This window comes from Vibrio sp. McD22-P3, assembly GCF_021568915.1.
Taxonomy (GTDB): Bacteria; Pseudomonadota; Gammaproteobacteria; order Enterobacterales; family Vibrionaceae; genus Vibrio; species Vibrio mediterranei.
Genome location: NZ_JAKGTN010000004.1, coordinates 57,672 through 115,342, shown reverse-complemented (window position 1 = coordinate 115,342; position 57,671 = coordinate 57,672). Strand labels below are relative to the sequence as shown.

Here is a 57,671-nt window from a genome sequence, read left to right as displayed (position 1 = left end):
CAAGAAACCTGGTCGATAACGACAACATGATCATCAACAGTCAGTTTGACCGTTTGTATTTTGATTGGAAAGGGGATGACTGGAGCTCAAGAATAGGACGTTATCGAGTCAATTGGGCGATGAACACCATTTGGAATCCTAACGATTTGTATAACTCGTACTCGATATACGACTTTGACTATGAAGAAAGACCAGGAACCGATGCGATATCGCTCAGCCGCAAACTTGGATTTGCGAGCAGTATAGACTTTGTCTACAGTCCCAACAAAGACAGCAATTTACAGAGATATTCTGCTCGCTATCTATTTAATCATAACGGTTGGGACATGCAGGTTCTAGCTGGACGATCAGGTTTGGATTACGTTCTAGGTGGTGGTTTTGCCGGTGATATTAATGGTGCTGGGTTTCGAGGGGAGCTGACATGGTTTGACCCATGGAAATCCGAGTATCAAGGTCAATCTTATGAAAAGACCATCGTATCAAGTATTGAGACTGACTATAGTTTTGGTGGAAGACGCAATTGGATAGGGCGAGCATCGGTACTTTATATTAGTGAACCACAACAAGCGATTGATGCGGCGGTATATTTAACTTTACCTCTCACCGCGAGAACTCTGAGCTTCACTAAATTCACGGGCTACGCCGATTTAGGTTTCGACATTACACCATTGTCGCGAATTACCATGTCTGGTAGTTACTATCAAGATGGCTCTTTTTTCGTTGGTTTATCGAACAGCTATTCATTGTCTGACGACTGGCAATTGCTTACCGTATTACAGCGTTTTGATGGCAGTTCAGGAAGCTTGTTTGGAGCAACCCCTTCAACACTGCTGTTTGCCAACATCAAATGGTCGTTCTAATTACTTAGATGATGAGTCGTTTTCTCTAGAACTAACCGAAACCATGCACTGAAGGTTGCTGGCTCCGCCTTCATCGTTTGCTCGATATCAGACTGCTGCCACCATTCACACAGTTCTGCTTCGTCTGCATTAAGGTTGAACTCGACTTTGTTCGATTCAGCAATAACCACGTGATCAAGTTCATTCTCAGTTAAACCATTGCTGAATTTAGCACAATAACTAACGGTACCAATATCGATGAGTTCGAGTGGGGTCGTTATGCCAAGCTCTTCGACAAGACGACGTTGTGAAGCCGAGATAATCTCTTCATCTGGACGTGGATGTGAACAGCAGGTATTACTCCACAATCCACCACTGTGATATTTATTGATCGCGCGTTTCTGAAGTAAGAACTCAAGTTGGCCAGCGTTATAACGATAAATAAGCACTGAAAAAGCCAGATGTTTAAGGCCTAAACGGTGGGCTTCCAGCTTCTCTTCGGTACCGATTGGTTTCCCAAATTTATCGACGACAACAACCAGTTCACAACTCATATTCTATCTCACGCTTGCTTAATGACCGCTTTGAACACTGCGGTTTTCTCTTATTTCACTGCGCCAACCAGCGAGGGCGCGCATCATAGCACAAAAGACCCTGTGATGGAGAGTGGAGGGGAGATTAATTCACAACATTGATACTAAAGATGAAGAGAGATGGATCATTAATGTATTGATTGGGCTCATTCTTTCAGATGTGGATGAGAGTAGCGTTGGTACCTCGGTAACTGATTTCTTAGATTATTGAACGTCGCTCTAGCACTTTGTGTAGAGAGTTTATTCATCAACCAGTCGGGTAATATTCCACCAGGGTCTGCATAGGCTTTGTATTCGATAAGTGTCGTACCGTTGGTCAGCTTTTGTAGATTCCAACTCGCATCGACAGAGGTAATTCGAATATAACCTTTTTGTATCGGTAATGAAGATTCAGGAGCATCGTTAATTTCGATAGTGAAACCATAATCGTCGACCCAATACTTCGAGTAGGTAACCATATCGCGGTCTCTCGCTGGCCACGGTGCTTTAAACTGGGTATAAACAATGTTCTCGTTGATTGATATCTGCCTTAACACTCGGCTATGGCTGGCGTTATCTATCCAGTTGGGGACGTTTTCACTATCTTCTAATAATGTTAAGAAGGCGCTATAAGTTGTTGGAGTGAACATTTGCGCTCGGATTTCGACTAAGCCATCGGTGTGCTCCCGAGTATAGATAGTGATTCCGTCATTATTACTGTCAAACTGCCAATAGCTATTTTCTTCAGCGCTTAATGAGCCTGTCAGCAGTATTGTCGAGAACAGTATAATGATGCGTAAAACGTCCATGTTTCACCTGTTGGATGTCGATTTCTTGCATTAAGCATATACAATTTTATTCGAAAAATCAGGGTAGTAGACATTTGAAGTAAAAAAATGGAAGTAGAAGTAGATAGGTAGGAGTAGGGAAAGGCTTCCCAAATAGTAAGAGCCAACAGGGCTAGGCGCACGTGTTGGCTCTTTAGGTTGTAATGAATATTAGCCTTCGTTACGCTTTCGGCTTACCAAGTGATTTGACGCCGCCGCTGCTAATAGCGCACCACCAATTACCAAGGTTTGGTAGTAGGCAGGTACGAGAGTGAGCATCCCGACGGTTAAGGTCATGATAATCAATGCACCAACAAATGAACGCAGTACTTTGCCTTCACCGCCACTAAACGCTGTACCACCAATTAACACCACAAGAATCGCGGTCAACTCCATACCATCACCCGACAGCGGGTCACCCAGCGACATAAAGCTTGAACGAGCAATCCCCGCAAGCGCAGCTGTTGCACCGACAATGGCGTAGAGCGTGAAGACGACTAGCCCAGTCTTAATACCTGATAATTTAGCCGCCGTTGGGTTACCACCCGTCGCTGCGGCGTATTTACCTAGTAAAGAACGGTTTTGTAGGATGATGAGCAAAGCCGTAACCCCCACCGCTACCCAAAATGCCATTGGCAATCCAAGTAAAACCGCATCGCGACCATAGTCGTTAAACCATGCTGGCATTTTTAGATCGCCCATGGACTTGATGGCTGACACGCCATCTTCTACTAGAAGCAGTGCGATGCCTTTATATAAACTCAGGGTAATCAAGGTTGCAATAACGGGCGTAATATTAAACTTCACCACTAACAAGCCGTTGAAAGCGCCCAGCAATACACCACAAAACACGGTAATGGAGAAAGCCGCCCACATTGGAACACCATTGATGGCGAGGAGGGCATATATGACCGCAGTGAGTCCCATGGTGCTACCAACGGATAAGTCGATGTAACCCGAAACCATTAGCAAGGTAAATGCGCCGGCTAGCACTAACAGTGGTGCGGAGACACGTAAAATGTTGATGACGTTTTTCTTATAAAGAAAGTTTCCGCGCTCAAACAGTGCATACTGATCTAAGTTAACGCTACTTAGAAAAATAACAATCGCTGCTAATACAAAGTAGATGTAATAGTTACGAAAAAACTCAGCCACTTGTCCGCCCAGTGCAGGTGATGGTACTGGCGACGGGGCAGATGATGAATTAAGTGATTTGGTTGAATCGGACATAACGTTTCCCCTCTTTATTTGTTTCTAAGGGACAGTGCCCAAGTTTGAGCAGTAATTGCTAAGAAAACGGCGACTGCTTTGAGTATGAATTGCCAATCCGGTGAGAGAGTTAACCCAGTTGCCGCCGAGGTTACCACCGCCAAGATAATGGCACCAAAGAACATGCCAATGACAGAACCGAAGCCGCCAGCAATAGCAATACCGCCAAGTAGCGCAATAACCAAAGCGTCAAACTCCATTAGTAAACCACGATTAGAAAAGCCTGACTTAAACTCTGAGGAGAGCAGGATGCCAACAATGCCGGCCACTAGTGCACTAAATAGATACAAGTAAGTAATGTGTTTGGAATTATCGATACCTGACAGCTTTGCGGCTTCTGGGTTGGCGCCAATCCAATAGGTGATGCGGCCAAACACGGTTTTACGCTCAATAAAAATGGCGACAAAAAATAGAATGAGCATAAACAGCACTGGGAATTGCATTGAGGTGCCAAACACCTTCAAATTGCCTAGCAAGCCAAACTCCTCGGGCAAATTGGTGTTGCGTTGCGAGCCTTGAGTAATCACCTGAGCGATACCTCTCGCCACCATCATAGTTCCTAACGTGACGATGATTGATGGGATGCGAAACTTCACGACGAACAGAGCGTTTAGACCACCGATAGCCAGTGCACCCATTAAAGCGCCGACCACGGCTAACCAATAAGGTAAGCCTAAACCTGTGGACAGAGCAGAACCGCCACCTATGGCTTGAGCAAACCAAACCGACAGCACGCCTGAAAGCGCAACAATACCGCCAACGGATAGGTCAAAGTTGCCTGAAATCAACAAGAAAGAGACGCCAACACCAAGAGAAATTACTGCCCAGTTATTGGTAATCAGGTTAAGCATGTTTTGAACTTGGAAAAAGTTCGGGACAAACGCTGACGCAACAAGAAAGAGTCCGATAGCGACAAATACCACTAACAAGGTGATGTACATTTGGTCGCTCACCCTTCGATACTCGACTGGCGAGTGATTAGGCTTTACTGACGTGTTCATTATACTGCCTCCTCAAGGCCACCCGTAGCGGCATTTAAAATAAAGTTAGTGTCGACGTTCGGTCCATTCTTGATTTCAGACACCAGTGAACCGTCATAAAGTAAGAAGATTCGGTCACAAACACCCAAGATCTCTTCGAGTTCTGTAGAAAACACCGCGACTGAGTTGCCTTCGTTGGCGAGGCTTTTCACCAAGTCATAGATCTCTTTTTTCGCTCCCACATCGACGCCGCGAGTGGGTTCATCGAGTAGAAGAAGTTTTGCCTGTGAGAACAGACATTTAGCGATAACCACTTTTTGCTGATTACCACCGGAGAGTTTCTCTGTGTGCTTTTCTATTGAGCTGGTGGCAATAGAGAGCTTATCGACGTAATCGATCGCCGCATTCAACTCATCATTTTCTCTGAATACCCCGAAGTCAGACATTCTTGGTAGATTCATCACTGGGATATTTTCTCGAATGGTTAAATTGGTAAATAAGCCCTGAGTACGACGCTCTTCAGGAACGAGGGCAATACCTGCAGCAATGGCTTCACGTGGCGAATTACCCACATCTTTGCCATTAAGGCGAATTGTGCCAGAGACTTTGTCGGCACCGAAGATCGCACGTGCGATTTCTGTTTTTCCCGCGCCAACCAAACCATAAAACCCAACGATTTCGCCTTTTTTGATATCAAACGAGACATCTTTGAGGCGGTGGTTATTAAGGCGCTGCGCCGCCAGGAACACTTCATCGGTAATGGCGTCGCGCGGGGAATAATCGTGCATGATGCTGCGACCAATCATCATATCGATAAGCTCTGCGCGGCCATCGACTTCAGACATGGGTTTAGTTGCGATGTGTTTGCCATCGCGCATGACGGTGACGCGGTCGCCTAGGGTCAAAATCTCATCCAGTTTGTGAGAGATATAAATAACCGTCACGCTTTGTTCTTGTAGCCTACGAATAACGGTAAAAAGTCTTTCGACTTCTCTTTCCGACAACGCAGCTGTTGGCTCATCCATAATGATGACGTTCGCGCCAGATGATGCGGCACGGGCAATTTCAATAATCTGCTTTTGAGCGACACCTAAGGTCGAGACGCGAGCATATGGGTCGATAGACGGCTCGATGGTCGCTAAGGTCTCGATTACGCGATCCTCTAGATCTGATTTAATTAAAAAGCCAAATCGGCTCTGTTCCATACCCAGCGTTAAGTTTTCAAGTACAGTCAATTCATCAACGACGTGTAGCTCTTGGAATAAAGTGGCGATGCCCGATTCACGTGCTGACTGAGTGCCAGTAGGTCGGTAATCCTTACCGTTCACTTTCATAGCGCCTTGAGTAGGCTGAATAGCACCGGTGATCATTTTTACCAATGTGGATTTTCCTGCGCCGTTCTCGCCAATCAAGCAGTGAACGGTACTTCGTTCAATTGCAAAGCTCACATCGTTAACTGCCCGAACACCGGGGTAGTCTTTAATCAGCCCTTCAATTGATAATACAGGTGTTGAATTGTGACTATTCAAGATGATCTCTCCTTCAGTGGTTGCACCTTCGATACTGCTAGGCCACAGATGACATGACAGATGAAGCGAGTTTTTCCTTAACACTGAAATGTTGAATAAATGAGTAACATATAAGGTCGGCGGTCTAGCCGCCGACCTTAAGCCTAGGTTAGTTGCTGAACTGAGCGTCTAGCCATTGCTCTGCATCAGGTTTTGGCATTGACCAGTAAGAGATGGTGTAAGCCTTGTAGAAGAACTCTTCTGCTTGATCTTTTGTCGGTGCGACTTTCTTATTGATCACGTCCATAACCAAGTCGATACGACCACGCGCTGTCTCAATTGGTGGAAGACCCATAGAGACTTTTAGGCTTGATTCAGGGTCATAAATTTGACCAAATTCGACCGAGTCAAAGTCAACACTGGCGACGATCTCTGTCACCGGTTTGCCATCTTTGAACTTGCCGCGACCTAGCTGGTTAAGACCTGCCATTGTGCCAACGGTTAAGTTAGAGGCTTCGGAATAAATTAAGTTAACTTCTGGCTGTTGAGTAAGAAGGTCAACGATGATCTGTTTCGCAGCTTCTTGGCCGCCGCTAGCATCAAGAGCGCCTAGGTTTTTCGCTGTTGGATCAACCGAAAGCACACCTTCTGCAAATGGGTTAGTTCGACCAGAACTTACCTCGGTATGGTTTGGCCAACCGAGTTGAACCATGACGATTGGCTTGTCAGGATTCGCTTCCTTCCATGCTTTTGCCATTTGTGCGCCCATATCGAAAGAAACGGTCGCTTCATCACTTCGAGCCGTTGGAATGCCGGTATCAGTGATTGGGCTAAAGAAAGACGTCATAGCGATGTTCTCTTCTAATGCTTCTTCAACACCTGGTGTCGCTGCTTCGCCATCCCATATATGAAGTGAGGCACCATCAAATGCACCTGCTGCTACTTGGTCAACGTTTTGCGTCATTACCGCTGAATCGGCTTTACCATCGAAGATAACCACTTCAGCACCGTACTTCTCTTTTGCGTAGCGCTTTGCTTCCGTCGCTTGAGATTGGTGGAATACATTAGACAAATCAGAAACGAAAAACGCGATTCGTTCGTTTGCATGTGTTGTGGCAGCTAGGCTTGAAGCGACAATAATACTCGTAGCGATAAGTCCTTTATTAAATATCTTTTTCAAAGTCACTGACTTCATAATTTTCTCCATTTTTATTTGCTATTCACTCGTCGTCTTTGGAGCAACATCTGCTTCGCCTCTATAAAACAGCTTGGTTCTTATTAAGCCAAAAGCAGCACAACACGTTGTTCTCGATGATGTGAATTATCTTTCAGACAGGTGAAATATATTTCACGTGTTAAAAGGTAGTGAACAAAATGTAGCCGGTCAATGCTATATCGATACAATACGTATCACTTTGGTCATTATTTGTGATCTAACGCACTTAAATGGTCAAAACGATACGATTTGTATCATTTTAACTTGTAAAAGTCTTTTTCTATGATTACTTTTTACTCAGATGAAATAAATTTCACACCTTGTTAACCAAGATTGCCAAGATAAAAAGCTATTAAGTGTTAACGAAATGTGAAGCCTATATAAAGGCAGAAAGCAGTAATAAAGGTAGAGATATGACGATGAACGAACGTGACGACATATTGAGACAGACAGCAAAGATCTTAACGTTGCGATATATGGAAAATCGGAGCCAGTCGGATATTGCTAAGCAGCTTGGGTTGTCCACAGCGAAAGTGAATCGTGTCATTAAGCAAGCGCATGATGATGGTCTAGTTGAGATTACCTTAAAGCTTCCACAAGAAAGAACGCATACATTAGAACAACGCTTGTTGGAAAAGTTTGGCTTGAAAACTGCGGTGATTCAGCCAAGTCTCAGCCAGGATGACGAGGTCGTTACTCGCCAAGTGGCACAAGCAGCAGGTGAACTACTTATAGAAACCATCAAGCCAGATAGCATTATTTGCATCAGTGCGGGTAAAACCATGGCGCAGATTGTTGAGCAGCTAAAACCCATGCACTTTCCGAATGTGAGAGTGGTTCCGGCTACAGGGGGTATCCAGGGGCACCACTTCACAGACGTGAACTACCTAGCAAGCAAATTGGCAGAAAAGCTGGGTGGAACAAGTACCCAACTGCACGCGCCGCTTTTTGTAGATACCGACGAACAGCGCAACATCTTGATGGAGATGCGTAGCATTAAAGACGTTCTCGACTTGGCTCGAAACGCAGATATTGCCTTGGTGGGTATTGGTTCCGTCGCCAGTGAAAGTGACAGCTACTATGACCTGCGCTCGTTAAGTGGCCATGAAACTGAAACGCTGATCAGCGCCCAATGTAAAGGGGAAGTACTGGCCCATCTTTATGATGCACAAGGCGATAAATGCGCAGAACACATCAACCAAAAACTTATCGGCCTCAATCTTCAAGAACTCGATAGCATCGAACACAGTTTCGGTGTAGCCGCAACTCGCTCTAAAGTGTCTGCCATGTTAGCGGCATTGAGAGGCGGATTGATCAACGGGTTAGTCTCGGACGAAGACACCGTCGCCAGCGTATTAGAACAAGCAGAATAGGGAATCAACATGCAAACTAGAGAAATTGGAAATTCAGGAATTGAAGCATCAGTCATCGGTCTTGGCACGTGGGCAATGGGTGGTTGGATGTGGGGTGGAACAGATGAGAAAGCCTCCATTGATGCCATTCATGCTTCTTTAGATCACGGCGTGTCTTTAATTGATACCGCTCCAGCGTATGGACTTGGTGTGTCTGAAGAAATAGTGGGTAAGGCAATCAAAGGACGCCGCGACAAGGTAGTACTGGCAACTAAATGTGGTTTGGTTTGGCATACGAATAAAGGTAATCACTTTTTTGATGAGAATGGCAAGCCAGTGCATCGTTATCTTGGTGCTGATGCTATCCAACATGAAGTGGATCAAAGCCTAAAACGTCTGCAAACGGATTATCTCGATCTCTACATTACCCACTGGCAAGACCCAACCACGCCGATTGCTGAAACCATGGAAGCATTATTGGCGCTAAAGAAAGCCGGTAAGATCCGCGCCATCGGGATCAGCAACGCTAATCAAGCGGAGTTGGAACAGTATCAACAAGCAGGCGTTGTGGACGCGGTGCAGGAGAAATATAACCTCATCGAGCGTCAGTTAGAACAAACTTTGTTGCCATCAACCATCAAAACTAATGTCGCGTGTCTTAGTTACTCATCACTTGCTATGGGGCTGCTGAGCGGAAAAATCACCCCTGAACGTGTTTTCACTGGCGATGACCAGCGCATCACTGATCCTATGTTTACTATCGAAAACCGCCGTTGGGTACAAAAGTTCTGTCAGTCCATTGAGCCGATTGCTCGCCAGAAAAATGTAAGTGTTGCACAGCTAGTGATTGCCGCAACACTGCAACAGCCAGGCATCACTTATGCTCTCTGTGGTGCACGAAATGCAGCTCAAGCAATAGAAAATGCCGCAGCAGGAAGTGTGGTGCTATCTCAGGAAGAGGTGAAGTTTATTGATGCAAAATCCCATGAGTTTTTTGGCGAGTTGGAATTGGCGTAGCGACGCATCGTAAGGAAAGCGGAAAACAGTGGCAGGGAGCAACAATGAATAACAACTCAACCGCCTTTAGGCGATTAAAAGAGAATAGTAACTTTGACGTCGTGGTCATTGGCGGAGGAATCAATGGTATTAGCGTTTTTCGAGAACTGGCATTGCAAGGTGTGAAGGTCTTGTTAGTCGAGAAAGATGACTTTTGTTCTAAGGCCAGTGCTGCGCCATCTCGCATGATACATGGCGGACTTCGCTATCTAGAAAATGGTGAGTTTCAATTAGTGAAAGAAGCACTCTATGAGCGAAATCGCCTACTTGATAACGCGCCTCATTTTGTTGCTCCTTTAGAAACCACCATTCCTATTTTCTCTACTTGGTCGGGTATGTTTGACGGCCTGTTTAAGTTCTTAGGATTGAAAGACAAGCCTTCACAGCGTGGCTCTGTGGTCATCAAAATTGGGCTGAGTCTTTACGATTGGTTCACCAAGCGTGATCAATTGATGCCAAATCACCAGATGCACTCATCTCGCTCAACCCAAAAACGCTGGCCGATGATGGGGGGTGACGTAAAGAGCAGTGCCACATACTTTGATGCGTGGATTAGCTCACCCGAGCGCCTCGCCTTGGAATTGATTCAAGAAGGGGTAGAAGCGGGTGGCGTTGCACTCAATTACACTATGGTCTCTGGGTTAGAGCAGGGGCAGTTGACGATTTCTAATCACGACGCTGCGGAGTCTATTCAAGTTAAAACGCACCATGTGGTCAACGCGACAGGTGCTTGGGTCGACACGACCAATGGATTACTGACTGCACCTAGCCAGTATATGCAGGGGACGAAAGGGTCGCATATTATCGTCGATAACGCAGATCTGCTGGCTGAACTCGATGGCAATATGCTGTTTTATGAAAACAGCGAAGGACGAGTTTGTATCTTGTTCCCGTATTTCGGAAAAGTATTGATCGGCTCGACGGATATCCCCGTGAGCGACCCTGAATCGGTGCGTTGTACTGACGAAGAAATTGATTACATTATCGAATCACTTAGAGGCGTGCTACCAAACCTGGATATCAGTCGTGAGCAGATCGTCTATCAGTTCTGTGGTGTGAGACCACTTCCGTCAGTCAATACCTCGACCACAGGGCAAATCCCCCGCAGTCATTCATTGAAACAAGACAAGATTGGCGACACTCTTATCTATTCGCTTATCGGAGGCAAGTGGACAACGTTCCGTGCCTTTGGTGAGGAAGTGGCAGATGAACTTTTAGCATCATTAGGTAAAACGCGAGTTTGCGATACCAAACAAAGAGCAATAGGTGGTGGTAAGGGTTACCCTGTCACTGATTCATCAAAAGCGACTTACTTAGCCTCATTAAGTGAGCGTCATCCGCAATATTCACAACGCCAAATGGAAACTTGGTTTCAGCGCTACGGCACGGCCTGTGAATCACTGCTTGGTGCACTTCAAGGAACACAAGATAAAGCGCTGTCGTCACTCGATGACTACACCCAAGGCGAGCTCAAGTTCATTCTGGAACGTGAGTATGTATCGACAACGTTGGATGTGCTGCTTCGCCGTACCTCGATAGCGATTGAAGGCAAGTTAACTGAGGAAAGCTTCGAGGAGATTTCCAATTTGGTCGCTGACCACTTTTCTTGGAGTCAAAGCGAACGCGATAAAGATAGAGCTCAATCGAAGCAAGTGTTGCTGGATTTCCATGGCGTTGAATTGGACGCCTTACCAAAAGTTTCAAAACCCACATTACAACCTACCGTTACGGAAAATGAACAACTACTAGATGGAGAAGAGTATGTATTTAACCAGTAAAGTCAGGATGAATCGCCTATTTAAGCAAGGGCGTTGTTTGGATGTGGCTATCGACCACGGCGTGTGCAACGAGCCTTCATTTTTAGATGGGCTAGAAAACATGTCTTCAGTGGTAAAACAACTAGTGGATGCTAAGCCAGATGCGATTCAGATGAATGCGGGTCAAGCTGACTTACTGCAAACTGTCGATGGCAAAGACAAACCTGCACTGGTCATGCGAATCGATTTGGGTAACCCATATAACGCAGAGCGTCACCGCCACATGTGGGCACTACTACAAAATGCGGAGCAGCCTCTTATTCAAGCCCTTCAAATGGATGCGGCATGCGTTGTAGTGAACCTATTCATGCTGCCTGATGAACCTGACTTGTTTAAGCAATGTGTTGCCAACATAAGTAAGGTCAAAGCTGAGTGTGAGAAATACGGTATGCCACTGATGATCGAACCCTTGGTGATGCAGCCTAACAGCCAAGGACAGGCTTATATGGTCGATGGTGACTGCGAAAAGATTGTCACCTTGGTGCGTATGGCACGTGAGCTAGGTGCTGACATTATTAAGGCCGATCCAACCAGCCAAGCAGAAGACTTCCATAAAGTGGTTGAGGCGGCAAGGTGCCCGGTATTGGTTCGTGGCGGTGGACGTGAAGATATTGAATCTGTGTTTAGCAAAGCGCGAGCACTGCTCGATCAGGGTGCGCTTGGCATGGTGTATGGGCGCAATATTTATCAACACCCAAATCCAAGCCGCGTTGTCGATGCTTTAATGGCTATGATTCACAATGGTGCGTCTACCTCAGAAGCAATGAACATCTACATTGGCGATAAATAGCAGATACAGAACTAAAGCAAGGAGGGGATATGAAGTCATATGCGATAGGAATTGATTGTGGTAACACGGCGATCAAAGCGGCATTGTTCGATGAGCATGGCTGCGAGATAGGTGCTGTAGCCAATAATTATCCGACTCATATCCCTCAACCAGACCACACCGAAGCGGACTTAAACCAATGTTGGTCGCTATGCGCAGAGGTGATCGCTAAGTTGATTGAGCAAACCGGTGTGGACAGCAGTCAAATTATCGCGCTAGGAACCAGCGGTCATGGGAATGGACTGTATCTGCTTGATACTGAACTAAAGCCATTACTTGGTATTAAGTCTCTGGATAATCGTGCTGCCAGCGAAGTCACCTTGCTACAGGCATCTAAGGGATTCACAGACCTCAAAAAGCGTAATCGACAAGGCGTGTGGTCATCTCAAACAGCAGTGTTACTTACGTGGCTACAGAAGCACCAGCCAGAAACGTTTCAAAAAACCGGTCAGGTGCTGTTTTGCAAAGACTATGTGAACTACTGCCTTACAGGGCAGTGCGCGACAGAATGGGGAGATATCACTGCATCGGGTTTGTTCGATTTTGAAACCGACTCAGTGTCTCTTGAGCTTCTAAATCACTACCAGTTGGCAGACATTAGCACCAAGTTGCCGCCGATTTATGAAAGTAATCAAGTGATAGGAACAGTCACTGAAGATGCTGCACGTATAACAAAGCTTAAAGCGGGGACGCCTGTCATTGCGGGTCTGTTCGATGTAGTGGCATGCGCCTATGGTTCACAAGCCAGTGCGTTAGCTGATACCTCGGTCGTCGCTGGCACATGGAATATCAATCAGGTAGTGACTGATGAGCTGCCGCCTGAAGAGGTATTTATGGCGTGCAAATTTGCTGAGAATCGATACTTAGCCATAGAGTCCAGCACCTGCTCAGCATCCAATCTAGAGTGGCTGGTGGAGCGATTCTTCTCTGAGCGAAGAGAACGTGAAGCAAGCGTTGGCAATAATATTTTCGAACAGTTTAATCGTCAATTGGAAGATGTCGAATTAATGCCAACGTTACCCATGTTCCATCCGTACCTCTACGGATCGACCGGGCAAGATAGCCAATCGGCCAATCTGTTTGGTTTGAAGGGTTGGCATCAGGACATTCACGTGGTCTACGCCTTTTATGAGGGTATTGTATTTGCTCACCTTGAGCATATCCAAAGACTGCGATCGGCAGGGTATGACGTGGATCGAATTGCCATTAGCGGTGGCGCTTCTCGAAGTGAATATTGGTGTCAGTTGTTTGCAGACATATTGGGCGTCACGGTGACGTCGACAAATTGTAACGAGGTCGGGGCAAAAGGCGTGGCGCAACTGGCGATGAGTTCCGTTACTGAAAGTCAGACTGAGCGACTAAGCCCTCAGCCGCAGCCCGATAAGCGTTATGTGCCTAATACTAAGCGCTCGGAGTTCTTTGCGACTCGATATAGTAAGTACTGTCTTCTGAGAGATGCATTACGTTCATTGGGTTGATTGAACCTTGATTATCTCAAGCGACAGGTCTAGCTAGTTAGCGACTAACAAGGATTTGCCACAGCAAAGTTGTGGGGACTTGTTACGTCCTGAATAAATTAATTTAAATAATGATACGAAATGTATCGATATAAATTGTGAGGTGAATTATGAGTCAATCTATTGTTTTGCCAAAGCTTTTAGAGGTAGGCGAAGGCGCAACAGCGCGAGCGGGAGAGATAGCTATCCAACTGGGTTGTCGCCGAGTCATGATTGTATCTGACCCAGTGATGAAAACCTTAGGCCAGGTCGACCAGCTAAAGTCCTTCGTGAATCAAGCTGGTGTAGAGGCGGATGTTTTCACGGATACCGTTCCAGAACCAACAGAGGCGTCGATACTTCCAGCGGTAAATAAGGTGATTGATGGGCATTATGATGGCGTCATCGCGCTAGGCGGTGGCAGTGTGATTGATAGTGCTAAAGCGATTGCTTTGCTTGCGGAGCACCAAGGTCGAATTAGAGATTACAGTGTACCTAATATCGTGACTTCGCCAATTATGCCGTTGATTGCGATTCCAACGACGGCGGGAACGGGCTCGGAGGTCACCAAAGTGACCATTATTACCGACGAAACCAACGACGAAAAGCTGCTTTGTATGGGACCAGGTCTTATTCCATCAGCCGCCATCATTGATTTTACTTTAACAATGACGGCTCCGGAGCGTATCACAGCGGATACCGGAATTGATGCGTTAACTCACGCCATTGAAGCCTATGTTAGTGGAAAGTCGGGTCTGTTTACTGATCAGCAAGCGCTATTGGCGATGAAACTTATCGCGCCAAATCTGCGTGAAGCCGTCAATAATCCCGACAATAAAGATGCCAAAGAGCAAATGATGCTCGGCGCGACGCTCGCAGGCATTGCGTTTTCTAACGCATCTGTTGCCTTGGTACATGGCATGAGCCGCCCAATTGGCGCGCACTTTCATGTGCCTCACGGTATGAGCAACGCCATGTTATTGCCGACGATAACGGAATATTCGATTCCTGCGGCTAAAACTCGTTATGCCGAGTGCGCAAGAGCAATGGGAGTGGTTGATGCGAGTACCAATGATGACGATGCAGTCGCTGCGCTACTGCTGGAACTTAAGCAGATCAATCAGGATTTAAGCGTGCCTTCCATGAGCGATTTTGGCATTGATAAACAGGCGTTTTGGTCAAATCTCGACATCATGTCTGAGCAAGCTCTGGCTTCTGGATCGCCTAACAACAATCCTCGAATTCCGAACAAAGAAGAAGTGATCGAGCTGTATAAAGCCGCTTGGTAGCGCCTGAATTTCCTCAATTAAGCCTCAGAATACTAAACAAGGATGAAAACATGATCAGTAGTTTTATTAATAATCAATATGTTGAAAGTCAGTCGGAACGACATTTGCCTGTCTATGACCCTGCTACAGGTGAAGTGCAGAACCAAGTTGGACTGTGCTCAAAACAGGAAGTAGAGCAGGCAATTACCATTGCACAGGCAGCGTTTGACTCTTGGGCTAAAACCACACCGCTTAATCGCGCCAGAGTGATGTTCAAGTTCAAAACTCTGTTAGAACAGAATCGTGATGAACTGGCGAATATCATCAGCCGTGAACATGGCAAGGTGTTTAGTGATGCATTAGGTGAGATAACTCGAGGGCTAGAGGTGGTCGAGTTTGCCTGCGGCATCCCACACCTGCAAAAAGGAGAGCATAGTCTAAATGTTGGGACTGGTGTCGATTCGCACTCACAAATGATGCCACTTGGTGTGGTGGCCGGGATTTCACCATTTAACTTCCCAGTGATGGTTCCTATGTGGATGTTTCCCATTGCCATCGCAACGGGCAACACCTTTATCTTAAAACCGTCAGAGAAAAATCCCTCTGCACCTCTGTTTATTGCTGACCTTCTGAAACAAGCGGGATTACCTGATGGTGTGTTTAATGTGGTTCAAGGGGATAAAGAAGCGGTAGATACGTTACTGCAAGACCCAAGAATTCAAGCTGTTAGCTTTGTCGGTTCAACGCCGATTGCGGAATACATCTATTCTGAGGGCGCAAAATACGGCAAGCGCGTTCAAGCCCTTGGTGGTGCGAAAAACCATATGGTGGTCATGCCGGATGCCGATATTGACGGTGCAGTGAATGCGTTGATGGGTGCAGCTTATGGTGCAGCTGGAGAGCGCTGCATGGCGATTTCGGTTGCCGTCGCTGTGGGTGATGAGACGGGCGATGCATTGGCTCGTCACCTTCAAGATAAGTTAGCCACGTTAAAAGTAGGACCCGGTTACGGTCAAGCGATTGAAAACGATATGGGACCTTTGATTACCAAAGAGCATAAGCAAAAAGTTTGCGGATACATTCAAAAGGGTCAGGAAGAGGGCGCGGCTTTACTTGTTGATGGTCGAGATCTAGAACTGGCTAAGTCCTGCGATGGCTTTTTCGTTGGTGGTACCTTGTTTGACCATGTGACCACCGACATGACTGTGTATCAAGAAGAAATATTCGGTCCAGTGCTTTGCATTGTTCGAGTCAAAACCTATCAAGAAGCTCTGCAAATTATAAACGACCATGAATATGGCAACGGCACGGCTATCTTTACTGCAGACGGTGATACCGCAAGAGATTTCTCCGCCAATGTTCAGATCGGTATGGTCGGAGTAAATGTGCCTATTCCAGTGCCAATGGCATTCCACAGTTTTGGCGGTTGGAAGCGTTCACTGTTTGGCCCTTTGCATATGCACGGTCCTGACGGCGTTCGATTCTTTACTCGAATGAAAACCATCACTACACGTTGGCCCGAATCGGATGTGAAAGTCGGTTCAAAGGACAGCACACAGACTCAAGCCGAATTCGTCATGCCAACTATGAAATAACGCATTGACGTGAGGAGGTGTGCGGTAGGTTTGCTTAAATTTGGGCAGCGAGTCAACAAGATAAACTGTCTATTTTTTGGATTGATTGGGTAGGCGAGCCTGTCCTCTTCATGTTTTTTAAGTGCTCACTTTTCTATGAGAAGTGAGCTTTGTTTAGTGACCATAAAAAACAAGGAGAAGGCGATGAAAGTCAATCGCTTGATAAAGTCTCTTGAGACTTGGCGTCGCCCTGTTGTGAGCAGTGTATTAGCGGGACTATGCAGTACCTCGTTTATTGCCGCAGCAAATGCTGCACAAGGCCCTGGATTGGGTAACCTTACCTACGGATCATCAGAGGCGTTTACTCATGTATCGAGTCCACTCGTTGACGATACCACTAATTTTCTTCCCCCCGACTATCCCGGCAGAAAACACTATGGCGTAAACGTCATGACGATGCTCAACGGCTATATGGTTGGCGTCTTTGCCCCTGATAGTGGCGGTGGGCCGGGAGGTTGGATCGCACTGGATGTCTCTAACCCCAAAGCCATGCAACTCGTTAAAACAGTATATGAACCGGATCTTGCCAATCTAAACCGTACTGGTGATGGGTTAAGAACAGCGGAGTTCAGAGAGCCGCACTCGTTTGGCTTGGGGGAGAATAACACCATTGCCATCCAAACGGGAAAGGGGATAGAAATCTGGGATTGGTCGGATGTCACTAATCCTGTGCGCTTGTCGAAATTGGCGATCTCTGGCGTGAACTTCGGTGATTACAACAACGTCTCTTGGCAGCTTTTTTGGCAAGCTCCTTATCTTTATATTGCTCGTGGCAATGCAGGATTAACCATTGTTGATACCAGCGACATGAGTAACCCAACACTAGTGAAAACGGTTCCGAACTCGGAACTGGGCGGATTCAACATAGGACCACTCTTTGCGCTGGGTAACCGAATGTTCATTTCCAGCATGGAAGGGACGGCAGGTTTTTCCATGCTCAACATAGATGATCCGGTTAACCCAACCTTAGTTAAGACGGTTAATCGCCTACCAGAGAAGTACTATGCTTCCTGTTGGGATGGCAAATATGCGTATTTCGGAGCGCGAAGCACCAATGACTATTTGCGTGTCTATGACACGACTACTAACCCGATGACGTTAGTTAATGAAAAACTGACCGGATTCGAGAATCTTTATTGTAACGTTCAAGACAACAAGTTGTTTCTGGGTAACCAAGACGATATTGCGGTGTTAGATGTCAGTGATATCAACAATATACGTGAACTTGGGCACAGCTCATTGAATGCCACAAGCAGCAACACTGACCATGGTCAGGTGTTCCCATTTGGTAACCTAGTTTGGGTTGGAAACGACCATGGTTCTGGCAGTGGTTTGATTGCACATCAAAGTATGCCGGACAATGTTCCTCCTTATATATCCGCCGCTAACCCAGCGATCGACGCGACACTGCAACCTTTATCGACCCGTATTGGTGTGGCGTTATCAGATAGCGTGTTGATGGAATCGGTCAATAGTAGCTCGTTTACTGTCACCAAAATCGGTAGTTCAACCCCGCTTCAAGGGGAGTACAGCACCAACCTCGGATTCATCCACTTTACTCCATCCCAAGCACTAGAAGCGGACAGTATTTACGAAGTCGTACTGGAAGGTATAGAGGACTTTGCTGGCAACCCAATGGCTCGTACTGAATATCGCTTTGCGACGGGATCACAAGTCGGCCACGATGTGAGCTTGTCAGCCAATGATAAAGTGACACTAGGTAGTAGTGTTAATGTGTCTGCTTCTACGACCCCTTTGTTAGGGGGCAGTCTGGAGTATTCTTGGAACTTTGGCGATGGTAGTGGTTCGACACCGTTTTCGACCAGCGGAAACGCGAATTATACCTACAATCAGCCTAACCATTGGTCTGCAGTGGTGACGATTAAAGAAACCACGGCTGATGGCGTGTTTGAGAGTAGTAAGTCGGTACCCATCACAGTATATCGTCAACCAACAACGGTCTCGCCAACGGCGTCATCAACCATAGTGGAAGCCAATGGTCAGGTTGTTGTGGTTAACGAAGACAACGATACCGTCAGTGCTATCGAAAACACAGCTCCGTACGGCAAATTATGGGAAGCTGCGGTGGGTGATCAGCCGAGAACTCTAGCGGTAGCGCCTAATGGCAATTTATGGGTAGTTAATCAGGCAGATGCTAGTATCACTGTGCTGACAAATACTGGCCAGTTTGTGGATACGATTGTGCTGCCAAGAGCGTCTCAGCCATACGGCATCGCTTTCTCCCCAGATAGCACTAACGCTTTTGTGTCGCTGCAGGCAAGTGGTAAGTTGCTCAAGATCGATCCAAGCACCAAAGCTATCGTGGCAACAGTGGATGTTGGTCATAGCGCAAGAGGCATTGCGGTTGACAGTTCATCATCACAGGTTCTGGTGACACGCTTTGTTTCGCCTCAAACTAACGCGGAAGTTGTCGCGGTTGATGCATCCAGTATGACCATCGACCAGAGTTATCTTATCGCTAAAGATACGACAACAATAGATGGCCCAGATAGAAGCCGAGGCATTGCTAACTACCTTGGTTCCGTCGCAATTTCGCCGGATGGATATAGTGCTTGGCTGCCATCTAATAAAGCAAACGTTGATCGTGGTCCCTATTTAGAAGGTGATGAAACCAAAACGCTGACGTTTGAAACGACGATTCGAGCTGTGGTTAACCGACTCGATCTCAATTCGAAAACAGTGATGGATAATGCCTTAGATATTGATGATCGTGCACAGCCCAAAGCGGCCGTATTCAGCGATATAGGCGACCTAATTTTTATTGCGGTAGAAGGTCAAAATAGCATTGAGATTCGCAATACCTACAACTTAAACAGAGCTGGGGAGATTTTTGATACTGGCTTAGCACCAAGAGGGCTCGTACTATCAGGGTCGACATTATTTGTTCACAACTTTATGTCAAGAACGGTGTCTGTGCATGACGTCAATGCGTTTTTGACCGATCGAGGTGACATTCCAACCTTGGCACAAGTCTCTGTGGTGGCGAATGAAACACTGCATCCACGAGTGCTACGCGGCAAACAGATCTTCTACAACGCAGCCGATGCGAGAATGACCCAAGATGGCTACATATCTTGTGCCAGCTGCCACGCAGATGGCGATAGCGACCATAGGGTGTGGGACTTTACGGACCGTGGTGAAGGGTTAAGAAACACTATCTCGTTATTGGGTAAGACAGGCACAGGCAATGGTCGAGTGCATTGGACCGCGAATTTTGACGAGATACAGGATTTCGAAAACGATATTCGCTACGCGTTCGGTGGTCGTGGGTTTATGGTAGACGCCTTATTTAGCCTGTCAGAAAACCCATTAGGAACATCGAAATCAGGTAAAAGTGAAGACTTAGATAACCTCGCGTTTTACGTCAGTAGCTTAAATCAATTCCCTAAAAGTCCACACCGAGATTCTTCTGGCGCGTTAACAGCTGAAGCCTTAACGGGGCAGGCGCTGTTCACCTCGAAAGGGTGTGACACTTGTCATGCGGGAGTGTATTACACCGACATGCAAAGGCACGATGTCGGTACCATTGATGCCTCTTCAGGGCAAGGCATCGGAGCTCCATTAGTAGGTACGGGTTTTGATACACCGAGTTTGATTGGTCTTTGGGGTAGCGCGCCATATTTCCATAACGGTCAAGCGGCAACGCTGGATGATGTGTTACAAATTGGCTCGCAACATAGCGTGGCGGATAACTCAGAACGTGCTGCATTGGTGGCTTATCTAGAACAGATTGAATACGAAGGCCCCGATATAGTGGTACCCGAACCACCGCAAGCAACAACCTATACCTACCTAAGTGATCTTTCGGAAACCAGCGCAACCAATGGGTGGGGACCGATTGAAAAAGACACCAGTGTTGGTGAAAACGCTGCGGGTGATGGTCAAACGATATCCATTGGTGGTAGTGAATTTACCAAAGGACTCGGTGTTCATGCTCATTCAGAGGTGACGTACAGCCTGACGGGTGGCACTTACGATCAGTTTACTGCTTTCATCGGTGTTGATGATGAGACGGGCAGTTCAGGTTCCGTCGTGTTCGAGGTTTGGTTGGATGGCGTGATGGCTTATCAAAGTAGCGTATTACGAGGAAGTGATGTTGCCGAGTACGTGCAAGTGAACATTCCAAGTAGCGCGCAGGAGCTCAAGCTAGTGGTGAGTGATGCGGGCGACGGAGTCGGTAGTGACCATGGTTCTTGGGGAGACGCTAAGCTTCGCACACCAAGTGAAGGGGGCGGTGCCGCTGTTCCTGGGCTGTTTTATGGCACCGTTTCGGGCAATATTAATGAAACCGATGCTAACCCGAAAACATCCATAACAACCTCATTAAGCGAAACGGAAGATGCGATTGCTGGTAATACGACCGAGGTGTTTACCGGTTATATCTACGATGCCGACGGTCAGATTTCTTTCAGTGAAAACAATGATGACAAAACGCGTTTATGGATTGATGGACAGTTGGTGCTAAGTAGTGACCTCTGGAGTGATCGGGTCTCGACTGGCAACTTAAACTTATCTCCTGGTTGGCATCAGTTTGAGTTGAGGCTAAGTAATGGCAATGGTGGCAGCGGACCTCATACTGGATTGGCTTTTGCCTATGACCCAGACGGTGGCAGCAATTGGATTCATCCAGCCGATAATGGTTCGGGTAATCTATTTATGACTGAGGATCCAGGAAGCTCGTCCACACCGCCAGCGAGCGTTTATCTTAGTGACTTACAGGAAGACAGCTCGACCAATGGCTGGGGCTCTATCGAAAAAGATATGAGTAATGGTGAGCGAGAAGCGCAAGATGGCACCACCATTTCAATAGGCGGGCAAACCTTCGCCAAAGGATTGGGGGTACATGCGAACTCAACGATCACTTATACCATCTCTGCAGGTCAATACAGTCGCTTTACTGCGAGTGTTGGTGTTGATGACGAAGTGGGTAACTCTGGCTCGGTAGTATTCCAAGTAGAACTAGATGGCGTGTTGTACTATCAAAGTGCGACGTTGACCGGTTCAGATAACGCAGAATCCGTTTCTGTTGATATTCCAGTAGACGCTACGACCATCACACTTAAGGCGAATGATGCCGGAAATGGCAATGGTTATGACCACGCGAGTTGGGGGGATGCGAAACTATTGCAAAACTAGCTTGAACAGGGCTTGCTCCGGCAAGCCCTTTTAATATCTGTCACTTAGGCTTTGTACACGGTTGCACTTAATCAGTAAAAGCAATAGGCTATTCAAAGCATATCGAATACCGTATCAAGGATGAATGTAGCTCTATGACAAGCTCTAGTTCGGCAAATACTACTAAAGGTTCAACCCTAGACCGAGTACTACAAGTGCTCGCCATCGTGGCTCACAGCCGTGGCCAACTCAATAGAGAATCTATTGCCGAACAACTGTCTATGCCAATTGCGTCTGCGAACAAACTGATCAACCAGCTTATCGTTTTAGGCCATCTCCAAGAAAATATCATTGGTCGCGTTATTGCGGGGCCGAACCTGCAGTCTTTATCTCATGATATTTTGAAGAACCAACGCTTTTCTGAACAAAGAACATCGGTGTTGCAACGCCTTGCTGACACGATTGGTGAAACGTGCGGAATTTCAGTGCCTAATGGTATTGAAATGATCTACTTTGAGCGTGTGAACTGCAACTGGCCACTGCAAATCAATTTGGCAGAGGGGAGTCCGGTCCCTATTGCAGCTTCCGCATCGGGTAAGCTTTATCTCGCTTCATTGGACACTTCAATTCGTGAAAACGTTGTACAACACATGGGGTTAACCGAATACACACCAAAGACCATAACTAATGATGGTCTGTTTCTTGAAGAGCTGAGCCGGATTGCTGAACAAGGATTTGGTGAAGACAATGAAGAATTTGTCGACGGTATGGTGGCGATATCGGTGCCTATTGGCTCCGATGCATTAAGTTTTGGCTATCTATTTTGCCATGCACCGAGCTTTCGTACCTCGTTGGATAAGCTGAAAACACATCTCCCAGAATTACGCTCAGCTGCGCAAGAAATTTTAGAGTTTACACTTGGCGAGCTAAAGACCGAGTAGTTTGATCTTTGCCAAAAATTACCGTACGGCATTAATCGTTAGTGAGAATTTGTGATTGGTTGAGATATTAATTTTCATCCGTCTCGAGTATGTTAATACTTCCAATCCAAGGGAGCATTAGGCTTTGAAAACCAGCAACGCAATGTACCAACCTCATATTCAGCAGCATTTAAAAGACACCACAAAGTTCATTAATGGGTATCTAAAATCAGGCAAAGGAGACTTGACAGCATCCTTGGATAGTCAGAACCAAATCAAGATTCGCAACTCTGAGGGAGCGGTCGTCAAAACCTATGACGGTGAGAAAATTGCGGAGAAAAAAGCGGGCGTTGATACCTACGTATAAGGAATAGGTCTAGCTTGAAAGCTAGACCTATTTGAGTGCTCTTGAAGTTCGAAGGCCTACTTTATACCTGTTCGCTTGGGTGTCCCCACATGCGCGGCTCAGCGTAAGGGCCTGTTATCGATGATGTGGACTCCCCAATACCTTGCAAAGCGTTCGGTGTCAGTTCACGTGCAAACCAGCATTCCAATGGCGCCTGTGTTCTCACCGGCGGTAGAACATTATGCGGTGTATTGTAGCGATTACCATAATGGAAGGGTTCTCCCATAACAAAGATAACGTCTGCATCCAATTCACTTTCGGCTTGTTCCATCAATCGTGTCGCATAGCCTTTCCCTTGATATTCCGGCAGTACAGCTAATGGTGCGAGCACATAACATTTGAGATGTGGTGCAGCATCAATGGTAATTGGCGTATAACATGCGTGAGCGACACCCTGATAAACGATAGAGTAACTTCCATCGAGAATTAAGTTATCGGCAAACTCAGCATAGAGCTTGGCATGTCTTTCATCATATAGTCCTCCCGCAGCAGCGAAGGCTTCATATTGAATTTGGTACGGCGTTTTCATTCGATTTACCTTATAAATTTCATGGTTGTCAGAGCACAAACCCAAGCGTTCACGGTTCACCTCATTGCTTGTCTGACGAGTTCTTTTCTACTTAAAGACGTTTTATCAATTTGCTCATATCTTTGTCATATCGACGTTCTACATTCGAGTTTCTGTCATTTTTTCGTCTTTCTAAGAAAGCATGTTCCTGTTTTAAATTTAGGTAACTGTCATAACGTTCAGGGGTTATGTTACCTGCTTCAAGCTCTTTCTGAACTGCACAACCAGGTTCCCCCTCATGCTGGCAGTTTCTATATTTGCAATCTTGGGCAACAAGAGATATTTCCTCGAAAACTGAGTCTATATCGTTACCGTTTGCCCACGCTTGTACTTCCTTGATACCAGATGTATCGACAATGAAACCGCCATTTTCTAACTCAAATAGGTAAGAGCTTGACGTGGTATGCCTGCCTCGCATGTCTTGCAAGCGAAGTCCATTAGTCTTCTGCGCTTGATATTGCAATAACGTATTGGTTAAGGTCGATTTACCCACACCAGATGGTCCAATGAAGACACCGACTTTACCGTTAGCTAGATATGTCATAACGTCGTTAATACCTGTGCCGTCTAGAGCACTGCAGGTAATTATGTCGATACCTAGCGCGATCGTTTCGGCTTGCATTTGCACTAGTTCAGCGTCTTCATTTAAATCCGACTTATTAAGTATGACTACAGGCGTTGCACCACTGTTCCAAGCAACGGTCAGAAGTCTTTCTAATAGACGGTCTGAGTAGTTTCGACCACCATCTAAGCCCATCACGATGAATGTGTAATCTACGTTTGCAGCGATAGTTTGTTGGACTGTCGCTTCACCTGAGGCTTTTCTGCTTACCAAACTTTTCCGTTTCTTGATGCTTTCGATCAATATAATATTGTTGTCATCTCTGGCTTCTATCCAATCGCCAACACAAGGATAGCCTTGCTTGTCTTGTATTAAATGGATAAAGCTACCCTTCAATTGGGCGGTTCTAATGCCGTCAGGGGTTTGTACTTTGTATCTATTGGCGTTTCTTTCAATTACTCGGTATGTCTGTAGGTTATTCGAGTACATATTCACTACCTTTGTTTATGCTCATTTGTTTCAGTTCAGACAAAATAGTTTTTGATGGGAATGGTAGAGACATCATCGGTTCTGCTGCCATTGTTACTAACAAAAATTCATTGTCGTCTGCTGCGATTCGGTTTGTTCTAATCGTGCTGCACTTACTACATTTGTGGACCAGAGACCATTCTCGATTCTTTTGAACATAAATACTGATCGGTTCCATAATGCCACGACAACTCGAACGTCTATCTCCCGCTTTAATATCCATGTGCACGCTGCTTAGGCAGTGAGGGCAGTGGTTACGATGTTGTCCACCGTATTGAATAGGTGTCACGCCTAAACCACATGATGCACAAAGGAATGATTCGTTAGGGTTAGCTCTTAAAGTTTTCGTTCTAGTCATAATGAATACCTCACACTAGTTAGTTTATTGGTGATACTGCTCCTTAAAAAGGAACTGACTGACCGTGCAGTCGGTTGTTGTGTTTAAAAAAATCACGCCATTAACTGTGCGTGATATTGAGTGAATCTATTAACAATATTTGTTGATGAATTCTTGTTTGATTTCTTCTATAGGGAAGTCAACATTCAACAAATAGTTCATTGCGATGCCGTCGATTTCAGCGATAAACATTCTTGTCACAACCGATGGATTTGGGTGCGACAGGGAACGAAACACCTCTTCGGTTGATGCCTGCAGACCTTGATATCTTTCTTCAATTAGATCTAAGACGATCTTACGCGTGGTCGGATGTACCATAACACTGAAGTTTAATTGATACATCTTTCGGTGCTGTTCGATCATCATTCCTTCAAATATCGAATCAATCATCGCCTCAAGTCTCCCTTCTGATGAAGCTAAGTGCTCATCTTGTTGGTCAACTCCGTTGATGATGTCAGTCATATGGGTGAACACTGCTCTTAGTAGTTCGTTCTTATTTTTAAAGTGATGGAAAACTAAGCCTTTTGAGATTTCTGCATGCTCACAGATAGTTGAAATAGGCGTTTTTTCAAACCCATGCTCCGCAAATAGCTGCATGGCAACTTCAATGATCTTGTCTTTCTTGTCCATCACATTACTCACTTTGTTAACTGACCAGTCAGTCAGTCAGTGGGTGCGAATGTTAATTTCACTTTGAGTATGTGTCAAATATTATTTTGGATAATTTTTAGGTAGTAGATGGTAAATTGGTATAGAAATATCTTAGCAACTCTACGTAAGCCTAATTAAAACAATGAGATACGTTAGGAGTTATGGAAGGAGGGGCTCCCTTGCAAGTGAGATTAAGTTTGCAAGGGAGCATCAGGACTTATCGAAAAGGCAGTTTCCTTATAAGTCTTGATTCTTTTTGTTTAGAAGTTGTACTGAAGACGTACACGAGCGCCGTATTCAGAGACATCGCCGCTTGCTTTGTCAGCCTTTGCGGAGGTGTAATAAGCACCTGTAGACGCCGTCAATGAGTCAACTAAAAAGTCTTTGTGCTCATAACCAGCGTAGGTAGTGAATAGATTCACATCGCCAACGCTGCCATTTTTTACTTCGTTGTTGGCTGTTGTATAGAAAGCTCCTAAGCCGAAACCATACGCTGCAATGTTAGTACCGAACGTGTGTAGTTTTGTGTCTACACGGGTACTGGTACCTTTCAAGAGAGGTTTAGATGTCTTGTATGCGTAACTCAGGTTTAAGCTTGCTAGGCCAAATTTAACATTAGCAGTTGTTGCTAAACCAAGTTCATCTTTGTCTTTAGACGCGTCGTCAAAACCTTTCTCAAGACCTGCTGAGATTGAGAACGATTTGCTTGGAGTCACTGTTAATACTGGACGTAACGCAACATTGCTGTTTTTATCTTTTTGATCAACGAAAACAACGTTGGTTTCAAATTTAATTAAATCATTACCAGCGTAAAGTAACGCTGCGCCATCAAAACGTCCGCGGTATTTGTTACCACGATAGTGACCTGCGAATAGTTCACCATCGACTAGACTGGCTGTATCAGCATCATCTACGAAAATATCAATTTGAAGAGGGGAGAGATCCAGAGCTTCGAAACGACCTAACTGAGCGCCCAGATAAGTGTTGCCAGTTTTCTTAAGGTCTAAGTAAGCGTCATCCATAGTGACGGTGCCGTCAGTTTTCAGTAACGGATTAACACGAGCTTTCATTTTATACCCGTTTTGCTCAACAATATAATCGGCAGTAAATGATAGACGCCCATTTGTATTAAGCGTTGTTTTGTCCGATTTTAGTTTTGTTGTCGAAGTCTTTAAGTCAACAGATTGTTTCGTAGCGTTCATATCAATACGCATATTGCCGCCAAGAGTTAATGTACCAGGGCCAGCTTTAATGTCTGCTGCCATTGTTCCAAATGACATAGTCGCACATGCAATACTCACTGCTAATATATTGAATTTCATAATTTACCTTTTTGTCCTTTCTTGTGTTTTTATTCAACGATGATTATTTTTATGTGAGAGATGTTTATTGACAAGTTGATAGTATTAATATTTAGACTTGAACAGTTAAATACCCTTTTTAATGTGGGAGGTTGTATTTGAATATAACTTCTTTGTCAGATGGGTTATTTACAATGTCATTTTCTATGTTGATAGTGTATTGGAATGTAATAAAGAATAGATAATATAATTAACGAGGGTGCTATATCGCGAGATGGTGAGAATCGAGGTATTTAATGAAAAGAGGTTGAGAATCTTATTAATAGAGATTTAATAATGAATTGACGACAATACTAAGCGTGATAGGAAACGATAGTAAGGCGATCATCTAAAAGGTGATCACCTTAAGCGTTAAAGCAAAACACAGGTTATTTGTTTTCTTGCCGATTTTCCAATACTTCGCTCAATGTGGCTTCAATCGACAAGCCGTCCTGTTTAACTTGCCATGCTTCATATTTTGCTTGTGCCTCAAGTATGCTGTCTATGTCCAGTGCGAAGAAGCAGCACAGTCTCATAGCTAGTTTAGGAGAGAGTCTCGTATTTCCGCATAAGACCATTGCAAGTCCACCATGACTTACACCGATGGACCGAGCCAACTCTCTTGTACTGAGGTTATGTTTTTCCTTTAATAAAGCAAAAACATCGACAGCAGATTTTGGTGGAAAGCTCATAAAGTAACCTTGGATTTATCTATATTTACTTGTTGGTTTAGTATTAAATAAACCAACATTGTTTCATTCTTTCTGATAGGTTTTAATGTAAAGCAATATTGGCTTACTTAGTTGTTTACCGCAGGTGTTGTATTTCAATTGACATTTTTATATGCAAGTACAAACCTAGGATAACAGTTATTGCATAGTGAAGAACCCAATCTTTTAGTACGCAGTATCGACTTTTGTTGCATATTAATTGGTCTGTCTTCAAGTTTCTATTGATTGCCTCATTTGTCAATGTTCTCTAATGAAAGAGTGCATTTATTTTTTGTGATATATAGCATATCAAGATGATAAATATATTATTTAGACTTGAACGCCACTTTTGATATTCATTGTGACAAGGTTGGTAAGATAATTGTGGGTTTAGTCTATCTAAGTAACTTGTATGTAATTTCTTGTTCACCTAATGTATGTGATTGTAATTGCTTTGGTATTATTATCTAATTCACAATGTCTGAGAGCATCGTCTACTCGTCAGTTGAGAATTAATGACGAGTCGGAGAGCTAATATATTCTACGAGTGTCAACGGATTGGTCTGCAAAACGTATTGTACTGACTGACCGTAGCGTATTATTACCATCTCGTCCTAAAAGAGAGTCTCTAACAATCACAGCATCATCCTGATAGTTGATGTTGTAATCATTCTTTTCTCCTGAGAACGTAACGGTGGTATTGGAATTATTGCCTGTAATGTTATTGTCAAGTTTATTGACGATTACTTCGACGGGATGGCCTCCTGTCAAAGTTATGTCTTTGAGGTAGCGAGAGTGGTTGGTATAAAGCAAGTCTTCACGATATTGGAGACTAAACGTTCCTTTAAAATTAGGGTCTAGATGGGCGTTATAGGTTAAGTAGGGATGGAAGAATTCTGTCATTAACTGATAGCCCTTTGGATCACGAAGTTCAACTTCGTGTCTAGTTCCAGCAATGTAAAATCCCCACATTCCCCATCCGCCGGTAAACTTGTCCATCATCCTAAAAGATTGCTTCGGATAAGCACCCCACAAGCCGTAATATGAGTCTAGAACAGATGCTAGATACTCTTGAGTTAGACTGTTCTCTGCCGTTAGCTCGTCGATCCAATCTTGTACTTCTGGAGTCATAGCCCAAATTTGTTTGGCATAAGCATTGATTTGAGCATTGCGTATTTCAGTCTGGTACTCAGGGAGAACCCCTATGAATTTGTCGTACCCATCTACGCCGATTCCATAATCATGAACGAGGTGCAATATTTCTTCAAAAGTCGCGTCTCGGTGCTGGTAGTTTTGCGCCATGTACCAAGGTCCGCCCTCAACTTGAATTTCCTCTTCATATAAAGGCTGCCCCTCAAGTTCGGCAGCGTTATTAGTGCCATCATCTCGTCCGTTTAAAAGGAGTAAAGTAGCACCATTCTCAGCCATTCTATTCGCAACAGCACCCTTATTGCTTCCATACTTGGATCCGGAAAAGTCGGTAAGATAATGAACAAGCACCGATTTGGCTCGAATTATCTGTCCGTCAGATAGCTGGTCTTGAGCAACAATGTGAATCGACTTTCCATTGGGTGCAACAACCGAAGTGTAACGATTAAAGCGTAACTCTGACGAAAACTGTTTTTTCAGTTGTAATGGAACTTCAGTAATACCGAGTGCTTCTTGTTGTGTTGAAATAGAAAAATCAACACTGGATGAACCCGCGTTGACTACGTTGATATTGAGACAAGCTACGGTCATTGCTACAGGAAGGGCTTTGGGATATTGCAAAGTCATAAAAAATGGCTCCATAAGAAGTCGCTTGATGCAGCGAGAGGCGGTAAATACGAGCAGAGTTCTAGGCTAAGAAACAAAAACTATTCTGAAGGAACTATCTTTAGCCTATAAATCTGACATACCGTCCATTCTATCGGAAGGGAGGTGAAATAGAGGTGAAATGGTGGCACCCTCGTTTTTGGAACATTCGGTTCGGCCTGTTGCGAGTACATGACATTATGTTGGCAAGTGAAGAATAGCAACGAAGCCTGTCTCGGTCTTTTTAGTTTCCATAAACCAACCGAGCTTATCGCAAATTCTGAATATTAGATCTTGTCCCAAACCAAATCCGTCAGTTACCTGCAGCTCATGGTTCGCCGTGGTGGTATTTTCAATGATGACGGCGTTGTCTTTGCAATAAATGCGTATAAGCCCTGCGTGGGTGTATTTGAATGCGTTAACCAATAGATTACTTATAACAATTCGTATCGGGGTTTCCGGTAAGTCTAGTACTGGAGCGTTACTATAATCAGTCTCTAACGACACATCAGAACCGTTAATGAAGTGATAGTACTCGTCGACCAGTTCATTCAATAAAGCGGCTACTGAAATTTCCTTTTGTGGTGGAGCGGTGTTGTGTTTGCGAGAAAGCCAAAGCATTGTCTCAACGACTTGTTGCATGTTTTTACTTGCTCGGTCTATGCGCACAATCGCGTTTTTTGATGCTTCTGGTAGCGCTATTCTTTCCAATATCTCCATATTAGCTCTGATGATGGCCAGAGGGGTGCGAAGTTCGTGACTGGTATGAGATAAAAAGTCCTTTTCCCGAGCGAGCAAGCGGGCATTTTTCGATAGTGCTCGTTGCAAATATGAAGCGACGCGATTGTATTCCTGAAAAGTAAAATCGGGAGTGGGGTTTGATTCTAAGTTCTCTGATACCAGTTCAGACCAATGAACCAGTTGCTCAGTTCTTTTTCCAATTCGATAGCTATAAAACCAGAGTGCCAATAGCACTATAGAGATATAACCACCGACGATTAGCAAGATAAAATTGAATCGGCTATCAAACCATATATCGATTGTGTCATTGATTAGGTGGTAGTCATATTTCGCGATGACGTATACCGTTTTTTCGTCGTCGCGAAGAAACCTAAATATCCCTAAAGTGATTTCCTTCTCTGGGTCATCGGAAAAAGTTTCATCCACTGAAACCACAGTGAATTGATTGTTGGAAAGTTGAACATTTTCCAAAATATTCGTTCCTTCCACACGAATAACGGGGAGGTCGTCTAGGTAGAATCGAATCACATAAGAACTTGGCAACTCGATATTAGGGTCTAACTGGTAAGCTTCTGAGTAGGCTCGCCACTCCGTTAACATTCTCATCTTCACGGAATCTTCAATGCCGTACTCAAAGTAGCGAACAAGCAGCTCGAAAAGCATGAAGGCAGTGATAATCGCGATTCCAAGGAAAAACGAGGTGAGATGGTTTTTTAATGGAAAGCTCTTATTAAGCATTGCTGGCAACCTGAATTCTTACACCTTGGCCCACAACGGTTTCGATGAGTTTAATATTATGATTCTTATCAACTTTCTGTCGAAGTTGATAAAGCTGAACCTTTAGGTTGTTGGTTTCAGGTATTTCATTAGGCCATAGCGTCTGTTCGATTTCTTCTCTCGAGACCAACTGAGGAGATTTACGCATTAGCAGCTCTAACAACCTAAGATTAAGTCGAGTGAGTTCAATAGGTTGATTTGAACGCGTTACTCGTTTTTGTTTAAGATCATAGGTCAGATCTCCAGCAACGAGTTTAGTTATTTGACCACTTCGTCTTCTCGATAGAGATTTTATCCGTAAAGCCAGTTCTTTCATCATAAATGGCTTTACAAGGTAATCGTCGGTACCTGAGTTGAACCCAGCCTCTTTGTCTTCAATGGTATCTTTGGCCGTCAACATGAGAATAGGTGTGTCAATACCTGCTTTTCGAAGGTTTTGGCAAACCGTAAAGCCGTTTACCTTGGGTAGCATTAAATCAAGAAGGATGACGTCGTAGTAATTCTCGCTGGATAAATTGTAACCACTCTGTCCATCGTAGGCGTGATCGCATTTTATGTTTTCGTATTCCAAGTAATCTGCGACCGAGGCTGCTAAGTCTCGGTCATCTTCAATGAGCAATACATGGATAGATAAATCGGAATTCATGTGTTCAATAGTCCTTTATCTTGCCGCATTGATGATTTGAATCGAAAAGCAGCTACGGGGTGTTAAGTACACCGTTTTGAGGAAATATCCTTAAATTGATAGAGATTATACCCAGATATACTTGATAAAACATTAGTTGAGGCTATGGCTTTGGTGTGTGGTATTTATTCTGTTGATATCCCATTTGGAGAGCAGGGCCATGTCGAACAGTCGTTTTATTAAGGAGGATCTTGAACGGTGAGGGCAAAGGGGAATGTGAGTAAAGAGCTAAAAAAGGCTTACCGTAACCCGGTTACGATAAGCCTAAAGTTATCTATTGTGCAGACTTGTCGCTAGCTACTTGAGGTTGTTCAACCTCAGTAAGTAAGCCTTTAATCAAACTCACACAACCTAAAATTAGAATCAGCGTAAATGGCAGCGCTGCAATGATGGTAATCGATTGAAGTGCTTGAATCGATTGAGTACCACCGATCCACAACATGACCACGGCGATGACAGCTGAGATCACAGCCCAGACCACTTTCTGCTTGATAGGAAGCTCGAGTTTGCCACCTGCAGTCATACTGTCTACTACGATTGAACCTGAGTCCAAAGTGGTCACAAAGAAAACAATGATCAGCGCAACGGCAATCAGCGATAAGATGTTACCAATAGGGTACGCATCAAGCATATAGAACAAGCTAAGTGAAACGTCTCCGATACCCTGAGCGGCACCAAGTATACCCACATGATCAACGATCTGTTGAATCGCGACACCGCCAAAGAAAGACATCCATGCAGTGGTGACAAGAGTAGGGATAACTAGTACACAAAATAGGAATTCGCGAATTGTTCTGCCTTTTGAAATTCGTGCAACGAACATACCGAAGAATGGCGCATATGCAACCCACCAGGCCCAATAGAACACAGTCCAGCCATGAAGCCATGTGGTGTCTTCACGGCCAGCGCTTTGGCTTAGTGGAAGAATATTTTTCACATAACCAACTACTGCGGTCGAAACTGAATCCAATACCGTTGTGAAGTTCAAAACACCAATAAAACCAAGGAAAACGAATGCGATAATCATATTGAGATTACTCAATACCTTAACGCCGCCGTCCATTCCACGAACAACAGAAACAATAGCCAAACCCATAATGGTCAGGATAATGGCAATCTGAAGCAGAAGACTGTTTTCTAGTCCGAATACGTGACTGATTCCACTTGCAGCTTGTGAGCCGCCCAGACCAAGTGATGTTGCAAGGCCAAATAGGATTACCAGAACAGCCATTACATCGATAACGTCACCGACTCTTCCCCAAACTCTGTCACCAAGTAGAGGGTAGAATACCGATCGCATTGAGAGCGGAAGACCTTTGTTATAGACAAAGTATGCTAGCGATAATGCGGCCATCCCATAGATAGCCCAAGCGTGAAGTCCCCAGTGGAATACGGCAGCACCTAAGGCTAGTTCTCGTCCTTCTGGTGTAAACGGCTGAACACCTAGCGGTGTACCAAACCAATTGGTATAAAAGGCGGTCGGCTCTGCTACGCCCCAAAAAATCAAACCAATACCCATACCCGCTGCAAATAACATGGCGATCCAGGAAATGGTTGAATAATCTGTTGTGGCATTGTCGCCACCTAAACGAATTTTACCGAGCGGAGATAAAGCAATCAGCAAGGCAAAAATCAGAAGAATGTTTGCGCCCCACATAAAGACAAAATCAAACTTTGATAGTGCAGCGGATTTAACGGCATCGATGGCTGCTTTTGCGTCTTCTGGGGAAAGTACTAAGAGAGTGACGATGAAGAGGATGGATAAGCCCGCGGAAGCGGTAAACACTGTATTGTGAACATCCATGCCCCATTTAGTGATGTTGTCTTGACCGACTTGATAATCTGTAGAATCTATACTGTATTTTTGAGATTTAAAACCCATAATTATGAGGTTTACATATTCGTGTGAACGAATATAAAGACCAACTCCATGTTTAATTAATAACTGATTAGAATTCGAAATTCTTCCAATTAACATTATGTTAATCAGTAGTTTATGATGAAAGTGTCCGTTTTACATCTAATCCTGAAGGACGGATTTTAACACAAATAGGACACCTTTTGGGCGCTATATTGAAAGAAGTCATAACAAAGGGTATTTCTCTTATAGATACTTCTCTGTTTAGTGCTAAATGGTCGAAACGAATTTCACAGCACTACCTGCTTTAGCGTTTCGGTTGACAATTAATCGTCAAACAAAAGGTTAATAGCAATGCCTAACAGCACTAATCCGAAAATTGGACCAAGTACGCCAAGCGGTGCTCGTTCAATATACGGTAGGTTTTCTGCAATCATCAGCCCCCATTCGGGTGAGGGTGGCTTAGCGCCAAGACCGATAAAACTCAGCGACGTTAAGCTTAGCGTAATCACTGGCATTCTAAGTAGTGCATGTCTCAATAATGGCGGAAGCACATAAGGAAGGAGATAGTACCTAAGTATCTTGAATTTGCTCGTTCCCCATATCGGCGCAAGATGCGTGTAGGGCTGCGCTTTAGCCTCAACGATAAGACTTGAGCAGTGAGCCGCAAGAGGGGCCCAAGACACCAAAACAATGGCAATCATGGCACTGTTTGGATTCATCCCCGTCATTCCAGCAACCAATAAGCCAGCGATAATATAAGGAATACCCTTGGTTATTTCGATTAAACCTTGGCTGTATCGAGTGTTGAACCCAAGAACCATACCCACAACCAAACTTAGCACTGTCGCGACAAACCCTGCCCAAAACGTCGATAACATACCAGACCCAATGCGGGCTAGAAGGTCACGTCCAATGCCGTCGCCACCTAAGGGTGCCTGCAAGCTCGGAGCAGCAAGTCTGATGAACTGACTGCTAAACGGGTCGCGAAACAATGACCAGATAACAACAGCCAGCAACAGTGAAAAGATTAAACCCGCCGTCAATCGTTTGTTATTACTCGAGGTAAACGCAAAAGATGAATGACTACTGATAAGCTTACCGTTTCTGAGACTGTGGCCTAACAACAACTGTTGAACAAGCAAGCTCAAGCTACTGATGAAAATCGAAATAAATAGAAGTACTAACAAACCACCTTGGAGCACTGGTAGATCTTGTGCTTTCGCTGCACCTAAAATTAGTCGTCCTATTCCGGGGATGGAAAAAATCTGCTCGACAGCAACCGCTCCACCGGTCAGGCCGATCATTATCATCGCGATTTGCGGGATCAAACTGCTGATTGCACGTTTTAATGCGAAGCGCATGATCTGGAAGGAACTGATGTTCGCACTGAGCCAAGTGATCACCCATGGTTCATTGAGGACGCGCTGCAAACTGTCCCTTAACAGGCGACTCAAAAGACCGCTAGCGGGAAGCGCAAGTGCGAGACTAGGCAGCCAAATATGGTGCCAGCTTTGCCACCCGTAGGGGGGGAACCAACCCAACCAAATAGATAAAACAAGGATGAGAACGGACGCTACTACGTATTCAGGTAACGAGATGAGCACAGTACTCAGGCTATTATGGGTTTGCTTTAGCTTTCTTTGTTTCCAGCTAAACAAGGTATGAACTAAGCTAAACCCACACAGTACAAAGGTTAAACCTAGTGCCATCGACATCAGTAACAGAGAGGTCGACATTGTCTGTTGAATACCATCTATGACCGGTGAACCATCGATCCATGAGTAGCCTAGATCACCATGCAGAGCGTCACTAAGCCAGTCTGTTAATCGTTCCATTGCACTACGGTCAAGCTGTAAATCGGCTCTTACCGCGGCAAGTGCTTCCGGCGTTAACATGTGTTGTTGTCCGGCGCGGGCACGCAAAATCGATTGGCTTGGGTCAATACCAGCAATATCTGGCATCAAACCCACTAAAATGACGACGACGATCAATGAGATAAGTCTTGATAACCAAGGTGTTAGCACATCGAATATTCGTCGAGAAGTATCAACAGACAACATTAAGTTAGTTCACCTTAGTGTTCGCATTGATAAGGCGACGTTCGCTTGGGTCACGAACAGCATCAGAAACACGAAGGCTTTCACCCTGAATGACACGTTCGTGTAGCAGTGGAATGGCAGCGAAATCGTTCAAAATGATCTGTTCTGCAGCAATGATGGCTTGTTGACGTTTTGGTCCTAAAGGCTGTAGATCGGCGTAAGCCAGAGCGTTGTCGACTTCCTCAGAACAGAATTGACCTAAGTTGAACGATCCCTTACAGCCAAAATCACTCATCATATATGCGATAGGATCGCCTGAATCCAAAACTGTCGCTCGAGAAAGAATAAAGGCATCAAAATTACCCGCTAATGCATCGTTTTCAATTTGAGCGTACTCACGGATATCAAGTTCTACTTGGAAGCCTGCGCTTTCAAGCTGCTGTTTGAGCAAAGCGGCGACTTCAGGAAGTTCAGCACGGTCAGTGAAAGTACCTATGACGATTTTCTCACCATTTGCCTTTGTTTTAGCTTCAATCGGTGATGCTTCGGGACGAAGTGGTGCAGCCCAAGCAAGTGCCGGACCTAACAAACCCTTCGCAATATCGGCATGGTTTTCATACACAGTCTTAATGATTTGCTCTCTATCTACCGCGGCGGCGGCAACTTGGCGCAACTCCAATTGGCTAAAAACATCCGACTTATTGTTTAAGTAGAGCGTGTTAGTACGCGGCATAGCCACTTCGTATAAAAGGTTGCTATCAATCGTTGCTATTTGAGATACAGGCACAGCTTCGACAACATCAGCGGAACCTGTGCGCAGTGCTGCTGCACGTGCAAAGCCATTTGGAACATACTCAGCGATGACCGTGTCTATGTGAGCTTTCTCACCCCAGTAGTCATCGAATCGTTTTAGTTTGGCACTGGTTGTGCCGTTAATTTCGATTAATTCAAATGGACCAGTGCCTGCACCAGTAGGTACGACTCGACCATTCTCTTTATATGCATTTGCCGCCAAAATGGCGAGTTGAGGACTTGATAAGCGGCTAGGTAGTAAAGGGTCATTAAATGTTGTCTTGATTTCTACGTGCGATGAATCAAGGGCTCTCACAGTGAGGTCAACACCATCAAGTATACGAGGCTTAGGTGCAGCACTCAAAGCCTGTTGCAGTGAGTTAACCACTGATTCTGCGGTTAGCATGGAACCATCGTGGAATTTCACACCCTGGCGAATAGTGAAGTGCCATGTGAGTGGGTCAATCTGCTTCCAATCGGTAGCCAGCATTGGTTCAACCTCAGAAGCCGGGGAAAGATTGATTAACGTTTCCGCGGTGCTCCAACGTGATAATTTGAAAGCGTCGTCAGATAATGGTGATAGTCCAGTGCGAGGTGGCTGCATCATTGCCACACGAATCTCGGATTTGACGCTTGATTCACTGTTTTCAGTTTGTGAATCAAAACAGCCAGTTAACGGTAGAGCGAGCGCAAGCGCGCATGCCAATTTAATTGAGTGAAAACGCATGATTATGTCTCGGTGATGTTGTGTTAAGTATTCGTTTTTGAATGAATTTGGGCACGAATCAGTGCCTGTGTTGTTGGGTGAACAGGTTGTTCCATGATTTGTTTAACAAAGCCATATTCGACGATCTCTCCTTGATCTAAGACCACTATCTCTTCACATAGCGCGATTGCTGCCTTGAGGTCGTGACTGACAAGAAGTAGTTGCAGGTCATATTTTTGCTTTAGCGAGTTGAGCAGTTCGATTATTCGTTGGCGATTTACTGGGTCTAAGCTACTGGTAGGTTCGTCTGCAACAAGTAACTTGGGTTTTACAATGAGCGCACGAGCGATGGCGATTCGCTGTGCCTGACCTGTTGAAAGCTGTTGTGGGTAGAGTGACAACAAGTCCGTGGTCAAGCCAACCTCGTTCAGTGCAATTTGTGCGAGCTGTGGGTGGTTCCCCCCAATTTTGAGGTTTTCTAGTGGTTCAATCAGGATTTGTTCGACTGTGTAATACGGATTTAAACTTGTGTGTGGCTCTTGGGGAACCATTTGTACTTCACTGCAGACCCTCAAACGCTCGCTTGCGTTGTGGAGAGGAAGTGTCCTTCCCGCGATTTGAACGTTTCCTAGTGAAGGTGTTCGTAAGCCAAAGAGCAATTCAATAAGCGTAGACTTTCCGGCACCCGATGGACCGACAATGGCAATGTTTTGATTCTCGATCTGAAGAGAAACATTACTGAGTGCTTTAAATGGTTTTCCACCCAACCATTTAGGAGTGGAGTAGTGGTGCACACTGACATTGCTAAAGCTCACTAAAGTTGAACTTACTTTACTGCAGTTCATGATAGTTTCTTCGATAATGGCAGTCATTGAAGGAGTCCTTTCAGTGAACGACAAAAATGATGAGAACTGGACTCAAGAGCGACACGCGGTTCGCCATAAGCAACGACTTTTCCTTCGTCAATAACCAGTAATTTGTCGCAAGCTAACGCACTATTTAGGTCGTGTGTAATCAAAATACCCGCCATATTGGACTGCTTTACGCTTTGGCGAATGAGAGTCAATATTTCTTGTTCAGTGACTGGATCGAGAGCACTTGTCGGTTCGTCTGCAATTAATACTTGAGCTCGGCTTAATAAACCAATAGCGATGCAAATGCGTTGTCTCTGCCCACCAGATAGTTGGCTAGGATAATTGGTTAATACTATGGCCGGGTCGGGAAACCCAAGACGAGCAAGTAGATTAACTATGGTGTTCCGATGTCTAGCGCTTGGCTTTGTTTGGTCTCCGGTGAGAGCGAGACAAAGCTGCTTCTCTACAGAAACTAAAGGATTAAGCGCTTGAAGGGCATCCTGAAAAATGAAGGCTGGCCGTTGTTGTGTAGAACGATTAAGCAATGGCATCTCACAGACTTCACTGCCCGCAATTGTTATCGTACCCGATACGGATATGGTGTCTGGAGTAAAGCCCGCAATGGCTTTAGATAGCATGGACTTACCAATACCTGAAGGACCCATTACGGCCAGCATTTCCCCCGCAGATACGTCAAACTGAATACCTTGAAATAGGATTCGATCTTTACTGCTTATGGATAGTTGATTTATGGCGAGGAGAGGAGGTGTCACGAAAAAACTCTTAAATAATACGTTATAACATAACAATGTTATCATCACGAGTTAGGTAAGAGAAGAGCAATGCACAGATTACGGTGTAGATTTTCTAGCTGGTGTATCACCAGATTAAATCAAAAAAGCACTCAAAAGAGTGCTTCTTGAATAGTATGGTTTTGCGGTTGGGGCTAAGAAATGGTTTGATGACCACACTTTTGCTTAACTTGACCGATGAATGGATAGAGAAAGACGATTCGACCACAATAAAAAATAGTAAAAGCAAGCCATAAACCTTGGTTACCCCATAGTGGAACAGCCAATAACTGCGCCAATAAAAACGCCATCAGTGTTGCAATACTGGAGTCTCTGACCGGTCGGGTTGTTCCGGTTCCGGTAAAGATCCCGTAGACCGTTAAGCCGTACCCGGCAACTAAGGGGAATACAATTAGCCAAGCTGCCACTTGGTGATACAAGCTGACGAGTTCTGTTTGTGTCGTGAACAGTAAAACTAAATGCGATTGGAACATCAGCACCAACAGAGTGAGAATTACGATGAAGCCCGATGTCCACTGGAAATTGAGTGTTAGCACTCGATCTAGCATCTTTGGATTGTTTTGTCCGACGGCTTTACCTGCGAAAACACTAGAGGCATTGGCGATACCGTCAAACATGTAGCTGACGATAAAAGTAATTTGCATAAGAATGGCGTTAACCGCAAGTACGTCAGCCCCTAGTTGAGAGCCAACTCTTGCCATCATGTTGAAGAAAACTAAAATGCAGACCGTTCTCAACATCAAATCAGTGTTCGATGAGACGATCGTTGAGAAGTCGTGCCTACTCATTTTGGCGGAGGAAATAAGGCGAGTTAGAGACATTCCTTGTGTATTGAATACTAACGTCACTCCAATCGCAAATGTCGTGATCTGTGCAATCAAGCTTGCATAAGCCACACCTGCTACACCAAGGTCAAAGTACAGTACAAACAGGGCATCAAGGACAATATTCAAGACATTGCCAAAGACCTGGGTGTATAAAGTTTCTTTCGCTTTCGCTTGCCCCATCAACCAACCAATAATGGTGTAGTTGAGAAGCACAAACGGAGCACCGAAGATCAAAATACCAAAATAGATATGGGCTTGTTCAGCTACGGCATTTTCGGGCTCTATTATCCAGAGTGCTCCTTGCCAAATGACGGACTGTAGTAGGATAAAGCTTGCACCGACAACAGCAGCAAGAACAAATGGGCGCATCAAACTATTTGTCATCAATGCGTCATCACCTTTACCTAATGCCATTGCACTTTGGCCCGTTGTACTAACTCGGAAAAAACCGAACAACCAATATAGGGTGTTCATAATGACCGTCCCGATAGCAACGCCACCAATCAGCTCTGTGATACCTAAGTGGCCAATCACAGCAGTATCGACGGCACCCAGCAGAGGCTGAGTGACAGTGGAGATGATAAAAGGCAGAGCAATTTTGAAGTAATCTGAATGAGAAATAGTCATAGCAAAATAGCGTTGCACCAGCAAACAAGAATGTTGGCTGCCAATGAGAATTATTTACATTGCGTGAATGGTAGCGAGATTTATTGTGAATGTCATGGATTGATTCATGTGCAGTTACCAAATGCTCAGGAAACAAGCACCTTAAGATTTCAACCTGCCTGAAGCAGACTCAGGCAGGTTTTACAGCGGGCTATTGCCGATTACTTAAAGCAGGGTAATACATCCTGCTCAAAATAGGGTTCTTGGTTTACCCAAAACATATAGTTAACATGAAGAAACGACTGAGCGAATGAGTGGAGAGCAGGAACAAGACTTTGTCGGTTATCCATGACGTCAGTATTGTTGGTTTGGCCAATGTAGTTACCATCTTGTATCGCGATACCAAGTGGCACGGTATAGTCATTCTCATGCATCATTGCTAGGGCGTGATTTAATTGTCCGCGTTTTCGCATCATAAGGTCAGGTGCGCCAAGGCCAACGCCTATTTCTTGTCCGTATTGATAAATACTCTTTAAGTAACCTTTATCTTCCCATGGTAGCCATTCACCAACCATGAAGTTGGCGTACTGCATCGTGGTGGAGGTTGGGAACGCGTGTTTCATGGCTCGCATATTATCCTTGAGTCCTTCGACATAACTCGCTTCAGTGAAGCTTGGATCTTTCTCAACGCCAATAGCGGTTTCTTGAAGGTTGATGCCTTCAACTTTTCCATCAAACTGTTTTCCTAATGCGTTGAGGAGTTTCGCGAAACGCGCTCTTACTTTGCTGTCCCACCGTTTTGCCACCCAACCCTCTGGCTCACCGTCGTCTGTGTATTGGTAAACCGCACCACCATCGTATTCATCAGACAAGAGGTAGCTAGGTACACCTTTGTAGCGAGGATCAAACGTCGCGTCCTGAAGCTGAATAAAGAGCTTTTTGCCATGTGCTTTTAGATAGTCATAATCGGCTTGAATCATAGAAAAGTCGTACTGATCTTTCTCTGGTTCTAACATTGCCCACGAGTACATGATTTGCGCACCCGAAAAGCGAGCGTTGTTTAGCAATGGGTGATTGTGTATGGCTTCTCGATCACGTGCAAAGTACACAAAATGCTGAATATTATCTTTTGGAATCGGGCATTTAGCAGAGATATAGTTTTTATATTCGTTGGCATAACGGTCGACAGGGTTGTCCCATTGTGCCTGTGCATGACCAGTGATGAGTAATGCAGCTAAAAAGCAGAGCTTTTTCATAATCTGATGAGTTCCTTGAAATGGCGAGATAGCGAACGTGAACAGCTAACGAACTTAGTGAAAAAGAGCTAAGTTTGGTAATTACTATGCCCCCAGTTTAAGGAAGCTTTAGCTATGTGACTGTATGATTAGGTAAAGATGAGTCACACCTTGCTATTTACTTTCCGCCAGCTCTTTCATTTCCTGATATACGGCTTCTAGGCTCTGTTGGGCGACACGAAGAATAGGGAGGTAATTTTCGAGATCGGCAACGGTTTTACGGCTCTTTGGACAATGACAAAATAAGGCTGCCATAAAGTTGCCAAATTGGTCATTAAGGGGAAGTGCGATCGCCACCATACCATCAATGAACTCTTCATCATCCACGCTGTACCCTCTGCGTTGAATAACGCTTAGCTCCTTTTTTAGGCTTTGCTTGTCGATAATGGTGTTTTTCGCACACTGGCTCAGTTCAATTTTACTCAATACTCGACGTAATTGGGGTGGCGTCAAAGTACTTAAATAAAGCTTGCCGCTGGCGGATGCCCAAAGTGGAGTGGGAAAACCAACCGGAATGACAATTTGCAGCGGCCAATTGGTTTGAATTCGGTCGTAGTAGACCATATGCGGGCTAGGGTCATCATTCGCCAAGGCCAAACCGCAGGTTTCCTCTAGCTTACGAGAAAGGCCGTGGAGAATAGCTTGTCGTTGCAGTTTATGCTGATTGGTCCATCTTACATCCAACGCGATAGAGAGCATTTGTGAGCCTGGATAGAAATGACCGCGTTCATCAGACTGGATGTAGTTTGCGTCATCGAGTTGCTGCAACAATCGGTGGCAAGTAGGCTTGGGAATCCCTGACTCGAAGATAATATCAGAAGCTGAGATAGGACTCTTTGCTTCGCCAATCCGTTCAATAACGTTGATAAGACGATCGACTGAATTTACTTTTTCCGACACCATAGATTCCTTTTAAAAGCTCACCCTAAAATAATATCCAATCTCACTGCGTTAACGCAGTCATTTGGGCAGCAAGGCTTTATATTCCCAAAGTATTTTACGAGTTTCAACTGGTTAAAGAGACATTGACTTGATTTGAGTGGGGCAAAATGTCGGTATTGACCCGATACTCTTCTCGTCCTTGAGTTGGCGCATCGAGAATAAAGAGTTCTCCTGAACTGGGATATAACACCGACTCTTGAGTGGTGAGCTCATAATCTGCTGTTGTGACGAATAAGGTATTGAAATCTTCGCCGCCAAAAGTACAGCGCGTAGCGTGCTTAACTGCAAGATTGATTTCACCAAGTTGTGTGGCATGACCTATTTTGTTCTGTGATGGAGTGTAATAGGAAATGATGCCGCAGTCCCAGTGACAGATATACAGGTTTCCGTGGCGATCAATGGACAGCCCATCAGGATAGCCCTTGCACTCATCGAGCTCAACAAACACCGCCTTTTCAATTATTTGGGTCATCGAATCATCGAGTTGATATTCATATACTTTTCTTTGGAACATATTTGAACAGTAGGCGCGTTTGAGTGCTGGGTTAAACGCTATGCCGTTGGCGACGCTGAATCCAGAATCCATTTCAAGCGCGGTGTTCGCCGTTAGTCGGTAAAGCTTGCCATCAGGAGCTTCAAGTTGCTTGTGGTTCATCGAACCAAACCATAAATGACCATTCGGCGCCGTAACCGCATCATTTAAATGAAGCTTAGTTGAACCAAAGCAAGGATCAGCGATAGGAGTAAAATCGTCAAAACTCGAAGTACAATAAAACAATCCCTGTTTGCTAGCACATATCCAGCCATTGCCCTCACATCGTGCAATCGCCGTGATATCAAAAGGTACGTGAAAGACTTGGGTACTCTGGCTGTGAATCGAATACTCAAAAATCTCATTACCTGCAGCTTCGACCCAGACGAGACTATTGGTGTCGGGTTTCCAAATAGGCGACTCGCCAATGGTTGTTCTAATTCCTTTTACTGAATGCATTTTAACTATCCATATTGATACATTTTGTATCAATATAGTTTAATTTATGGTTCAAAGAACGATTTCTTTCAGGAATATGTGAAATGACGCAGCGGATTAACGAAAACACAATGACTTAGCTAATGAGTGGGCGCAATGCACAAGAAATATCCGTTATAATTTCGATAATTAGCTCGCTCAACAAGGTAAGCATCCGTTACCTTAACGAGTACGTATAAAGTATCCAAACCCAAATAAGGAATCTGGATGGAAAGCTCGATAGTGCCAAGAGCGATGGTTTTACCAAGGCCGGTAGTTGTACTTAAAGATGCGGTCAAAACGTTTATTGACGGCAAAGAATCTCATCACGTATTGGACAGAGTGAACTTGTCGCTGGCGGAAGGAGAGAGCATGGCACTCACTGGCGCAAGTGGTAGTGGCAAGAGCACGCTATTGAATATTTTGGGTGGTTTCGAGCCAATGACCAGTGGGACCTTAGAGTTGGCTGGTGAATTGGCGCAAACGTGGAACGATAAGCAATGGGGCTATTTTCGTCACCACAAGCTTGGCGTAGTCTTTCAGCAATTTAACCTGCTAACGCCGTTAAATGTCCGACAGAATATTGAGTTTCCTTTAAGTTTAAACAAACGGAAGTGGAACGCTTGGTGCGACTATTTAGTCGCTAAATTGGATATTCAACCACTGCTTGAACGCCATGTTTCTGCGTTATCAGGTGGTCAGCAACAACGAGTGGCGATTGCAAGAGCGTTGGCGCATCAACCCGCATTGCTTTTGGCAGATGAACCCACCGGAAACCTTGACCAGAAAGCGGGCTTGGAAGTGATGCGATTGTTAGAAGATATTACCCGCGAAGGAAATACATCTGTTTTGCTTGTCACTCACAGCGAAGAATGTGCGGCGTTTATGCAGCGACGTTGCCGTCTAGAAAACGGATTGCTTTATGAAACACCGTAAAGGAATCCATCTACGAGTCGCTCTGTCCATTTCTGCTGCCCACTATCGTCAAGCGCCTTTACAGGCACTCGCTATTCTTATTGGCATTATCTTGGCAGTGACGTTATTTGTGGCCGTGCAAGCGATCAATTTAAACGCCAAACGCAGTTACGCGGAATCGGCAGAATCGCTTAGCGTCAAGGCGAGTTATCTAGTCATTCCAATGCCTGGACAGCGCTATCTTGCTGAATCCGTGTACTTTTCATTACGTCAATCTGGGTTGAGTCAATCGTTGCCAATACTTGAGGGTCGAGTGAGAGATGATACTGGGCGACGTTATTCTATCCAAGGAAGTGACATTGTAGCGGCGGTCACTTCACGCTCTCGATTACAGTCAGAGAGTGATGATGTGTCTTTATCTAATTCAGCATTGCCTCTGGCTAATTTGATGAATGGTGAACCTTTTGTCATTGTAAGCGAAACTCAGTATCAAAGGATGGGCGGCACTAAGACTGCGGTTTTGGACGACGTTGCTATCCAGTTTGTTGTAGTACCCGACGAATGGCAGTTGGGAAGTCGCTTGCTGGTGGATATCAGCTTTGCCCAACGTTTGCTGAACAAACAGGGGCAGCTTAGCTACATTGCAATATTAGATAACAAGGTGGCGGACGATACTAAGTGGCAAGCGTTGATATCAGGCGAAGCACAATGGGTTGCCAATACAAAAAGCTCAGACCTTGGTTCACTGACAGAGAGCTTTCACCTCAACCTCACTGCAATGAGTATGTTGGCATTTCTGGTTGGGTTATTCATTGCCTACAACGGTGTGAAATACAGCTTACTGAAACGCAATCGGCTGTTAGTGCAAATGCAGCAAGCGGGACTCACACCTAACACGGTTTTCTTGGCGCTGATTTTAGAACTGGTGCTTTTGGTCACTGTAGGCACCAGTCTTGGGTTTATCTTTGGTATCCAATTAAGTCATTGGTTACATCCCACGGTAGCACTCACCTTAGAGCAGCTTTACGGCGCAACGTTATTGCCGGGAACATGGCAATGGCAATGGTGGGCTCAGGCATTGCTACTTACGTTAGTAGCGGCATTGTTCGCTTGTTGGCATCATTTCAAACAGAGGGTACAACAACCCTTATCCTCCCACGGCGGATTCTATCAATCTCCTGAACAGAGCAATGAAAACCGCTTGATGATCGTTGGGCTGATACTTGTGGTGGTGGCACTCATTGGCCTTTGGTTGAGTAGTTATTTTCGCTTAACGATGTTTTGGCTGGGTGTGTTTATTGTTGCGATTCCAATGTTGCTGCCCAAGTCTCTTGGCCTGCTGGCTCGAATAGCAGAACGTAAAACCTCTACTGGGTTGGTCCAGTACCTGTTTGCGGAATTGCGGGAACTGATTGCACCTTTGTCTTTGGCTATGATGGCGCTGTTGTTGGCTATTACCGCTAACATAGGAATGAACACCTTGGTGGGCAGTTTCGAGTCGACATTGAAACATTGGCTAGAGCAGCGCCTGCATGCGGATATTTATGTCAGTCCTGCACAAAGTGACATGACTAAAGTCGAGCAGACGTTAGCTCATTTCGACGGCGTGGAAGAGGTCTATAAGCAATATTATGTGCAATCTAACGTCAGTGGACTGCCCACACGATTAGGTACCAAAGATCGTATAACCTTAGAACAAACCATGGTGTTTCAATCACAAGTCAATGATTTTTGGTCCCGTTTCTATGCTGGGGATGTCGTGGCTATCAGTGAGCCGATGGCAGTGAAACTGGGGTTAGTACTGGGAAGTGAGCTGCCAGGAGATTTTATGTCTGGCATGACACTGACAGTCGGTGCCATTTTTTATGATTATGGTTCGCCCGATGGCGAAGTGCTTATCTCGCCTGAGTTATGGCAATCACAAGGGTTCTCGATGGTGCCAAGCAGTTTAGGTGTGAAGGTGAGCGGTAACCGCGAAGCTATGCAGCAAGCATTAAAAACCAAACTGAATTTACACTCCAGTCAATTGTTTGATCAGGCAGAAATTAAGGCGATTGCGCTCAATATATTTGCTCAAACCTTTGCTATTACCAGCGCTCTCAATGGTGTGACGTTACTCGTCGCTGTTATCGGCTTATTTACTTCCTGTTTTATGCTACTGGAAGCTCGCAAAGCAGCTATCGCTCGGCTTTATGCACTGGGCGTCAATAAATCGCAATTGTTTGTTATGGTGGTAGGACAAATGGTCACTTTAGTGCTGTTCACATTATTGGTTGCCTTGCCACTGGGCGCATTAGTCGGTTATGTGCTGACTGATATTGTGACATTGAGAGCATTTGGTTGGAGTTTGAACTTTGTTTGGAGTTGGATGGATGTGGTTCGCCTTGCGACCATAACCGTCGCCGTGACCATCGTCGCGACCATTATTCCTTTGTGGCGTTTGGTGACTCGTCCTGTGGTCGCAAGTTTGCAAAGCGAGGTACTGTAATGTTCAAACAGATAATGGCGGTATTATCGTTACTGACGATTATAGGGTGCAGTGAGCCTGATGCTCCAAGTTTTGGTCAAATGTTAGGCTCCGATGATGGTCAATTTGAAGAGGTCAAAGGTGGTCGCGACCTTTCTTTTCCAGAAGATCATCAAGCCCACAACGACTTTCGTCAAGAGTGGTGGTATCTCACGGCAAACTTACAGGATGCCGAAGGCCGAGAATATGGTATTCAATGGACACAGTTTCGCTTGGCGGTGAGTTCTGAGGCACCAGCGAATGAAAATGGATGGCAAAGCCAGCAGATCTTTATGGCGCACAGTGCGATTACAACCCCTGATATTCATCTTGCAGATGAGAAGTGGTCTCGCCAGCACCCAGAAATAGCGGACGTATCAAGCGAACCGTTTCAAGTCTTTATTGATGATTGGCAATGGACTTCCACAACCAACGATCTTTTCCCTGCCAATCTTGATGTCGCATCAAACCAGTTCGGCTATCAATTGTCATTGACTCGAACCGCTCCCTATCAAAAACAAGGTGATGAGGGTTATAGCGAGAAAAGCGCTGACGGAAAGGTTGCATCGTATTATTACAGCCAGCCCTTTATCGACGTTCACGGTACTGTATCGATTAATGGAGAAAGCCATCAGGTATCTGGACAAGGCTGGATAGACCGAGAGTGGAGCTCTCAATTTTTGCTCGATTCTCAACAAGGATGGGATTGGTTCGCAATACGGTTAGACGAAGCAACGAGTTTGGTGGTCTTTCAATTGCGTGATGCTGCGACCGGACAAGCGAGTTATTCCTATGGGCGATTAATGTATAAAGATGGTCGAGGCATTACTTTGACTCAAAACGATCTAGAACTGTCAGCCGTTCAACAAACGATAATTGAAGGCCAATCATACCCAACGCAGTGGATACTAAAAGTCGTGTCTCAGGGCATTAACGTAAAGCTTTCAGCACTGAATTCTAACGCCAAAATGCCACTATCCATCCCATATTGGGAAGGTCCAATTATCGTTGAAGGATCTCATCAGGGTAGAGGATATATGGAGCTCACTGGTTATTAATCAAAGCGTTAGAATATCTATAGCCTGCGGAATGGGCGGCTTAATGCTTGCACTTCGAAAGTGGCGACTTGTATCGAATCACTCCAAAAATCTAGAGACCACCCGGCTTTTTGTTTTAGGTGTCCTAAGAATTGAGCCGGATTAGGGAGTTGTTCCCAAACTTGGGGTAAGAATAACGCGCCTTTTTTTCCGTCCTTTAACGTCACGCCGCACTGGTGCAAGGAAAGGTGCTGTAGTAAGTCTTGTTCCGAATCAACGTGCAGGAGTTCGGGTTGTGTCAGTACGGAAACCTCAATGTTAAGCGCTTCGGCTTGATGTTTTTGAAGAGGGGTAAATCGTCTATCTTGGCAAGCCGCTGCCCAAGCTTTTCTCTCTACTTCTAGTACTAAGGGAATCTGTGCCACTGTTGTGCCAATGCAGCCTTGCAGCTGATTGTTTAAGGTTAGCGTGACAAAGCAAGCCCCGGGTAAAGCCAAACTTTCTGGGTAATCTTGTACCAGTACTTTCGGTAGCGGTAGTTCGTTCAAATAGCAATGAATGGTGTGTTCAACCACGTCGAGCAACATAGAAAGCTCGCTATGGGTTAGCGTACTTTTCGATGGATTAGCGGCAGATTGTGTAACTGACATAACCAACGACCCTTTGTTTATCACCATATTCAGTGTCTCCGGAATTAATCAAAGTGAGACGCTGTAACTGGTATTGGTTGGTTGAAATAAGATGGATTACGGCATTAACACCGGTTGAACCGCACGCTTCGTGTGGGGTAATCGTCGTCATGCCTGACTCAATTTTGTTGCAGGTCTGCCGGTCAAGGCGTTGGCACTCAGAATAGCGATGAAAGTGACTAAGATCAGTGCTGATCACCAGTAAGGTCTTACTGTCCCATATTGGCTCAATAAGCTTGGCAACCTCTAAGGTGCTAACTTGTCCTGTGACGATGGGCAGCAGTTGAAAATCATCCAATACCGTTTGAAGAAAGGGAAGTTGGACTTCCAAGCTATGTTCTTGAGCATGTGCTTCATCATTAATCAATACCATGGAATTGTCGGCAAGTAATGCTATACAATCTCGGTCAATGCTCACGCGGCCAAGAGGTGTTTCAAAGGCATCCACAGAAGGTAATGCACATCCGTGAAACGCGACTCGATGACTAGGACCAACTAAAATAACTCGTGAAAACTGCTGAGCGACAGATTGCAACTGATGGTACGCTAATCCTGCTGTTTCTCCTGAAAATACATAGCCTGCGTGTGGAACAATAAGTCCTCGCAGATTATTCTGAACATTACATGTCTCTGCGTCTCTGACGTTAGGGCCAGTCAATAACTGGTTTACCTGTCTAGTGAGTTGCTCGGTATCCTTGTTATAAAAACAGCCCGCGACAGCAGGAGGTCTAATCGTCATTTTTCCACTCATATAACATCAAATGTATATACTCATTAGTATAGTTTTTGTACTGAATGAAGGTGTGAGATGGAACCAGTTAACGCCAATCACCGTACACAATTTTGGCATTTGCAGGACGATGGAAGAGTCACGTGCACGGTTTGCCCTCGTTTTTGCACCCTCAGAGAAGGCAAGCGCGGCGCATGCTTTGTTCGTCAAGCCATTGATGGTGAGATAGTGTTAACCACCTATGGACGTTCGAGTGGTTTTTGCATTGACCCTATAGAGAAAAAGCCTCTCAACCATTTTTATCCGGGTAGTTCAGTACTCTCTTTTGGGACTGCTGGGTGTAATTTAGGGTGCAAGTTTTGCCAGAACTGGAATATCAGTAAGTCTCGTCAAATTGACACGTTAGGCAGTCAGGCAAGTCCTGAGCAGATAGCCTTAACAGCGACGAAACACCAAAGTGATAGCATCGCTTTTACCTACAACGATCCAGTGATTTTTCTTGAATATGCTGTCGATACGGCGCTTGCATGTAAGGAGGCAGGAGTAAATACCGTTGCAGTTTCGGCAGGCTACATGTGTGAGAAGCCACGAGAAACCTTCTACTCAGTGATGGACGCCGCCAACATTGATCTCAAAGCTTTTACTGAGCGTTTCTATCATAAAGTGTGCAGCGGGCAACTTGCTCCGGTATTAGATACGTTGAAGTATCTTAAGCATGAAACCGATGTTTGGCTTGAAATTACCACTCTGCTTATCCCCGACGAAAACGACAGCTCGGCTGAAATCGATGCCATGACCCAGTGGGTCATGGACAATTTGGGACCTGAAGTGCCACTTCATTTCACCGCATTTCATCCAGACTTCAAAATGCTCGATAAAACGAGAACACCAGCGGACAGTTTAGTCAGAGCGCGAAACATAGCGCTTAACAACGGTCTTCACTATGTCTATGTGGGCAATGTACACGATGAAGCTTGCAGCAGTACCTATTGCCCAAGCTGTCATAATAAAGTGCTCTCACGTAACTGGCACCAACTCGGCGATTGCGCACTAACTAGCTCTGGCGTTTGCCATCAATGCGGCCACCAAATCGCAGGACGTTTCGCGAAATGCGACAAGCCGTGGGGAAGAAAGCGGATACCAGTTCAAGTGAGATAAGATACGTTGCTATGCGGTCACGATGGACAGTCCTCGCTTTTTGGCGATGAAGGCGAACGAAGCAATGAAGGCATAACACAGGACAGGAATGAGGTAACTAGTAGGGACATCAAACCTTGTAATTAGCGTTGCTTGCATCATAGGGATAATTCCTCCACCAATACCGCACATGATGAGAATCGCTGATGCTGCACCACTTGCATCACCGAGTCCTGAAACCGCTCGAGAAAATATGATTGGATACATAAATGAATTGCACAGACCAATCATTATTAGAGCGACTCCGCCAAAAAGCGACGGCGATAAGATAGCAACTGAAAGTAATATCATCGCAATACACGCACCAAAGAATAACGTGTTCATCGCAGAAAGACGTTGGGCAAAAATGCTGTATCCAAAACGACCAAGCAGGGAACCAGCCCAGTATAAGCTCATTAATGTAGCGGCAACTGGAGCACTGAATCCTCCAATGTTGGGATCAGAAAGGTAACTTATCGTGACGGTACCAATCGACACCTCGACCCCTACGTAAACAAAGATAGTTGCAGCACCAAAAATAAACTGAGGCTGGTGACGTAAGGTAGCCAGATGACTTAGAATTTTCACGCTCTCTGCGCTTCGATAATCGGTTATCGATGAGGAGTACAAAGTACAGGCAAGCAAAACAAGCAATGCGGATAAAACTAAGTAAATGTTGGATAGTCCGATGGAAATCATAGCGATTCCAAGAACAATAGGGCCGATAGTTGTACCTAACGAATTGAACGTTGAAGCGATCGTTAACCTCTTAGTTTCGTTCTGCTCGTTACTGGTTCTGATGATGTACGGGTTAGCAACAACCTGCAAAGCAGCTACTCCCATAGCGGTTATAAAAACGGCACTTAACGCGAAGACAAAACTTTTAGCATAAAGACTGATACACAAACAGAGCGAGCCCAAAAATGTGAGCATGAGCGCTACAGTCAGGCTTAATTTATACCCTTTACGTGCCATTAAAGCAGAAGTAGGAATGCTTATGGCAAACGGAGCAAAATAAAAGGCCAGTTGAACAAGCATCGATTGTTCGTAGCTTAGTGAAAATGTCGATTGAAAATAGGGGACTAATATACTGTTTGCAGAAGTTAGTAGACCCCAACTGAAAAACACAGCAGATAACAAAATTAAAGATTGAGATGATTTGGAAGCCACTGAAACATAGGCCCACATTTCTGTGGACCTCCTCCGACGAATACTGATGGTTAATTGCTTATCAGCAATCAGATAAGAACAAGCTTTAGGCGTTGATTGCGTTATTCAAAATGTCGATGACTTGCTTCCGTTCATGAGCTTGCTGCAAAGAGGTACGGAAGTCTTCATGCATGAGTTTGCGTGCGATTTTAGAGAAAATCTTCATATGTGAATCCTTACCCTCTTCAGTGACAGTAAGCATGATAATAATATCAACATCGACATCCTCACCCCAAGAGATAGGGTTGTCTAAGGTGAGAACGGAGACGCTGTTATGAGAGACACTGGAAGATTTACAATGAGGAATCGCTACTGAAAATCCTAGTGCGGTTGAAAACACGGCTTCTCTGTCCCAAATCGCTTTTTCAACCTCATTTGCACAACCTGTGCGTTCGTTAATCTCTAAGTTATCGCAAAGTAGCTTTATGGATTCTTCTTTCGAACTAATAGATTGTTGAGTAAATACGAGCGCTTCATCGAGTGTTTCTTTGCCGTCACTGCTGTTGTAAAACGCTGCGACACGCGCTTTCACTTGCTCGCTATTCGTTAAGGTAAGTACTTCATTAACTAAAGCTTCACACTCGTTTACGTTAAGTCGAGTTAAGGCACGTTTGCTTGTGGCAATTTTCGAGGCTGCCATAGAAAACTGTGTGAGCCCACAACCCAATAACAAAGGTTGCGCGATAGGGTCAGCAGCGAACTCGCCACACAGACTAACCTCTAACTTGGCCACTTTTGCCGAACCAATCAGCTGCTTTAGAAATGTGATAAAGGCTGGGTTGAAGTGGTCGTATAGGTCAGCGATGGTTTTGTTTCCTCGGTCACACGCAAAGAAGTATTGTGCTAGGTCGTTACTACCAATAGAAATGAAATCGATGAACTCAGATGCTTGGTCGAAGATGTAGGCAATGGATGGAACTTCAGCCATTGCACCAAGACGGATATTGCCTAACTCATGCCCTTCATTGGCAAGTTCGATAGCCAGTTCGTCAATGAGTTCTCTGCACCAAATGATTTCGTTAAGGTTAGAAATCATAGGCACCATGATAGACACTTCACCAAAACAACTGGCTCTAAGTAATGCACGAAGCTGAGAGCGTATAATGGCGTCATATTGAGGGTACATTCTGACAGCACGATAACCTAAGAAAGGGTTGTCTTCTGCTGGAAAACCCATATAAGCACAAGGTTTGTCACCGCCTATATCTAGAGTTCGAATAACCACCTTGTTACCTTGGCTATGTTTCACAACATTTGAATAATGTTGGAATTGCTCCTCCTCTGAAGGTGGAGTGGTACGCTCGCAGAACAGCATCTCAGTTCGATATAGCCCAATACCATCTGCACCAGACGAATAGATACCCTCAGCTTCTTCGCTTGAGACGATATTGGCGAGAACGTTAACCTTTTCTTTATCGAGTGTCGTTACTTTAAGATCCTTAAACTCTGCGGTTTGAGCCGAAAGTGCGTTGAGTTTTTTGCGCTCTAGTTGATAGAACGCATCACAAGCCACGTTACTCTCTAAAATCAATGCGCCATTAATGGCATCAACAACGAGCCGTTGGCCTTGGATAATCTGCTGAGTGGGGTTTTCTATTCCGACTAAAACAGGAATATTAAAAGAGCGTGCCAAGATTATAGTGTGAGAAGTGCTGCCTCCTTCACCCATCACAATACCTTGAATTAGTGCTTTTGGAAGAGCAAGAAGCTGACTTGGGGTGAGTAGCGTGTCCGAGACCAAAATAGTTGGTGCTGTGATCGTCGGCATTTGACTCAGATCTTCATCGCGAACGATATTAGCAAGTTGAAGAGCGATATCTTTGATATCGAGCGCTCGTTCTTTCAAATAGTCACTAGCGCTATTTTCTAGTGGCGCACATAACTTGTCGCATGCGTTTGCGATCGCATCAAGAGTGTTTAACGCATTATTTTGCATCATTAGAGCACGACCTAGCTCTTCATCTTGGGCAATTTTCAAATGTGCTTCGAGTATCTCTTTACATTCGCCTTCAGAGCTAGCTTGCTTCTTCAAAAGGTTTAGTTGTAACGCTTTCAAAGCACTCTGTAATTCACTCTCGATACAAGATGACGTCTGGCTTGGTAATGCAGCGGCCATTTTTCTAAGGTCAGTTTGTTGCCAGAGAGTAGCACTAGCCTCACCCAAACCGACTGAAGCAACGGTACCTCGTACATAACGAGGTGCTGCACGCATTAAACCCACAGGAAGTGGTTGTTCGCTTAATTGGACATTCTGTGTGTCTATCGCATTGTCGATATGGCTGAGTTCAGTATCAACAAATGCTTGAAAAAACATAAGTGCCTCGTTGGCGTCTGAGCCAGTGAAAATAAACTGGCAATGATCGCCTTCCAAGATATCGGCACTAATCATAGACAAGACACTTTTCGCATTAGCAGTTTTATCTTTTGAGCTGTTGACTAAGAGAATGTCACAGTTGAATCGATTTGCTCGTAGCTCAATTTCTTTGGCAGGTCGCGCATGTAAACCATTTGGTAGTGGGCAGATAAAATTAAGATTAGTCATTGTCGTTTCTCATAGTGCTTTGGTTGCAAGGCTTATTGTTACTGGTCGGCATGGTGGTATGTCTGCCGTTTGTTCTACTGGGCTACGTTCGTCTAGTTGAACATTTTGGTATGAGTAAAGAGTTTGAATATCGCCAAATTCGCACGAAGATAAAGTAGGGTTGAAAACCCGTAAAATAATCTGTTCGGAGTGCTCAGATTTCTTTAATGTGCTGAAGTGCAGAGAGTTGTTCCATTCGACTAGGCTTTGTGATTCTGGGACGACAAGCGTTGTAGGGTTGAGTCTGAATCTTGCCCAGTCAGTGCCGACATGGCTGATGACGGGTGTATTGATACACTCAACGGTTTGCCAGTACTCAGTTTCCTTTTCACTACAGAAAGGAACCAGAGAAAGAGAGAACTGATGACGGCCTTGAATTTGAGAGTCAGGAGCAGGAAGGACCATACCAGAGGCACGACCTGGTCGATAAGTGAGATTTGCTTGTCCAAGCCAACCAACGCTACGTAGTAGGGTAATAGCAATAGAGTTAGGTGTGTCTTGATGAAACTCGTACTCGCGTAAGCCTTTCGTGACAACACCTAACCCTCGCGACGCATTACGATGTAGCACCATTGATTGCATCGGATAGTTAGCAACAGGTGCTTCGGTCCACGATTCTTTTTGCCAGATATCAAGCTCACCCGGTACGTTCTCTCGAGTGACCAAGCCAAATGGTTGGTCTGCCACATGTTGTGAGCACTCTATGCCTGTAGGGAAGTTGATTTGTAAACGGTGGTCCAAAACGCAGTTATCTAAGTCAACGTCTACATCAATGGCAGGACGGTCATTACGTAGAGTGATTTTGAGAGAAATAGGAAGTCGAGTTGAAGCGACGTGTTGCTTTCTCTCATCAAGGTTTTTAGGAAGCACCATGGAGAAGTTTAATGTCATGGTTGACGTTAATACGCCTGTTTCTACAAACACGGTGTGTTCGGCGCTCCTACTGCTAATTATCCAATCATTGAGGAGTGGAGAAAAATTGTAGTTGTCACCTTCGTCAGAACCATCACAGATTTCGAACAGGTTCGGGTATCGAGCGCCATTCCTATGGTCGACAAGATGCAGTGTACCGTTAGTTTGGTATTCAAGAGTGAACCATTGGTTACTGATTACTGATTCTTGGCGGCGGATTGTGTCAGAGTTAGTTGCACTTAGCTTATCTTCTTGAAGGTAAATCGTTGTATAACCACATGCAGGGATATCTTTAACACTCACCATCATGGAGATCTTTCTATACCAAGTTGTTGTTGTGTTATTCGAGAGTTCCTGAATGATCGTCGACATATCTTGTTGTGATTCGTCAATGATTTGATATTGCAGTTCGTTACCTTGCTGATCGACGATGTTAAATTGGTCAGACGGGGTGTAGATGGTAACTTCAACTAAACTGTCACGTTTTTTCGGAATACTATTGAAGACTACGATTTTTGTGCCATCGACAGAGGCTTGAATACCTTGCGTTAACTTTCTGAAGTTGAGTTCTAACAATTGTTCAGCGGTTTCGATGCCTGACAAAAGACGATTAAGAACCATTGCATTTACACGGTCTGAGTTGCAACCACCGATACTATCGTGTGCATGACTTTTCATGGCTTCACGCCAGATCTGATTAACGGCATTTTGTGGGTAAGGCAGTCCATTGGTGTAGTTTAATGCCAGCAAAGGCTCCAAATAACGACTGACTAGGGTTTCTAACTTTTCGTTCGCGAGCTTAATATCCATTCGTGTCGAGAAAATGCCACGATGAATTCTCATATACTTAGGATCGAGCATTTCACCTTTGAAGCAATTTAGAGTGGGAGCCGATGTAGCAAGTGCATCGAAATAGTCATCGAAAGAACTGTTCACAAAGTGAAATTCATCTTGGGTTTGGTTGGCATGATCAAGAAGGCTAACTACCTGAAACTCAAAAGGTGATTGGTCATTGCCATTCGGAAGCATGACGTGCTCACTCGCTGCAAACTGGCATTGCTTTCGTGCATTGGAAGTAATAGCTTCGGTAAAACTCATAGGGTCAGTAGGTAACCATTTTGAACACCCATAACCCCATGGAAAGACTGCTGTTGTTATCTTACTCCCGTCTTGGCTCTGCCATTGAAATTCTGTATTGGCGACGAGTCGTTCAGACCAACCACGCCATAAAACTGCTCTATCAATATTGAATTGATTTAACAGCATTGGTAGTTGTTCTGTTTGCCCAAAGGAATCAGGAACATAGCCGATTTTCATCGCTTGACCATATTTCTCACAGTCGCTCATCCCAAGTAGTAGGTTACGCGTAATTGACTCAGCACTGACGGTGAGAAAGTCCGTTTGAGTATACCAGGGGCCAATCAATATTCTCTGGTTTTTGATAAGAAATTCTAATCTCTCTTTGTGTTCTGGTGCAACTTGTAAATAGTCGTCTAATACAACAGTTTGAGCATCTAATACAAAAGGTCCTATATTATTATCTCGTTCCAGATTAGACATTAAATCGTCCATAAAATAATAAAGTAGTGCTTTTGAATCGTTCTCAGTAAAATACCATTCGCGATCCCAGTGGGTATGCTGAATTAAATGAATAGTTTTCATAAGGCGTGATTAACCCCAGAGCATGGGCTCTAATAGTTTTATAATGAAGGTATATCTCAGGGCTAGGTGACTAGCCCTGAACTAAGAAGAATTTGCTTAACGGGAAACGGTAAATTTAGGTGCGTTTTCCGTTTTGTCCTGCTTTGTCGTTTGTTCTCCGTTGAAAACTAACAGGGAGCCTACGGCAATGATGGCTGAGCCTGTTGCAATTGCTAAGACGTAAACAAACCAGCTTTCAACAGCAAGCCAACCGTAGAAACCTGAGATTGGTGCTTTGTTTACAGCACCTAACCCTACAGCCATAGCGGCACCAACGGCGGAGCCCAAAACGTTTACTGCAATGATCTTTGGATTAGCCAGTGCAAAGGGAATAGCGCCCTCTGACACACCGATTAACCCCATTAGTGTCGAGGCTTTCCCGGCTTCCTGAAGTGATGCAGGAAAGCGAGATTTCCAGATTAACGTCGCAACACCAATGCCAATTGGCGGAATAATAATAGCGACTTGGGCTGCTGTATTTGGGTCATAAATGCCAGACGCTAATAGAGCCATAGCAGTAGTTACTGCCGCTTTATTGATCGGACCGCCAAGGTCAAAGCCAACCATGCCACCCACTACCGCAGCAAGAACGAT

The 57,671-nt window shown here is 44.9% G+C and carries 45 protein-coding genes (2 of these 45 cut by a window edge); 15 read left to right on the top strand and 30 right to left on the bottom strand.

What is annotated here, in order from left to right; all coding sequences use genetic code 11:
* Window positions 1-860: the 3' portion of a hypothetical protein gene (locus tag L2W36_RS06185; RefSeq protein WP_443088379.1), read on the top strand. Its footprint begins 325 nt before the window's first position; 860 of the gene's 1,185 nt are visible here — the last part of the coding sequence; its start codon lies beyond the left edge, outside the window; it ends in the stop codon at window positions 858-860.
* Here L2W36_RS06185 and idi read toward each other — a convergent pair.
* The 6 genes from idi to L2W36_RS06155 form a co-directional block, all read right to left on the bottom strand.
* Window positions 857-1,393, bottom strand: a complete 537-nt coding sequence (idi, locus tag L2W36_RS06180) for an isopentenyl-diphosphate Delta-isomerase (RefSeq protein ID WP_031494129.1) — start codon at window positions 1,391-1,393, stop codon at window positions 857-859. The genes L2W36_RS06185 and idi overlap by 4 nt on opposite strands.
* A 185-nt stretch (window positions 1,394-1,578) precedes the next feature.
* The gene (locus L2W36_RS06175; protein WP_236109588.1) at window positions 1,579-2,220 is read right to left on the bottom strand and encodes an START domain-containing protein; all 642 of its coding nucleotides are present in this window, start codon (window positions 2,218-2,220) and stop codon (window positions 1,579-1,581) included.
* 189 nt (window positions 2,221-2,409) lie between these two features.
* Window positions 2,410-3,468 (bottom strand): ABC transporter permease, encoded by a 1,059-nt coding sequence (locus L2W36_RS06170; protein WP_006070496.1) that lies wholly within the window; start codon window positions 3,466-3,468, stop codon window positions 2,410-2,412.
* Window positions 3,469-3,482: 14 nt separating this feature from the next.
* Window positions 3,483-4,508, bottom strand: a complete 1,026-nt coding sequence (locus L2W36_RS06165; RefSeq protein WP_236109587.1) for an ABC transporter permease — start codon at window positions 4,506-4,508, stop codon at window positions 3,483-3,485.
* A complete protein-coding gene (locus tag L2W36_RS06160; RefSeq protein WP_062459278.1) occupies window positions 4,508-6,016 on the bottom strand; it encodes a sugar ABC transporter ATP-binding protein in 1,509 nt (502 codons plus the stop codon). Before L2W36_RS06160 ends, L2W36_RS06165 begins: the two co-directional genes overlap by 1 nt.
* A gap of 148 nt (window positions 6,017-6,164) precedes the next feature.
* Window positions 6,165-7,190, bottom strand: coding sequence for a sugar ABC transporter substrate-binding protein (locus tag L2W36_RS06155; RefSeq protein WP_006070493.1), 1,026 nt, complete (start codon window positions 7,188-7,190; stop codon window positions 6,165-6,167).
* Window positions 7,191-7,624: 434 nt separating this feature from the next.
* Between L2W36_RS06155 and L2W36_RS06150 the strand changes: the two genes are divergently transcribed.
* From L2W36_RS06150 to L2W36_RS06105, 10 genes are all read left to right on the top strand, one after another.
* The gene (locus L2W36_RS06150) at window positions 7,625-8,584 is read left to right on the top strand and encodes a sugar-binding transcriptional regulator (protein WP_031493347.1); all 960 of its coding nucleotides are present in this window, start codon (window positions 7,625-7,627) and stop codon (window positions 8,582-8,584) included.
* Between the two features lie 9 nt (window positions 8,585-8,593).
* Window positions 8,594-9,580 (top strand): aldo/keto reductase, encoded by a 987-nt coding sequence (locus L2W36_RS06145; RefSeq protein WP_236109586.1) that lies wholly within the window; start codon window positions 8,594-8,596, stop codon window positions 9,578-9,580.
* A gap of 44 nt (window positions 9,581-9,624) precedes the next feature.
* Complete coding sequence (locus tag L2W36_RS06140; RefSeq protein WP_236109585.1) at window positions 9,625-11,397, top strand: glycerol-3-phosphate dehydrogenase/oxidase; 1,773 nt, start codon at window positions 9,625-9,627, stop codon at window positions 11,395-11,397.
* Entirely contained in the window at window positions 11,381-12,226 is an 846-nt protein-coding gene (locus L2W36_RS06135; RefSeq protein WP_038226596.1) for a class I fructose-bisphosphate aldolase, read from the top strand. Before L2W36_RS06140 ends, L2W36_RS06135 begins: the two co-directional genes overlap by 17 nt.
* Before the next feature lie 29 nt (window positions 12,227-12,255).
* Window positions 12,256-13,743 (top strand): FGGY-family carbohydrate kinase, encoded by a 1,488-nt coding sequence (locus L2W36_RS06130; protein WP_171389473.1) that lies wholly within the window; start codon window positions 12,256-12,258, stop codon window positions 13,741-13,743.
* A 149-nt stretch (window positions 13,744-13,892) separates the two neighbouring features.
* Window positions 13,893-15,050, top strand: coding sequence for an iron-containing alcohol dehydrogenase (locus L2W36_RS06125; protein ID WP_236109584.1), 1,158 nt, complete (start codon window positions 13,893-13,895; stop codon window positions 15,048-15,050).
* Window positions 15,051-15,100: 50 nt separating this feature from the next.
* The gene (locus L2W36_RS06120; protein WP_031494138.1) at window positions 15,101-16,624 is read left to right on the top strand and encodes a CoA-acylating methylmalonate-semialdehyde dehydrogenase; all 1,524 of its coding nucleotides are present in this window, start codon (window positions 15,101-15,103) and stop codon (window positions 16,622-16,624) included.
* Between the two features lie 183 nt (window positions 16,625-16,807).
* The gene (locus L2W36_RS06115) at window positions 16,808-21,820 is read left to right on the top strand and encodes an NPCBM/NEW2 domain-containing protein (protein ID WP_236109583.1); all 5,013 of its coding nucleotides are present in this window, start codon (window positions 16,808-16,810) and stop codon (window positions 21,818-21,820) included.
* A 134-nt stretch (window positions 21,821-21,954) separates the two neighbouring features.
* Window positions 21,955-22,740 (top strand): IclR family transcriptional regulator, encoded by a 786-nt coding sequence (locus L2W36_RS06110; protein ID WP_031494139.1) that lies wholly within the window; start codon window positions 21,955-21,957, stop codon window positions 22,738-22,740.
* 124 nt (window positions 22,741-22,864) lie between these two features.
* Window positions 22,865-23,086 (top strand): hypothetical protein, encoded by a 222-nt coding sequence (locus L2W36_RS06105; protein ID WP_006070483.1) that lies wholly within the window; start codon window positions 22,865-22,867, stop codon window positions 23,084-23,086.
* Window positions 23,087-23,147: 61 nt separating this feature from the next.
* On the opposite strand, the gene L2W36_RS06100 is transcribed toward L2W36_RS06105, so the two are convergent.
* The 18 genes from L2W36_RS06100 to L2W36_RS06015 all read right to left on the bottom strand — a co-directional run bounded on the left by L2W36_RS06100 (window position 23,148) and on the right by L2W36_RS06015 (window position 43,603).
* Entirely contained in the window at window positions 23,148-23,654 is a 507-nt protein-coding gene (locus L2W36_RS06100) for a GNAT family N-acetyltransferase (protein ID WP_031494140.1), read from the bottom strand.
* A 91-nt stretch (window positions 23,655-23,745) separates the two neighbouring features.
* Window positions 23,746-24,744, bottom strand: coding sequence for a ribosome small subunit-dependent GTPase A (gene rsgA / locus L2W36_RS06095; RefSeq protein WP_236109582.1), 999 nt, complete (start codon window positions 24,742-24,744; stop codon window positions 23,746-23,748).
* Complete coding sequence (locus L2W36_RS06090) at window positions 24,731-25,141, bottom strand: RNHCP domain-containing protein (protein WP_031495135.1); 411 nt, start codon at window positions 25,139-25,141, stop codon at window positions 24,731-24,733. The genes rsgA and L2W36_RS06090 overlap by 14 nt, the downstream gene beginning before the upstream one ends.
* Window positions 25,142-25,270: 129 nt before the next feature.
* A complete protein-coding gene (locus tag L2W36_RS06085; RefSeq protein ID WP_031495133.1) occupies window positions 25,271-25,810 on the bottom strand; it encodes a TetR/AcrR family transcriptional regulator in 540 nt (179 codons plus the stop codon).
* 281 nt (window positions 25,811-26,091) lie between these two features.
* Complete coding sequence (locus tag L2W36_RS06080) at window positions 26,092-27,153, bottom strand: carbohydrate porin (RefSeq protein WP_236109581.1); 1,062 nt, start codon at window positions 27,151-27,153, stop codon at window positions 26,092-26,094.
* A 407-nt stretch (window positions 27,154-27,560) separates the two neighbouring features.
* A complete protein-coding gene (locus L2W36_RS06075; protein WP_062459259.1) occupies window positions 27,561-27,863 on the bottom strand; it encodes a helix-turn-helix transcriptional regulator in 303 nt (100 codons plus the stop codon).
* A 549-nt stretch (window positions 27,864-28,412) separates the two neighbouring features.
* Entirely contained in the window at window positions 28,413-29,657 is a 1,245-nt protein-coding gene (locus L2W36_RS06070) for a hypothetical protein (RefSeq protein WP_107305868.1), read from the bottom strand.
* A gap of 216 nt (window positions 29,658-29,873) precedes the next feature.
* Complete coding sequence (locus tag L2W36_RS06065; RefSeq protein WP_062459254.1) at window positions 29,874-31,154, bottom strand: sensor histidine kinase; 1,281 nt, start codon at window positions 31,152-31,154, stop codon at window positions 29,874-29,876.
* On the bottom strand, window positions 31,147-31,839 hold the full coding sequence (locus L2W36_RS06060; RefSeq protein WP_236109580.1) for a response regulator transcription factor: 693 nt from the start codon (window positions 31,837-31,839) through the stop codon (window positions 31,147-31,149). The genes L2W36_RS06065 and L2W36_RS06060 overlap by 8 nt, the downstream gene beginning before the upstream one ends.
* Before the next feature lie 313 nt (window positions 31,840-32,152).
* Window positions 32,153-33,760, bottom strand: coding sequence for a BCCT family transporter (locus L2W36_RS06055; RefSeq protein WP_236109579.1), 1,608 nt, complete (start codon window positions 33,758-33,760; stop codon window positions 32,153-32,155).
* A gap of 302 nt (window positions 33,761-34,062) precedes the next feature.
* Window positions 34,063-35,799: an ABC transporter permease subunit gene (locus L2W36_RS06050; RefSeq protein ID WP_236109578.1), complete on the bottom strand. Its 1,737-nt coding sequence runs from the start codon at window positions 35,797-35,799 to the stop codon at window positions 34,063-34,065.
* A gap of 4 nt (window positions 35,800-35,803) precedes the next feature.
* Window positions 35,804-37,297: an ABC transporter substrate-binding protein gene (locus L2W36_RS06045; RefSeq protein WP_236109577.1), complete on the bottom strand. Its 1,494-nt coding sequence runs from the start codon at window positions 37,295-37,297 to the stop codon at window positions 35,804-35,806.
* A gap of 23 nt (window positions 37,298-37,320) precedes the next feature.
* Entirely contained in the window at window positions 37,321-38,148 is an 828-nt protein-coding gene (locus L2W36_RS06040; protein ID WP_236109576.1) for an ABC transporter ATP-binding protein, read from the bottom strand.
* Window positions 38,145-38,903, bottom strand: coding sequence for an ATP-binding cassette domain-containing protein (locus L2W36_RS06035; protein WP_236109575.1), 759 nt, complete (start codon window positions 38,901-38,903; stop codon window positions 38,145-38,147). The genes L2W36_RS06040 and L2W36_RS06035 overlap by 4 nt, the downstream gene beginning before the upstream one ends.
* A gap of 173 nt (window positions 38,904-39,076) precedes the next feature.
* Window positions 39,077-40,396 carry an MATE family efflux transporter gene (locus L2W36_RS06030; protein WP_236109574.1) on the bottom strand — a complete coding sequence of 440 codons (1,320 nt, stop codon included), beginning with the start codon at window positions 40,394-40,396 and terminating at the stop codon, window positions 39,077-39,079.
* Between the two features lie 200 nt (window positions 40,397-40,596).
* Window positions 40,597-41,631, bottom strand: a complete 1,035-nt coding sequence (locus L2W36_RS06025) for a hypothetical protein (protein ID WP_236109573.1) — start codon at window positions 41,629-41,631, stop codon at window positions 40,597-40,599.
* Window positions 41,632-41,784: 153 nt separating this feature from the next.
* A complete protein-coding gene (locus L2W36_RS06020) occupies window positions 41,785-42,573 on the bottom strand; it encodes an IclR family transcriptional regulator (protein WP_236109572.1) in 789 nt (262 codons plus the stop codon).
* A gap of 103 nt (window positions 42,574-42,676) precedes the next feature.
* Window positions 42,677-43,603 (bottom strand): SMP-30/gluconolactonase/LRE family protein, encoded by a 927-nt coding sequence (locus L2W36_RS06015; RefSeq protein ID WP_236109571.1) that lies wholly within the window; start codon window positions 43,601-43,603, stop codon window positions 42,677-42,679.
* A gap of 246 nt (window positions 43,604-43,849) precedes the next feature.
* On the opposite strand from L2W36_RS06015, the gene L2W36_RS06010 reads away from it, so the two are divergent.
* From L2W36_RS06010 to L2W36_RS06000, 3 genes are read left to right on the top strand one after another with little or no spacing between them, the layout of a single operon-like run.
* Window positions 43,850-44,557 (top strand): ABC transporter ATP-binding protein, encoded by a 708-nt coding sequence (locus tag L2W36_RS06010; RefSeq protein ID WP_171393821.1) that lies wholly within the window; start codon window positions 43,850-43,852, stop codon window positions 44,555-44,557.
* The gene (locus L2W36_RS06005; RefSeq protein ID WP_236109570.1) at window positions 44,544-47,024 is read left to right on the top strand and encodes an ABC transporter permease; all 2,481 of its coding nucleotides are present in this window, start codon (window positions 44,544-44,546) and stop codon (window positions 47,022-47,024) included. Before L2W36_RS06010 ends, L2W36_RS06005 begins: the two co-directional genes overlap by 14 nt.
* Entirely contained in the window at window positions 47,024-48,100 is a 1,077-nt protein-coding gene (locus L2W36_RS06000; RefSeq protein ID WP_236109569.1) for a lipocalin-like domain-containing protein, read from the top strand. The genes L2W36_RS06005 and L2W36_RS06000 overlap by 1 nt, the downstream gene beginning before the upstream one ends.
* A 17-nt stretch (window positions 48,101-48,117) precedes the next feature.
* On the opposite strand, the gene amrA is transcribed toward L2W36_RS06000, so the two are convergent.
* On the bottom strand, window positions 48,118-48,729 hold the full coding sequence (amrA, locus tag L2W36_RS05995) for an AmmeMemoRadiSam system protein A (RefSeq protein WP_236109568.1): 612 nt from the start codon (window positions 48,727-48,729) through the stop codon (window positions 48,118-48,120).
* Complete coding sequence (gene amrB / locus L2W36_RS05990; protein ID WP_236109567.1) at window positions 48,704-49,507, bottom strand: AmmeMemoRadiSam system protein B; 804 nt, start codon at window positions 49,505-49,507, stop codon at window positions 48,704-48,706. Before amrB ends, amrA begins: the two co-directional genes overlap by 26 nt.
* 69 nt (window positions 49,508-49,576) lie before the next feature.
* Here amrB and amrS point away from each other — a divergent pair, with 69 nt between their 5' ends.
* Entirely contained in the window at window positions 49,577-50,656 is a 1,080-nt protein-coding gene (gene amrS / locus L2W36_RS05985) for an AmmeMemoRadiSam system radical SAM enzyme (RefSeq protein ID WP_236109566.1), read from the top strand.
* 9 nt (window positions 50,657-50,665) lie between these two features.
* Here the strand turns inward: amrS and L2W36_RS05980 are convergent, their stop codons facing one another.
* The 4 genes from L2W36_RS05980 to L2W36_RS05965 form a co-directional block, all read right to left on the bottom strand.
* Complete coding sequence (locus L2W36_RS05980; protein ID WP_236109565.1) at window positions 50,666-51,862, bottom strand: MFS transporter; 1,197 nt, start codon at window positions 51,860-51,862, stop codon at window positions 50,666-50,668.
* Between the two features lie 67 nt (window positions 51,863-51,929).
* Complete coding sequence (gene ptsP, locus L2W36_RS05975) at window positions 51,930-54,425, bottom strand: phosphoenolpyruvate--protein phosphotransferase (protein ID WP_236109564.1); 2,496 nt, start codon at window positions 54,423-54,425, stop codon at window positions 51,930-51,932.
* 9 nt (window positions 54,426-54,434) lie between these two features.
* Window positions 54,435-57,038, bottom strand: a complete 2,604-nt coding sequence (locus tag L2W36_RS05970) for a glycoside hydrolase family 38 C-terminal domain-containing protein (protein WP_236109563.1) — start codon at window positions 57,036-57,038, stop codon at window positions 54,435-54,437.
* Window positions 57,039-57,134: 96 nt separating this feature from the next.
* Window positions 57,135-57,671 carry the 3' end of a PTS fructose transporter subunit IIC gene (locus L2W36_RS05965; RefSeq protein ID WP_006070455.1) on the bottom strand. Its footprint extends 576 nt past the window's final position, so only the last 537 of its 1,113 coding nucleotides appear in the window; the start codon falls outside the window, past its right edge; its stop codon occupies window positions 57,135-57,137.

Excerpts from the sequence above, each read along its gene's own strand:
- idi (WP_031494129.1), bottom strand. The coding sequence starts at position 1,393 with ATGAGTTGTGAACTGGTTGTTGTCGTCGATAAATTTGGGAAACCAATC.
- L2W36_RS06175 (WP_236109588.1), bottom strand. The coding sequence starts at position 2,220 with ATGGACGTTTTACGCATCATTATACTGTTCTCGACAATACTGCTGACA.
- L2W36_RS06170 (WP_006070496.1), bottom strand. The coding sequence starts at position 3,468 with ATGTCCGATTCAACCAAATCACTTAATTCATCATCTGCCCCGTCGCCA.
- L2W36_RS06165 (WP_236109587.1), bottom strand. The coding sequence starts at position 4,508 with ATGAACACGTCAGTAAAGCCTAATCACTCGCCAGTCGAGTATCGAAGG.
- L2W36_RS06155 (WP_006070493.1), bottom strand. The coding sequence starts at position 7,190 with ATGAAGTCAGTGACTTTGAAAAAGATATTTAATAAAGGACTTATCGCT.
- L2W36_RS06150 (WP_031493347.1), top strand. The coding sequence starts at position 7,625 with ATGACGATGAACGAACGTGACGACATATTGAGACAGACAGCAAAGATC.
- L2W36_RS06145 (WP_236109586.1), top strand. The coding sequence starts at position 8,594 with ATGCAAACTAGAGAAATTGGAAATTCAGGAATTGAAGCATCAGTCATC.
- L2W36_RS06140 (WP_236109585.1), top strand. The coding sequence starts at position 9,625 with ATGAATAACAACTCAACCGCCTTTAGGCGATTAAAAGAGAATAGTAAC.
- L2W36_RS06135 (WP_038226596.1), top strand. The coding sequence starts at position 11,381 with ATGTATTTAACCAGTAAAGTCAGGATGAATCGCCTATTTAAGCAAGGG.
- L2W36_RS06130 (WP_171389473.1), top strand. The coding sequence starts at position 12,256 with ATGAAGTCATATGCGATAGGAATTGATTGTGGTAACACGGCGATCAAA.
- L2W36_RS06125 (WP_236109584.1), top strand. The coding sequence starts at position 13,893 with ATGAGTCAATCTATTGTTTTGCCAAAGCTTTTAGAGGTAGGCGAAGGC.
- L2W36_RS06120 (WP_031494138.1), top strand. The coding sequence starts at position 15,101 with ATGATCAGTAGTTTTATTAATAATCAATATGTTGAAAGTCAGTCGGAA.
- L2W36_RS06115 (WP_236109583.1), top strand. The coding sequence starts at position 16,808 with ATGAAAGTCAATCGCTTGATAAAGTCTCTTGAGACTTGGCGTCGCCCT.
- L2W36_RS06110 (WP_031494139.1), top strand. The coding sequence starts at position 21,955 with ATGACAAGCTCTAGTTCGGCAAATACTACTAAAGGTTCAACCCTAGAC.
- L2W36_RS06100 (WP_031494140.1), bottom strand. The coding sequence starts at position 23,654 with ATGAAAACGCCGTACCAAATTCAATATGAAGCCTTCGCTGCTGCGGGA.
- rsgA (WP_236109582.1), bottom strand. The coding sequence starts at position 24,744 with ATGTACTCGAATAACCTACAGACATACCGAGTAATTGAAAGAAACGCC.
- L2W36_RS06090 (WP_031495135.1), bottom strand. The coding sequence starts at position 25,141 with ATGACTAGAACGAAAACTTTAAGAGCTAACCCTAACGAATCATTCCTT.
- L2W36_RS06085 (WP_031495133.1), bottom strand. The coding sequence starts at position 25,810 with ATGGACAAGAAAGACAAGATCATTGAAGTTGCCATGCAGCTATTTGCG.
- L2W36_RS06080 (WP_236109581.1), bottom strand. The coding sequence starts at position 27,153 with ATGAAATTCAATATATTAGCAGTGAGTATTGCATGTGCGACTATGTCA.
- L2W36_RS06075 (WP_062459259.1), bottom strand. The coding sequence starts at position 27,863 with ATGAGCTTTCCACCAAAATCTGCTGTCGATGTTTTTGCTTTATTAAAG.
- L2W36_RS06070 (WP_107305868.1), bottom strand. The coding sequence starts at position 29,657 with ATGACTTTGCAATATCCCAAAGCCCTTCCTGTAGCAATGACCGTAGCT.
- L2W36_RS06065 (WP_062459254.1), bottom strand. The coding sequence starts at position 31,154 with ATGCTTAATAAGAGCTTTCCATTAAAAAACCATCTCACCTCGTTTTTC.
- L2W36_RS06060 (WP_236109580.1), bottom strand. The coding sequence starts at position 31,839 with ATGAATTCCGATTTATCTATCCATGTATTGCTCATTGAAGATGACCGA.
- L2W36_RS06055 (WP_236109579.1), bottom strand. The coding sequence starts at position 33,760 with ATGGGTTTTAAATCTCAAAAATACAGTATAGATTCTACAGATTATCAA.
- L2W36_RS06050 (WP_236109578.1), bottom strand. The coding sequence starts at position 35,799 with ATGTTGTCTGTTGATACTTCTCGACGAATATTCGATGTGCTAACACCT.
- L2W36_RS06045 (WP_236109577.1), bottom strand. The coding sequence starts at position 37,297 with ATGCGTTTTCACTCAATTAAATTGGCATGCGCGCTTGCGCTCGCTCTA.
- L2W36_RS06040 (WP_236109576.1), bottom strand. The coding sequence starts at position 38,148 with ATGACTGCCATTATCGAAGAAACTATCATGAACTGCAGTAAAGTAAGT.
- L2W36_RS06030 (WP_236109574.1), bottom strand. The coding sequence starts at position 40,396 with ATGACTATTTCTCATTCAGATTACTTCAAAATTGCTCTGCCTTTTATC.
- L2W36_RS06025 (WP_236109573.1), bottom strand. The coding sequence starts at position 41,631 with ATGAAAAAGCTCTGCTTTTTAGCTGCATTACTCATCACTGGTCATGCA.
- L2W36_RS06020 (WP_236109572.1), bottom strand. The coding sequence starts at position 42,573 with ATGGTGTCGGAAAAAGTAAATTCAGTCGATCGTCTTATCAACGTTATT.
- L2W36_RS06015 (WP_236109571.1), bottom strand. The coding sequence starts at position 43,603 with ATGCATTCAGTAAAAGGAATTAGAACAACCATTGGCGAGTCGCCTATT.
- L2W36_RS06010 (WP_171393821.1), top strand. The coding sequence starts at position 43,850 with ATGGAAAGCTCGATAGTGCCAAGAGCGATGGTTTTACCAAGGCCGGTA.
- L2W36_RS06005 (WP_236109570.1), top strand. The coding sequence starts at position 44,544 with ATGAAACACCGTAAAGGAATCCATCTACGAGTCGCTCTGTCCATTTCT.
- L2W36_RS06000 (WP_236109569.1), top strand. The coding sequence starts at position 47,024 with ATGTTCAAACAGATAATGGCGGTATTATCGTTACTGACGATTATAGGG.
- amrA (WP_236109568.1), bottom strand. The coding sequence starts at position 48,729 with ATGTCAGTTACACAATCTGCCGCTAATCCATCGAAAAGTACGCTAACC.
- amrB (WP_236109567.1), bottom strand. The coding sequence starts at position 49,507 with ATGACGATTAGACCTCCTGCTGTCGCGGGCTGTTTTTATAACAAGGAT.
- amrS (WP_236109566.1), top strand. The coding sequence starts at position 49,577 with ATGGAACCAGTTAACGCCAATCACCGTACACAATTTTGGCATTTGCAG.
- L2W36_RS05980 (WP_236109565.1), bottom strand. The coding sequence starts at position 51,862 with ATGTGGGCCTATGTTTCAGTGGCTTCCAAATCATCTCAATCTTTAATT.
- ptsP (WP_236109564.1), bottom strand. The coding sequence starts at position 54,425 with ATGACTAATCTTAATTTTATCTGCCCACTACCAAATGGTTTACATGCG.
- L2W36_RS05970 (WP_236109563.1), bottom strand. The coding sequence starts at position 57,038 with ATGAAAACTATTCATTTAATTCAGCATACCCACTGGGATCGCGAATGG.